The sequence below is a fragment of the Serratia sp. (in: enterobacteria) genome, from assembly GCF_051654945.1.
Classification (GTDB): domain Bacteria; phylum Pseudomonadota; class Gammaproteobacteria; order Enterobacterales; family Enterobacteriaceae; genus Chania.
Map to the genome: position 1 here is coordinate 115,343 of NZ_JBOFZA010000037.1, position 57,671 is coordinate 173,013.

General features: G+C 55.7%; 50 protein-coding genes (2 of these 50 running past the window's edge). 24 read left to right on the plus strand and 26 right to left on the minus strand.

Annotated elements, in window-relative coordinates; genetic code table 11:
* Positions 1 to 1,457 carry the 3' portion of a glycogen phosphorylase gene (gene glgP, locus ACRDCA_RS04155; protein WP_438688417.1) on the plus strand. The gene continues 991 nt to the left of window position 1, outside the view, so only the last 1,457 of its 2,448 coding nucleotides appear in the window; its start codon lies off the left edge, out of view; the stop codon is at positions 1,455 to 1,457.
* 80 nt (positions 1,458 to 1,537) lie between these two features.
* On the opposite strand, the gene glpD is transcribed toward glgP, so the two are convergent.
* From glpD to ulaG, 7 genes are all read right to left on the minus strand, one after another.
* Positions 1,538 to 3,046: a glycerol-3-phosphate dehydrogenase gene (glpD, locus tag ACRDCA_RS04160; protein ID WP_025119267.1), complete on the minus strand. Its 1,509-nt coding sequence runs from the start codon at positions 3,044 to 3,046 to the stop codon at positions 1,538 to 1,540.
* Between the two features lie 360 nt (positions 3,047 to 3,406).
* On the minus strand, positions 3,407 to 4,165 hold the full coding sequence (locus ACRDCA_RS04165) for a DeoR/GlpR family transcriptional regulator (protein ID WP_021181740.1): 759 nt from the start codon (positions 4,163 to 4,165) through the stop codon (positions 3,407 to 3,409).
* A gap of 33 nt (positions 4,166 to 4,198) precedes the next feature.
* Positions 4,199 to 5,035, minus strand: coding sequence for a rhomboid family intramembrane serine protease GlpG (gene glpG, locus ACRDCA_RS04170; protein ID WP_438688418.1), 837 nt, complete (start codon positions 5,033 to 5,035; stop codon positions 4,199 to 4,201).
* A gap of 158 nt (positions 5,036 to 5,193) precedes the next feature.
* Entirely contained in the window at positions 5,194 to 5,520 is a 327-nt protein-coding gene (gene glpE, locus ACRDCA_RS04175; protein ID WP_438688419.1) for a thiosulfate sulfurtransferase GlpE, read from the minus strand.
* 263 nt (positions 5,521 to 5,783) lie between these two features.
* Positions 5,784 to 6,749, minus strand: coding sequence for an autotransporter family protein (locus ACRDCA_RS04180; RefSeq protein ID WP_438688420.1), 966 nt, complete (start codon positions 6,747 to 6,749; stop codon positions 5,784 to 5,786).
* Positions 6,750 to 7,012: 263 nt separating this feature from the next.
* Entirely contained in the window at positions 7,013 to 7,768 is a 756-nt protein-coding gene (gene ulaR / locus ACRDCA_RS04185; protein ID WP_438688421.1) for an HTH-type transcriptional regulator UlaR, read from the minus strand.
* Positions 7,769 to 7,906: 138 nt separating this feature from the next.
* Positions 7,907 to 8,971 (minus strand): L-ascorbate 6-phosphate lactonase, encoded by a 1,065-nt coding sequence (gene ulaG, locus ACRDCA_RS04190; protein ID WP_438688422.1) that lies wholly within the window; start codon positions 8,969 to 8,971, stop codon positions 7,907 to 7,909.
* Between the two features lie 410 nt (positions 8,972 to 9,381).
* On the opposite strand from ulaG, the gene ulaA reads away from it, so the two are divergent.
* The 4 genes from ulaA to ACRDCA_RS04210 are packed head-to-tail and all read left to right on the plus strand — an operon-like array spanning position 9,382 to position 12,254.
* Entirely contained in the window at positions 9,382 to 10,779 is a 1,398-nt protein-coding gene (gene ulaA, locus ACRDCA_RS04195; protein ID WP_025119261.1) for a PTS ascorbate transporter subunit IIC, read from the plus strand.
* Between the two features lie 14 nt (positions 10,780 to 10,793).
* On the plus strand, positions 10,794 to 11,099 hold the full coding sequence (gene ulaB, locus ACRDCA_RS04200; RefSeq protein WP_025119260.1) for a PTS ascorbate transporter subunit IIB: 306 nt from the start codon (positions 10,794 to 10,796) through the stop codon (positions 11,097 to 11,099).
* A gap of 10 nt (positions 11,100 to 11,109) precedes the next feature.
* Positions 11,110 to 11,583, plus strand: coding sequence for a PTS ascorbate transporter subunit IIA (gene ulaC, locus ACRDCA_RS04205; RefSeq protein WP_438688423.1), 474 nt, complete (start codon positions 11,110 to 11,112; stop codon positions 11,581 to 11,583).
* A gap of 14 nt (positions 11,584 to 11,597) precedes the next feature.
* Positions 11,598 to 12,254 (plus strand): 3-keto-L-gulonate-6-phosphate decarboxylase UlaD, encoded by a 657-nt coding sequence (locus tag ACRDCA_RS04210; RefSeq protein WP_438688424.1) that lies wholly within the window; start codon positions 11,598 to 11,600, stop codon positions 12,252 to 12,254.
* Positions 12,255 to 12,390: 136 nt separating this feature from the next.
* On the opposite strand, the gene malT is transcribed toward ACRDCA_RS04210, so the two are convergent.
* Complete coding sequence (malT, locus tag ACRDCA_RS04215; protein WP_025119257.1) at positions 12,391 to 15,105, minus strand: HTH-type transcriptional regulator MalT; 2,715 nt, start codon at positions 15,103 to 15,105, stop codon at positions 12,391 to 12,393.
* 598 nt (positions 15,106 to 15,703) lie between these two features.
* Between malT and malP the strand changes: the two genes are divergently transcribed.
* On the plus strand, positions 15,704 to 18,109 hold the full coding sequence (gene malP, locus ACRDCA_RS04220) for a maltodextrin phosphorylase (protein ID WP_438688425.1): 2,406 nt from the start codon (positions 15,704 to 15,706) through the stop codon (positions 18,107 to 18,109).
* A gap of 9 nt (positions 18,110 to 18,118) precedes the next feature.
* On the plus strand, positions 18,119 to 20,200 hold the full coding sequence (gene malQ, locus ACRDCA_RS04225; RefSeq protein WP_438688426.1) for a 4-alpha-glucanotransferase: 2,082 nt from the start codon (positions 18,119 to 18,121) through the stop codon (positions 20,198 to 20,200).
* A 70-nt stretch (positions 20,201 to 20,270) separates the two neighbouring features.
* Here the strand turns inward: malQ and nfuA are convergent, their stop codons facing one another.
* Positions 20,271 to 20,846: a Fe-S biogenesis protein NfuA gene (gene nfuA / locus ACRDCA_RS04230; RefSeq protein ID WP_438688427.1), complete on the minus strand. Its 576-nt coding sequence runs from the start codon at positions 20,844 to 20,846 to the stop codon at positions 20,271 to 20,273.
* Between the two features lie 58 nt (positions 20,847 to 20,904).
* Entirely contained in the window at positions 20,905 to 21,588 is a 684-nt protein-coding gene (gene gntX, locus ACRDCA_RS04235; RefSeq protein WP_438688428.1) for a DNA utilization protein GntX, read from the minus strand.
* Between the two features lie 34 nt (positions 21,589 to 21,622).
* Here gntX and bioH point away from each other — a divergent pair, with 34 nt between their 5' ends.
* Both bioH and ACRDCA_RS04245 read left to right on the plus strand, forming a co-directional pair.
* Positions 21,623 to 22,393 carry a pimeloyl-ACP methyl ester esterase BioH gene (gene bioH, locus ACRDCA_RS04240; RefSeq protein WP_438688429.1) on the plus strand — a complete coding sequence of 257 codons (771 nt, stop codon included), beginning with the start codon at positions 21,623 to 21,625 and terminating at the stop codon, positions 22,391 to 22,393.
* Between the two features lie 299 nt (positions 22,394 to 22,692).
* On the plus strand, positions 22,693 to 22,977 hold the full coding sequence (locus ACRDCA_RS04245) for a YdgH/BhsA/McbA-like domain containing protein (protein WP_438688430.1): 285 nt from the start codon (positions 22,693 to 22,695) through the stop codon (positions 22,975 to 22,977).
* 42 nt (positions 22,978 to 23,019) lie between these two features.
* Here the strand turns inward: ACRDCA_RS04245 and ACRDCA_RS04250 are convergent, their stop codons facing one another.
* The 5 genes from ACRDCA_RS04250 to greB form a co-directional block, all read right to left on the minus strand.
* Positions 23,020 to 23,259 (minus strand): FeoC-like transcriptional regulator, encoded by a 240-nt coding sequence (locus ACRDCA_RS04250; protein WP_438688431.1) that lies wholly within the window; start codon positions 23,257 to 23,259, stop codon positions 23,020 to 23,022.
* On the minus strand, positions 23,259 to 25,574 hold the full coding sequence (gene feoB / locus ACRDCA_RS04255; RefSeq protein WP_438688432.1) for a Fe(2+) transporter permease subunit FeoB: 2,316 nt from the start codon (positions 25,572 to 25,574) through the stop codon (positions 23,259 to 23,261). Before feoB ends, ACRDCA_RS04250 begins: the two co-directional genes overlap by 1 nt.
* 81 nt (positions 25,575 to 25,655) lie before the next feature.
* Entirely contained in the window at positions 25,656 to 25,874 is a 219-nt protein-coding gene (gene feoA, locus ACRDCA_RS04260) for a ferrous iron transporter A (RefSeq protein WP_438688433.1), read from the minus strand.
* A 586-nt stretch (positions 25,875 to 26,460) separates the two neighbouring features.
* Positions 26,461 to 28,791, minus strand: a complete 2,331-nt coding sequence (locus tag ACRDCA_RS04265; RefSeq protein WP_438688434.1) for a Tex family protein — start codon at positions 28,789 to 28,791, stop codon at positions 26,461 to 26,463.
* A 264-nt stretch (positions 28,792 to 29,055) separates the two neighbouring features.
* Positions 29,056 to 29,538: a transcription elongation factor GreB gene (gene greB / locus ACRDCA_RS04270; protein ID WP_438688435.1), complete on the minus strand. Its 483-nt coding sequence runs from the start codon at positions 29,536 to 29,538 to the stop codon at positions 29,056 to 29,058.
* A gap of 376 nt (positions 29,539 to 29,914) precedes the next feature.
* Here greB and ompR point away from each other — a divergent pair, with 376 nt between their 5' ends.
* Together ompR and envZ are read left to right on the plus strand one after the other, a co-directional pair.
* On the plus strand, positions 29,915 to 30,634 hold the full coding sequence (gene ompR, locus ACRDCA_RS04275) for an osmolarity response regulator transcription factor OmpR (protein WP_004709363.1): 720 nt from the start codon (positions 29,915 to 29,917) through the stop codon (positions 30,632 to 30,634).
* Positions 30,631 to 32,001: a two-component system sensor histidine kinase EnvZ gene (gene envZ, locus ACRDCA_RS04280; protein ID WP_025122397.1), complete on the plus strand. Its 1,371-nt coding sequence runs from the start codon at positions 30,631 to 30,633 to the stop codon at positions 31,999 to 32,001. Before ompR ends, envZ begins: the two co-directional genes overlap by 4 nt.
* Before the next feature lie 130 nt (positions 32,002 to 32,131).
* Here the strand turns inward: envZ and pckA are convergent, their stop codons facing one another.
* The 5 genes from pckA to ACRDCA_RS04305 all read right to left on the minus strand — a co-directional run bounded on the left by pckA (position 32,132) and on the right by ACRDCA_RS04305 (position 38,157).
* Positions 32,132 to 33,751, minus strand: a complete 1,620-nt coding sequence (gene pckA, locus ACRDCA_RS04285) for a phosphoenolpyruvate carboxykinase (ATP) (protein ID WP_438688436.1) — start codon at positions 33,749 to 33,751, stop codon at positions 32,132 to 32,134.
* A 200-nt stretch (positions 33,752 to 33,951) separates the two neighbouring features.
* Positions 33,952 to 34,830 (minus strand): Hsp33 family molecular chaperone HslO, encoded by an 879-nt coding sequence (gene hslO, locus ACRDCA_RS04290; protein ID WP_025122395.1) that lies wholly within the window; start codon positions 34,828 to 34,830, stop codon positions 33,952 to 33,954.
* Between the two features lie 25 nt (positions 34,831 to 34,855).
* Entirely contained in the window at positions 34,856 to 35,263 is a 408-nt protein-coding gene (gene hslR / locus ACRDCA_RS04295) for a ribosome-associated heat shock protein Hsp15 (protein WP_438688437.1), read from the minus strand.
* Entirely contained in the window at positions 35,260 to 35,940 is a 681-nt protein-coding gene (yrfG, locus tag ACRDCA_RS04300; RefSeq protein WP_438688438.1) for a GMP/IMP nucleotidase, read from the minus strand. Before yrfG ends, hslR begins: the two co-directional genes overlap by 4 nt.
* An 84-nt stretch (positions 35,941 to 36,024) precedes the next feature.
* Entirely contained in the window at positions 36,025 to 38,157 is a 2,133-nt protein-coding gene (locus ACRDCA_RS04305) for an intracellular growth attenuator family protein (protein WP_438688439.1), read from the minus strand.
* Positions 38,158 to 38,605: 448 nt separating this feature from the next.
* On the opposite strand from ACRDCA_RS04305, the gene nudE reads away from it, so the two are divergent.
* The gene (gene nudE, locus ACRDCA_RS04310; RefSeq protein WP_025122391.1) at positions 38,606 to 39,160 is read left to right on the plus strand and encodes an ADP compounds hydrolase NudE; all 555 of its coding nucleotides are present in this window, start codon (positions 38,606 to 38,608) and stop codon (positions 39,158 to 39,160) included.
* A 55-nt stretch (positions 39,161 to 39,215) separates the two neighbouring features.
* On the opposite strand, the gene mrcA is transcribed toward nudE, so the two are convergent.
* The gene (mrcA, locus tag ACRDCA_RS04315; RefSeq protein ID WP_438688440.1) at positions 39,216 to 41,774 is read right to left on the minus strand and encodes a peptidoglycan glycosyltransferase/peptidoglycan DD-transpeptidase MrcA; all 2,559 of its coding nucleotides are present in this window, start codon (positions 41,772 to 41,774) and stop codon (positions 39,216 to 39,218) included.
* Positions 41,775 to 41,894: 120 nt separating this feature from the next.
* On the opposite strand from mrcA, the gene pilM reads away from it, so the two are divergent.
* The 12 genes from pilM (at position 41,895) to trpS (ending at position 52,216) form a co-directional block, all read left to right on the plus strand.
* Positions 41,895 to 42,737 (plus strand): type IV pilus biogenesis protein PilM, encoded by an 843-nt coding sequence (pilM, locus tag ACRDCA_RS04320; RefSeq protein WP_438688441.1) that lies wholly within the window; start codon positions 41,895 to 41,897, stop codon positions 42,735 to 42,737.
* Complete coding sequence (locus ACRDCA_RS04325; protein ID WP_438688442.1) at positions 42,737 to 43,273, plus strand: PilN domain-containing protein; 537 nt, start codon at positions 42,737 to 42,739, stop codon at positions 43,271 to 43,273. The genes pilM and ACRDCA_RS04325 overlap by 1 nt, the downstream gene beginning before the upstream one ends.
* Positions 43,266 to 43,775, plus strand: coding sequence for a hypothetical protein (locus ACRDCA_RS04330; protein WP_438688443.1), 510 nt, complete (start codon positions 43,266 to 43,268; stop codon positions 43,773 to 43,775). The genes ACRDCA_RS04325 and ACRDCA_RS04330 overlap by 8 nt, the downstream gene beginning before the upstream one ends.
* Entirely contained in the window at positions 43,768 to 44,127 is a 360-nt protein-coding gene (locus ACRDCA_RS04335; RefSeq protein WP_438688444.1) for a hypothetical protein, read from the plus strand. The genes ACRDCA_RS04330 and ACRDCA_RS04335 overlap by 8 nt, the downstream gene beginning before the upstream one ends.
* Positions 44,124 to 45,371, plus strand: coding sequence for a DNA uptake porin HofQ (gene hofQ, locus ACRDCA_RS04340; protein WP_438688445.1), 1,248 nt, complete (start codon positions 44,124 to 44,126; stop codon positions 45,369 to 45,371). Before ACRDCA_RS04335 ends, hofQ begins: the two co-directional genes overlap by 4 nt.
* A 534-nt stretch (positions 45,372 to 45,905) precedes the next feature.
* Entirely contained in the window at positions 45,906 to 46,427 is a 522-nt protein-coding gene (gene aroK / locus ACRDCA_RS04345; protein WP_005271698.1) for a shikimate kinase AroK, read from the plus strand.
* 94 nt (positions 46,428 to 46,521) lie between these two features.
* Complete coding sequence (gene aroB, locus ACRDCA_RS04350; RefSeq protein ID WP_438688446.1) at positions 46,522 to 47,619, plus strand: 3-dehydroquinate synthase; 1,098 nt, start codon at positions 46,522 to 46,524, stop codon at positions 47,617 to 47,619.
* A gap of 289 nt (positions 47,620 to 47,908) precedes the next feature.
* Positions 47,909 to 48,907: an SPOR domain-containing protein gene (locus ACRDCA_RS04355; protein WP_438688447.1), complete on the plus strand. Its 999-nt coding sequence runs from the start codon at positions 47,909 to 47,911 to the stop codon at positions 48,905 to 48,907.
* An 84-nt stretch (positions 48,908 to 48,991) separates the two neighbouring features.
* Positions 48,992 to 49,810 (plus strand): adenine-specific DNA-methyltransferase, encoded by an 819-nt coding sequence (gene dam / locus ACRDCA_RS04360; RefSeq protein WP_438688448.1) that lies wholly within the window; start codon positions 48,992 to 48,994, stop codon positions 49,808 to 49,810.
* 30 nt (positions 49,811 to 49,840) lie between these two features.
* Complete coding sequence (rpe, locus tag ACRDCA_RS04365) at positions 49,841 to 50,518, plus strand: ribulose-phosphate 3-epimerase (RefSeq protein ID WP_438688449.1); 678 nt, start codon at positions 49,841 to 49,843, stop codon at positions 50,516 to 50,518.
* A complete protein-coding gene (locus ACRDCA_RS04370; RefSeq protein WP_438688450.1) occupies positions 50,511 to 51,209 on the plus strand; it encodes a phosphoglycolate phosphatase in 699 nt (232 codons plus the stop codon). Before rpe ends, ACRDCA_RS04370 begins: the two co-directional genes overlap by 8 nt.
* Before the next feature lie 2 nt (positions 51,210 to 51,211).
* The gene (trpS, locus tag ACRDCA_RS04375; RefSeq protein ID WP_059199463.1) at positions 51,212 to 52,216 is read left to right on the plus strand and encodes a tryptophan--tRNA ligase; all 1,005 of its coding nucleotides are present in this window, start codon (positions 51,212 to 51,214) and stop codon (positions 52,214 to 52,216) included.
* A 185-nt stretch (positions 52,217 to 52,401) separates the two neighbouring features.
* Here trpS and ACRDCA_RS04380 read toward each other — a convergent pair whose 3' ends face one another.
* The 5 genes from ACRDCA_RS04380 to nirB form a co-directional block, all read right to left on the minus strand.
* Positions 52,402 to 52,911: an NlpC/P60 family protein gene (locus ACRDCA_RS04380; RefSeq protein ID WP_438688451.1), complete on the minus strand. Its 510-nt coding sequence runs from the start codon at positions 52,909 to 52,911 to the stop codon at positions 52,402 to 52,404.
* Positions 52,912 to 53,170: 259 nt separating this feature from the next.
* Entirely contained in the window at positions 53,171 to 54,574 is a 1,404-nt protein-coding gene (gene cysG, locus ACRDCA_RS04385) for a siroheme synthase CysG (RefSeq protein WP_438688452.1), read from the minus strand.
* Between the two features lie 53 nt (positions 54,575 to 54,627).
* Positions 54,628 to 55,428 carry a nitrite transporter NirC gene (nirC, locus tag ACRDCA_RS04390; RefSeq protein ID WP_438688453.1) on the minus strand — a complete coding sequence of 267 codons (801 nt, stop codon included), beginning with the start codon at positions 55,426 to 55,428 and terminating at the stop codon, positions 54,628 to 54,630.
* Between the two features lie 172 nt (positions 55,429 to 55,600).
* A complete protein-coding gene (gene nirD, locus ACRDCA_RS04395) occupies positions 55,601 to 55,930 on the minus strand; it encodes a nitrite reductase small subunit NirD (RefSeq protein WP_438688454.1) in 330 nt (109 codons plus the stop codon).
* A protein-coding gene (gene nirB / locus ACRDCA_RS04400; protein WP_438688455.1) for a nitrite reductase large subunit NirB crosses the window boundary here: on the minus strand, positions 55,927 to 57,671 show its 3' portion. 805 nt of this gene lie beyond the right edge of the window; 1,745 of the gene's 2,550 nt are visible here — the last part of the coding sequence; the start codon falls outside the window, past its right edge; its stop codon occupies positions 55,927 to 55,929. The genes nirD and nirB overlap by 4 nt, the downstream gene beginning before the upstream one ends.

Here is a 57,671-nt window from a genome sequence, read left to right on the forward strand (position 1 = left end):
TGATGCACCTGCTGATTGATGAACACAAATTCAGCTGGCTGGATGCCTGGGAAGTGGTAGAAAAGGTGTTCTCTTACACCAACCATACCTTGATGAGCGAAGCGCTGGAAACCTGGCCGGTCGAGATGCTGGGCAAGATCCTGCCGCGCCACCTGCAATTGATCTTCGAAATCAACGACCATTTCCTCAAGCAGGTACAGCAGGTGGTACCGGGCGATAATCAGTTGCTGGCACGGGTTTCCATCATCGATGAAACCAACGGGCGCAGGGTGCGGATGGCGTGGTTGGCGGTGGTGGCCAGCCATAAGGTGAATGGCGTGTCGGCACTGCATTCCGAACTGATGGTACAGTCTTTGTTTGCTGATTTTGCTCGCGTATTCCCCGATCGCTTCTGCAATAAAACCAACGGTGTAACCCCGCGCCGCTGGCTGGGGCTGGCTAACCGGCCATTATCCAAGGTGCTGGATGACAGCATCGGCCATAACTGGCGTACCGATCTCAGCCAGCTTGGTGAAATCAAGGCAAACGCAGATTACCCGAGCTTTTTGCAGGCCGTACAGGCTGCCAAACGGCAGAACAAGGAACGGCTGGCGGCCTATATCGCTAAAAAGCTCAACGTGGTGGTGAACCCCGATGCGTTGTTCGACGTACAGATCAAGCGGATCCACGAATATAAGCGGCAGTTGCTGAACGTATTGCATGTGATCACGCGTTATAACCGCCTGTTGCAGGACCCTGATGTCAAACAGGTGCCGCGTGTGGTGATCTTTGCGGGTAAAGCCGCTTCGGCCTATTACGCCGCCAAGCAGATCATTCGCCTGATCAACGACGTGGCGAAGGTGATCAACAACGATCCGCGCGTGCATGATGATTTGAAGGTGGTGTTTATCCCTAACTACGGGGTGAGCCTGGCCCAGATGATCATTCCAGCGGCCGATCTCTCCGAGCAGATCTCACTGGCGGGCACCGAAGCTTCGGGCACCAGCAACATGAAGTTTGCCCTCAACGGTGCCTTGACCATCGGCACGCTGGATGGGGCCAACGTTGAAATGCTGGAGCACGTCGGCGAAGAGAACATCTTTATCTTTGGCAATACCGCCGATCAGGTGGAGGCGCTGCGCCGCGATGGGTATAACCCGCGTCAGTATTTTGAGCAGGATGAAGAGTTGCATCTGGCGTTGACGCAGATCGCGACCGGCGCGTTCAGCCCCGAAGATCCCAAGCGTTACAGCAGCCTGTTCGATTCACTGGTCAATCTTGGCGACCATTATCAGTTGCTGGCCGACTATCGCAGCTATGTGGATACGCAGGATAAGGTGGATGAGGTGTATCTCAATCAGGACGATTGGACCAAGCGCGCGATACTGAACATTGCCAATATGGGCTATTTCTCTTCCGACCGGACGATCCAGGAGTATGCGGATGAGATTTGGCATATCAAGCCGATAAAGCTGTAATAGATAAGGGCCGGATATCCGGCCCTTACTTTTAGTTCGTTGTGTAGGAGTGCTGCTGCGCTCGCTTACTCACATCCCAATCAAGAGGCCAACGACAGCGCCTTTGGTTTGGCGTTTTCTGCCAGCCAGGTTTTCACCCGTGCCTGCTGCTCTTCGCTGAGCCACATGCCCAGCTTGGTGCGGCGCCACAGGGCATCATCCAGCTCGACAACCCACTCTTTTTCTACCAGATAACGCAGTTCAGCCTCATACAGATCATGGCCGAAGTCTTCACCCAAATCGTTCAGGCTATTGGCATTGGCCAGGATAATTTCGCTGTGGCTGCCATAGGTACGGGCGTAACGACGGGCCAGGGACTCGGTCATCCAGCCGTGCTGACGACGCAGTTTGGCGGCGTAGCTGTCGCGATCGCCATCAATGTTGCCCCCTGGCAGAGAACCGTTTTTGGTCCACGCCGGGCCGCAGCCAGGGTAGTAGTGAGCCAGCTTCTCCATCGCATGTTCGGCCAGCTTGCGATAGGTCGTCAGTTTACCGCCGAACACGGAAAGCAGTGGTGCTTTACCCTGCTCGTCATGCACATCCAGCGTATAGTCGCGAGTTACGGCCTGCGGTGAGTCCGATTCATCATCACACAGTGGGCGCACGCCGGAGTAGGTCCAGACGATGTCATCACGGCCCAGCTGTTTCTTGAAGTGGTCGTTATACACCTTCAACAGATAGTCGATTTCGTTATCGTCGATCTTCACGTCTTTCGGATCGCCGTGGTACTCCACGTCGGTAGTACCGATGATGGAGAACTCGTCCAGCCACGGGATGACAAACACAATACGGTGATCTTCGTTCTGCAAGATATAAGACTGCGGCTGGTTGTGCGCCCGTGGCACCACGATATGGCTACCTTTGATCAGGCGAATACCGTAAGGGGACTTGAGCTTCAGGCCATCGTCAAAGAAGTGTTTCACCCATGGGCCGGTGGCGTTGACCAGGCCTTTGGCGCGCCAGGTAAAGGTTTTGCCGCTGTCGACATCGGTGGCTTCCACCATCCACAGGCCATTTTCACGCCAGGCGCGGGTCACTTTGGTGCGGGTGCGGACTTCGCCACCGCGTTCGGCCACGGCTTGGGCGTTTAATACCACCAGGCGCGCATCGTCGACCCAGCAGTCAGAATATTCGAAACCGCGCTTTAATTCCGGCTTCAGCACGGATTCTGGTCCAAAGCGCAAGCCTTTACTGCCCGGCAGGCTGGTGCGTTTACCCAAATGATCGTACAGGAACAGGCCGGTACGGATCATCCAGGCCGGGCGCAGATGGGGCTGGTGCGGCAGGCGGAAGCGCATTGGGAAGGCGATATGCGGGGCCAGTTTCAGCAGCACCTCACGTTCGGCCAGCGCTTCGCTGACCAGACGGAATTCGTAGTGTTCCAGGTAGCGCAGGCCACCGTGGATCAGTTTAGAACTGGCGGAAGACGTAGCGCAGGCCAAGTCTTGCGCTTCCAGTAGCAGCACGGACAGCCCTCGCCCGGCTGCATCGGCTGCGATGCCGGCTCCGTTGATGCCGCCACCGATAACGATCAAGTCTTTGGTTTCCACGTTTACTCCTCCTGGTGTTCGAAATAGCTCTTTTATGTTCGTTTTCGCTCATTATTGTAATCGGAAACCAACAAGCAAGCCAAGAGTTAACCAAACAAAAACATTCTTGCGTGATAGAGGTAACAGTTTGGTGATAGTAGTTATACAAATAGCAGGGGTATTAGGGCGTTGGTGTTGGGAAAGCCCCTCACCCCAACCCTCTCCCACGGAGGGATCGAGAACGCCATAAGCTCTTGTTAGAGGGAGAGGGAGTCAGTCCGGTGTCGTGGGTAAGCCGGTGCTGTTGCGGAAAATGTGGGGAGGTTCAGCGGACTCGATCGGTTCCCTCTCCTTTTGGGAGAGGGTTAGAGTGAGGGGCGATCAGCAGAGTTCCAGCTGCACGTCGTACTGCTCGATGATTTTCATCACGCTCGGCGGTGGAGCCTGATCGGTAAACAGATAGTCGATCAGGTTCATATTGCCCAGGTTGACCATCGCATTACGGCCAAACTTGGAGTGGTCGGTAACCAGCATCACGCAGCGCGAGTTTTCGATAATTGCGCGTTTGGTTCGCACTTCGTGATAATCGAATTCAAGCAGGGAGCCATCCATATCGATGCCGCTGATGCCGAGAATGCCGAAATCGAGGCGGAACTGGGAGATAAAGTCCAGCGTGGCTTCGCCCATGATGCCGCCATCGCGGGTACGGACTTCGCCACCGGCCAGGATCAGGCGGAAATCCTCTTTGGCGGTGAGCAGGGTGGCCACGTTCAGGTTGTTGGTGACGACCCGCAGGTTTTTATGGCCCATCAATGCATGAGCGACCGCTTCCGGTGTGGTGCCGATATCGATAAACAGCGTGGCCCCATCCGGGATCTGGCTGGCAACGCGCTGGGCGATGCGGGCTTTCTCTTCCGACCACATTACTTTGCGATCGTGATACGCGGTGTTTACCGAACTGGACGGTAACGCAGCCCCACCGTGGTGGCGCTGTATTTTGTTCTGATCGGCCAGGTCATTCAAGTCACGGCGAATGGTCTGCGGGCTGACGGCGAAATGCTCCACCAACTCTTCCGTGCTGACATATCCCTGTAGGCGCACCAATTCGATAATTGCGTCATGACGCTGTGTTTGCTTCACGATAATCCCCTAATACACCGATGTGCCTGGTTGTTATTGTTCGTTGTGCGCGCGATGCCGCGTGTCCCAGAATGCCATTAATAACCCTATCACTAAACCGGCAACGTGTGCCGCATTGGCGATCGACATTCCTAAAATATCGAAATAACCGGCCACCAACCAGAGCACGGAAAAGACCATCAAACCCCGAGGCAAATTCAAGCCGCGTTCTGGTGCACGTTCTCCACTCAGCCACACGTAGCCCATCAGAGCGTAAACTACCCCGGAAAGCCCGCCGAACAGCGCACCGCTGAACAACGATTGCGCCCAACCGCTGAAGAAGGCCGATACCACGGCGATCACAAACAGCTTACCGGTGCCGAGGCGTTTTTCCAGTGGGCCACCAAGATACCACCACCACATCAGGTTAAAGGTAATGTGCAGCAGCGAGAAGTGGAGAAATGCATGGCTGACCCAGCGCCACAGCTGGCCATATTGCGAGCTGTTTTGCGGCCAGGAGAGCCAGAACATGACGGTATCATCACCCAGCACCTGCATCAGAATGTAGACCAGAATGCAAAGGGTCATTACCGTCAGCGTCAGCGGCCCGGCCTTGCTGCGGATGATTTGCAGATAGGAAAACTGTTGGTATTGCAGACCGGCAGCGGTGCTGCCTGCCTGCCAACTGGCGGCCTGATAGCGGCGATTGAGCGGATCGAGCAGAAACTGTTGCAGCTCGTGTTGCACCTGCTCCAGATGGGCCTCGTCCGCCAGCCAGATTTCGGCGGCATCGCCTGTGGCGCGAACTTCAAGCACCACTCCCTGCGTGGCCATGTAATCGACAAAGGCCTGCGCCAGGCGAGGGTTAGATACGGCGATCACTCGAACCATAGATTTTCCGTCTAAGTAGATGACTTTGGCCACGGGCAAAACCGCCGATGGCATTGGCGGCTGATTATACCGTTGAAATCCTGAACGCAGGGAAGGGATCTGACAAAAACAGTGCAGAAGGCAGTAATTGGCCGCCCAGGCAGGCGGCCTAAAGGCGATTAGGCGGAGGTCTCAACGTCCTGTGGGAACTGACGTGCCCAGGCTTCAAAGCCACCATTAATGCTGTAAACCGCATCAAATCCCTGATGCAGCAGATACTGCGCGGCACTGCGGCTGCTGTTGCCGTGGTAACACATCACCATCACCGGGCGATCGAACTCGTTCTGCTGCATAAATGCGGACAGGGTGGCGTTGGTGAGATGAAAAGCGCCCGGCGTATGCCCGGCTTCAAAGCTTTGTGGATCGCGGATATCAACCAGCGCGGCACTGCCGTCTTTCAGACGTTGATGCGCCTGCACAACGTCGATTGTTTCAAACTGTTCCATAACTGCAAAATACCGGGTAATGGGCTAATGCCGGTATTGTATCCAACTTTTGCAGAATTAAGACCAGAGCAACGGCAGGGTTTTTATACCCGTCGTCTTTCAAGCTGCAGCGTTGTTACCTGCGCTCACTCACCCCAGTCACTTACTAAAAGTAAGCTCCTGGGGATGAGTGAGCTTGTCGCCTAGCTGCAACTCGAAATCCATAGGGTATGCCAGTATTTGAATTCGAGCCTGACAAGGGACGCCAGCAGCGAAAAGCGTTATCACCAGCGATAGCTCACACCTAAAGTGCCGCCGTAATCCTGGTAGCTGTTGGCCCCCATAGTGACGCCGCCCTCAAACCAAATCTGCATGCTGGCACTGCTCGGTGTCTGCAAGCCCAGCTTTACCTCGAACAAATTATCCAGGGAGTGGGTCTCTACTCGCGTATCATTAAAACTGACGGCGTTATTACCATTAAAATGCCACCAGTTGGTCGCTAGATAGGCGGTAGTATTATCTTCCTGATCGCTGTACCAGCGAATACCGACACGCGACGTAAAGTCTGGTACATCGGCCTGATGAATATAAACCCCGGTCGGATCCTGATAATTATCGGCATCGAAGCGGTTATAAATAATTTGTAGCTGCGGCTCGATAATCAACTCGAGTGTCGAGAAGGGCTGCAAGGCATAACCGGTTTCCACAGAGACGCTAAAGCCTGTGCTGTCATAATCCTGTTTGCCTTGGGCATAGGTTACGCTGTTGTTAAACCAGGCATATTGCAGCCAGGAATCTACATACGCCCCGGAGTGGTTTTTCTTATCCTGATACCAGGTGCTGTAAGCGCCGATTGAATAACCGTCGACCTTGCCTTCGGACGAGTTTGTGGCGTTGTTAGCACTGCTCTTGGCGTGGCCGTAGCCAGTCATCAGGCCTGCCGTCCACTCTTCCTTATTGTTCTCCAAGGCTAACAAATCTCCGCCCAGCATAAAGACCTGGCGATCGGTATCGACAGATAAGCCGTTATCGCTAATGCTCAGATCCTTACTGTGATAGCCAGAACCTCGCACCCAGAATTGGCTGTCACCTGGCGCGACCTTTCTTTGGTGCAGGGTATGAGAAAATAAGGTTGATGCGGCAACCTGATTGCCCAGATAAACCCCGGCATCGGGTCGATAACTATAATCGATTATTGGATCTGCGCTTGCCAATGTCGGGGAAAAAATCAGATAAACCCCTGTTATCATAAGTATTTTCTTACTCACCGCCACAATCCCAACTCCATATGGAAATTTGCCGCAATAGTACCCAGATGAAACGACAATGTCATGAAAAAACAGGTCGGTTTTAGATTAAAAATAAGCTATTTTGCACGACCTATTTATTTGGTGGATGTTTTAGGCCTTATATTCGCTTTAATTTATAGATATATTTAATAACAGCAAGGTTATGGGTCATCCTGGAAAAATTCCCAGGATGACAGAAATAAAAGTGAGGCCTGGCGTAAAGCTTAAACCAACTGCACATCGACCCCTTGTTGGCGTAGTTGCTCGACTATCGCCGGATTGGCATCGCGCCCGGTAATGACGATGTCGATCTGCTCGGTGCGGCTGAACAGCATTCCCGCGCGTTGGCCGACTTTGCTGCTGTCCACCAACACCACCAGCTTACCGACATAGTTCAGCATCTTCTGTTCGGCCATGGCGGTAAGCATATCGGTTTTATACAGCCCGTCGCTGGTGAGGCCGATACCGCTGGTGAACATCCAGTGCCCGGCATACAGGGTGGCATCGCCGTCCTGCGGAGCCAGGGTGATCGACTGACTTTTATTATACTGGCCGCCCATAATCACTACGCTTTCGTGTTCACGCTCGATCAGGTAATTGGCCAGCGGCAGGTAGTTGGTGATCACCTGTACCTCTTTACCGCACATCTCGCGCCCCAGCAGGAACGCGGTGGAACCACAGTTGATCACTACGCTCTCTCCCGCCTGGCAAAGCTGGGCGGCCGCTTTGGCGATGCGCATCTTCTCGTCCAGATGCTGAGTCTGATGAATATTGAGCGGTGTCCAGGTGGGGCGCGGGGTGCTGGTGGCTTCGGCACCGTTACGCACCTTGCGCAACTTACCGGTCTCATTGAGCTTGTTGATGTCGCGGCGCGCCGTTGCCGGTGAGATCTCAAAGGCGCTAATCACATCGGCCACGGAGATTTGCCCCTTACGCTGTAAGAGATCGAGAATGGCATTATGGCGCTGGGATTCGGTCATGCAGGCTCCGTCGAGAAATGAGAACGTTACCCCATCGTCAGGGGATATGACGTGATTATATGCTCACCTGCTGATGATTTGAATCATCCATGTGCAGAAGTGAGCATCTAACCGGCGTCCCGTTCTCATGTTTAACCGTTACAGGAAGGATTTAAACGGCAGATCCGGCTCAAGGGTAAAGCAATCGTCAAAGCCGCGTGGATAGTGATATTCAAAGTTGTCTTTATCCAGCGGCCAGGTGAATTTGCCTCCCACCTGCCAGATAAACGGCTTAAAGCCATATTTCAGCCGGTCCTTTTTCATTTCCCACAGTACGCGGATTTCCTGCGGATCGGCCTGGAAATTTGACCAGATATCATGATGGAACGGGATCACCACCTTGGCATTGAGCGATTCCGCCATGCGCAGAATGTCGGCGCTGGTCATTTTATCGGTAATGCCGCGTGGATTTTCGCCATAGGAGCCGAGTGCCACGTCGATCTGGTGTTCGTTGCCGTGCTTGGCGTAATAGTTGGAGTAGTGGGAATCCCCGCTGTGGTAAAGATTGCCGCCAGGGGTTTTGAACAGATAGTTGACCGCCCGCTGATCCATGCCGTCTGGCAGCATGCCCGCCGCTTTTTGCTCCACCGGCAAGGTGATCAGCGCCGTGCGGTCGAAGGCATCCAACGCATGGATTTCCACATCCTTGATTTTGATGACATCACCAGGCTTCACGACGATGCAGCGCTCCGCCGGTACGCCCCAGCCGAGCCAGATATCCACGCAGCTCTGTGGCCCAATAAAGGGCACCGTGGCGGCACAGTTTTGCATCACCGCAGCGGCGACGTTGACGTCGATATGGTCGTTATGATCGTGAGTGGCCAGTACCGCATCAATCTGTCTGATGGCAAAGGGATCGAGGACGAACGGTGTAGTGCGCAGGTTGGGTTGCAGCTTTTTCACCCCGGCCATGCGTTGCATCTGGTGGCCGGTTTTCATCAGTGGATTGCCGTGGCTCTGCTTGCCGGTACCGCACCAGAAATCGACGCACAGGTTGGCATTTTCCTCTGATTTTAACCAGATACCGGTACACCCCAGCCACCACATGGCGAAGGTGCCGGGGGCAACCTGTTCCTGTTCAATTTCTTCATTCAGCCAGGAGCCCCACTCCGGGAAGGTGTTCAGGATCCATGACTCGCGGGTAATGGTAGCAACTTTACTCATGATTTATGCCTCATTTTCAGGGGTTTCCATATCACATTTAATCAAAAGTTATCATTTAATGATTTATTGTGACTTGTTTTGCTGAATCTAGCACCGTTTATGCGTGCTGACAACCGGTGTTTAATCGTTCGAAAACCGGCTTTTTGGTGCTGTTCATCGGCTCTATGTACAGAGGCTCAATCATTAACTTGTATTTAATTCAATGGGTAATGGAATGCCCCTTAACGCAGCTCGTTGAATGTACAGATTTTTTCCATATAACTTGCGAGGTTGTTCACAAATAATCATTTATGATCTTTTGGTGATTCACTGTGATTGCTATGGTAAGCCTGTCCCTGCGTTACGGTGACGCACTGCTCTAGCGACCAGCGGCGTTCCCTACGGCGCATAAACGCTACATGGAGAGCCGTATGGAAACCCTCTACACCATCTTCACCGTATTTTTTAATCAGGTGATGACCAACGCCCCATTGCTACTGGGCCTGGTTACGCTGCTGGGCTATCTGTTGCTGCGCAAGAGCGCGGCGGTGATCATCAAAGGTACCATCAAAACCATCATCGGTTTTATGCTGTTGCAGGCCGGTTCCGGCATCCTGACCGGCACCTTCAAACCGGTGGTGGCCAAGCTTTCCGAGGTTTATGGCATCAACGGTGCCATCTCCGACACTTACGCCTCGATGATGGCGACCATTGAACGGATGGGGGATGCCTACAGCTGGGTGGGCTATGCGGTGTTGTTGGCACTGGCGCTGAATATTGTCTATGTTTTGCTGCGGCGCATCACGGGTATCCGTACCATCATGCTGACGGGCCATATCATGTTCCAGCAGGTGGGGCTGATCGCGGTGTTCTTCTACATCTCGGGCTACGACATGTGGACCACCGTATTGTGTAGCGCCCTGATCGCCTCGCTGTATTGGGGCATCACCTCCAACATGATGTTCAAACCAACCCAGTCGGTGACGGAAAACAGCGGTTTTTCCATCGGTCACCAACAGCAGTTTGCCTCCTGGGTAGCTTATAAGGTGGCACCTTATCTCGGTAAAAAAGAGGACAGCGTGGAAGACCTCAAGCTGCCCGGCTGGCTGAATATCTTCCATGACAATATCGTTTCTACCGCCATCGTGATGACGGTGTTCTTTGGCATCATCCTCTGCTCTTTTGGGCTGGATACCCTGCAACAGATGGCGGGTAAAACCCATTGGACGATCTACATCCTGCAAACCGGCCTGATGTTTGCCGTCGCTATCTTCATCATCGTGCAGGGCGTGCGGATGTTTGTTGCCGAACTGACCGAAGCCTTCAACGGTATCTCTCAACGCCTGATCCCTGGGGCCGTACTGGCCATCGACTGTGCTGCCATTTACAGCTTTGCGCCCAATGCCGTGGTGTGGGGCTTTATGTGGGGCACCGTGGGGCAACTGATCGCCGTGGGCGTACTGCTGGCAGTCGGATCCTCCATCATGATCATTCCCGGTTTTATTCCCATGTTCTTCTCCAACGCTACCATTGGCGTGTTTGCCAACCATTTCGGCGGCTGGCGTGCGGCGATGAAGATTTGCCTGGTGATGGGGATGATTGAAATCTTTGGCTGCGTGTGGGCCATCAAACTGACCGGGCTGAGTGCCTGGATGGGCATGGCGGACTGGTCAATTCTGGCACCGCCGCTGATGCAGGGCCTGAGCTTCGGCCTGTGGTTTATGGGCGTGGTGGTGATTATCGCGCTGCTGTACATGTTCTTCGCCGGGCGCACGCTGCGCGCGGAAGAAGATGCGGAAAAACAACTCACTGAATCGGCTTCAAACTAACTGGAGAGCACATCATGACGGTACGAATTCTGGCGGTATGCGGTTGTGGGCAAGGCAGTTCCATGATCATGAAAATGAAAGTCGACCAGTTCCTCACTCAGCAGGGCGTAGACCATACGGTCAACAGCTGCGCGGTGGGGGAGTACAAGTCCGAACTGAGCGGCGCCGACATCATTATTGCCTCCACCCATGTGGCGGACGAAATCACCGTCAGTGGCAACAAGTATGTGGTGGGGGTGCGCAATATGCTGTCGGCCGCAGACTTCGGCCCCAAGCTGATGGACGTGATCGGCGCTCATTTCCCCAAAGACATCAAATGAGGCAACGGCCATGAAGCTGAGTGATTCGCTGGCGCACAATCAGTCGATCTTGTTGCAGGCAGAGGCACAAGACTGGCAGCAGGCGGTGAAGATTGGTGTCGATCTGCTGGTGGAGGCTGGGGTCGTAGAGCCGCGTTATTTCAACGCCATTCTGGCCGGGGTAGAGCAGTTTGGCCCGTACTTTATCTTGGCTCCGGGGCTGGCCATGCCCCACGGCAGGCCGGAGGAAGGGGTTTTAAAAACCGGTTTTGCTCTGGTTACGCTGAAAACGCCGGTCTGTTTTGGCGATGAGGACAACGACCCGATCGATATTTTGATCACTATGGCGGCGGTGGATGCCAAAACGCATCAGGAGGTCGGCATTTTACAAGTGGTTAACCTGTTCGAGGATGAGGCCAATTTCGATCGCCTGCGGGCCTGCCGCACGCCACAGCAGGTGCTGGATTTGATTAACCAGACTTCTGCCGCTGCGGCAGAACACTAAGGAGAATAAGCAAGATGGCAAACACTTTACCGATGTTGCAGGTCGCGCTGGATAACCAGTCAATGGATGATGCCTATCGCACCACGCGCCTGATCGCCAACGAGGTCGATATTATCGAGGTTGGTACCATTCTGTGTGTGGCGGAAGGGGTGCGGGCGGTGCGCGATCTGAAGGCGCTTTATCCAGACCGTATCGTGCTGGCGGATGCCAAAATTGCCGACGCTGGCAAGATCCTCTCACGCATGTGTTTTGAGGCTAATGCAGACTGGGTCACGGTGATCTGCTGTGCCGATATCAACACCACCAAAGGGGCGTTAGAGGTAGCGAAAGAGTTTGACGGTGATGTGCAGATTGAGCTGACCGGTTTCTGGACCTGGGAACAGGCGCAGGAGTGGCGTGATGCGGGGATCCAACAGGTGGTTTACCACCGCAGCCGCGATGCGCAGGCCGCCGGGGTTGCCTGGAGCGATGCGGATATCACCGCCATCAAACGCCTGACCAGCATGGGCTTCAAGGTGACCGTGACCGGTGGTTTGGCTCTGGAAGATCTGCCACTGTTCAAGGGCATTCCAATCCATGTGTTTATTGCTGGCCGCAGCATTCGCGATGCCGCCGATCCCGTGGCTGCTGCCCGTGAGTTTAAACGTGCTATCGCCCAACTGTGGGGTTGATATTTTGCCTTCACCCCAACGCAATTAACCCGTGAAACTTCGTAAAATAGCAGATAAACAAGGTGTTACGCAAAGCTATCAATGAACTCGATCGGTTCCCTCTCCCTGTGGGAGAGGGTTAGGGTGAGGGGGAGAATTAAGCGCCATACCCCATCATTTTCAGCAACTGCTGCGCTTGCTGCACCGCTTCCTGCCGATGGGCAACCCCCAGTTTCTGATACAGATTACGGATATGGGTTTTGATGGTGGTGGCCGCCACCGCCAGTTCCCCGGCGATCTGATCGTTGCTGTAACCGGAGTAAATCAGGCCCAGCACCTGCCATTCACGTTGTGTCAGCGGGCTAGTGCGAATCAGCTCCGGCACCTGCGGGTGAGTCAGCAGCTTATCGACGAAGTTCTCATCAAAATGGGCGAACTTGTGCCGATGATGCTGGTTGATATCGCGCAGAATACGCTGAGCACGATGCTGCTCCATCTCTGGCAGCGTATTGAGCTGGATCAGCTGACGCAGTTGCTGCGCCATAGCCTCTCCCTCGATCACAAAGTGGCTGATAAATCCGGTGCGGTTGGCCAGTGAGAGTGACTCTATCAGCACGCGCTGGGCATCCACTTTACGATCCATCTGCCAGTAGAGCTGGTTGCTGAGCAGCAGGTTACGGTTAAGGTCACTGACCAACCGCAGGCGGCGAGCATTTTCGTTCAATTCATCCAGCACCACTTCGGCTTCTTCGTACTGCCCAAGCAGGATCTGTACGCGGGCGATATTACGCCATTGCCCCTGCATAAAGTGGTTATTGGCCATCCCCGGTTTTTCGGTATGACGCAGCCAGTTGGCCGCAGCGGCGGTATCACCGGTCATCTGCCAGTGGATCACCCGCGGTTTATCGGCGTTGGTCAGCCAGTCTCGGTGATACTGTGAGCCGTGCAGCAGCACTTCGCTGCGCAGCAGGTGGGCGTTGGCATTATCCAGATCGCCACGCGCCAGCGAGCATTTCGCCAACATCGCCAGGCATTGCAACTGTTGCTGCGGCTGGTAGTTAGCCAGGACCTTCAGCCCCTCACGTGCTGCCTCTTCGGCTTCGTCCAGCCGAGACCACGACCACAGTACCTGCGAGCGAATGCGCAACAGGAACTCGTGCATCGGTAACTGCTCCAGATGCTGTTCCCGCACCAGCTCAAAGGCCTTATCCTGCGTTTCGTAGGCGGCTTGCAGGAACCCTTGAGCGATCAGGATTTCACTCTGCTGCAACAGCGCCCATAGCGCGTAGTGGTAAGCCTGGTGGCGGCGTGCCATCTGTTCGGTTTGCTGCATCATGGGCAGCGCCCGCGCCAGTTCCCCTTTGCAGTGGTGAACTTCACCGGTGACCGAAGTGGCCACGATACGGCTGTAATAGCTGGAAAGCGGCAGGAACTTCAGCGCCTCGGTAGCCAGACGTTCGGCCTCTTCCGGTTTGCCTGCGTTGATTGCCACCTGCGCACGCAACGCGTCAAATTCGGCATGCAGCGTCTGGTCGATAACGATTTTTTGCTGGAGCATGGCCTGTTCGGCTCGTTCCAACTGAGTATTCACTTCGCTGTAACGGTGCTGGCTTTGTGCCAGCCAGGCTTGCAGCAGCGCCAGCTTCGGATTCTGGATCAGCCGTTCGTACGGCAGGGCATTCAGGCATTCTTCCAGCAGCGCCAATTCGCTGTGGTGGAACAACGACCAGGCATGTTGCAACAGGATATCGCGCAGCATGCTGACATCGCTGGCCGCCAAGGCATGGTGGATGGCCTCCGCCGGATAGCCGAGGGCCAGCCAACCTTCTGCGGCGGCACGATGCAGGCCGGGCAGCTCCAGCGCCAGTTCCCACTGGCAACGCTGGCGCAGGAACGAGGCGAACAGCGGGTGGAAACAGAACCACTCGCCGGTGTCGTCCATGCGGTGAATAAACAGACCTTGGCGCTCAAGCTCTTCCAGGCGCTGCTGGCCGTTGTCTTCCCCGGTCAGGCGCACGATTAACGCGTCGTTCATCGAACGCAGTACCGAGCAGCGTAGCAGGAACGCACGCGCGTCGGCATCAACGCGATCCAGCACTTCATCCACCAGATAATCGGACAGGTGGCTGGCGTTCAGCCCGGCCAGGCGTTTGGCAGATTGCTGAGCGGAAGAGGTGGATTGGCGGGCGGAGAGGGCGATCAGCTGCAAGGCGGTTGCCCATCCTTCCACTTCGTCGCACAGGCGGCTGCTGTCATTGTGTTCCAACGGGGAACTAAGACGGCAGTCAAAGAACTGTTTCGCCTCCTGATGATTAAAGGCCAGTTGCCGCGTACTCAGCTCTAATAGCTGATCGCGGACGCGAAGGTTGGCGATCCCCAGGGGCGGTAAGGTGCGCGAAAGGATCAGCAGCGTCAGATTTTCCGGCTGGTGGCGCAGGAAGAAGCGCATCGCTTCATGGATCTGGTCGTTGGTGATCAAATGGTAATCGTCGATCACCAGGTAGAGCGGTTGGTGCCATTCGGACAGCTCGATAAACAGCTGGGCAAACAGCGCCGAAAGGCTGGCGTATTGGTGTTTCTGGCTTAAGGCTTCGCTTTTTACGCAGTGGCCAGCGGTGGCCTGCTGCAGTGCGGCGATCAGATAACTGGCGAAGCGCTCCGGCTGGTTGTCGCTTTCGTCCAGGGAGTACCAGCCCAGATCCGATTTTCCTGCGGCCCACTGTGCCACCAGCGTGGTCTTACCATAGCCTGCCGGGCAATTGACCAATGTCAGGCGATAGTTTGCCGCACTGGCTAACTTCGCCAGCAGACGATCGCGAACCACGGTATTTTGCAGCCGTACCGGGCGGCTCAGTTTTGATGGGATCAGCATAATGTTCCAGATATAAAGTGCGGTTCCCGCCGCCGAAGGACTGCCCGAGAAAATTTATTTCACCGTGTTCCTGCCTCGGGACCGGGGCTAAATTAATTATTTTGTGGCTCGTAATTAATCCCCCTCCTTAAGGTCGAACATCATCAACGGTATTGCAACAAGCTTGCGCTTTGGCTTGAAGTTAAATTGCTATTGATCACACTTTTTTACGTTTGCCCGATGATCGGCATCAGTGATGCTTTATATAACGCCCGATTATCCACACTCAATGAGGTGTCTCTGTGCTATTTACAGGGAAGTACAAAACTTCATCGGTCAGAATAACTATGCTAACGTCGTGATCGTGGTTAGTCGTCTGATTTATGCTCATCGCCAGTGTCGATAAGCTGCTTTGCTGTGCGGAAAGAGGGTTGAAAAGTGCCTGAGATCACAGTTTCAGCTACGCCCCAATCCTCCTCCCCAGCTAATCCCCAGGCGGGATGATGCCATTGCTCGTTCTCCCCGGCACGATAGTGAAAAAATTGGCCCATTTACTACCCAATGAAACTCAAGTTGCCGCTTGAAAGACGACGGGTACACCGGATAGAGAGTCTTACCTATGTCACAGCCTATGCTCAAAAAGGACGTTTTTCTGGCTGCACTGACTCGTCAGTGGCAGCGCTTTGGCCTCAGCTCCGCACAGCAGATGACCCAGCATCAATGGTGGGAGGCAGTGAGTGCCGCTCTCGCCGAACAACTGGCCGCACAGCCTGCACCACGTAAAAGCAGCAAACCGTTGCGCCATGTGAACTACATCTCGATGGAATTCCTGATTGGCCGGCTGACCGCCAACAACCTGATCAACCTCGGCTGGTACGATACCGTTGAAGCCGCGTTGGCAGAACAGGACGTCAAGCTGGCGGATCTGTTGGAGCAGGAAACCGATCCGGCATTGGGCAACGGTGGCCTGGGTCGTTTGGCCGCTTGCTTCCTGGACTCGATGGCAACGGTAGAGCAACCGGCCACCGGTTATGGGCTGAACTATCAATACGGGCTGTTCCGCCAGTCGTTCAAAGAGGGCCATCAACAGGAGGCTCCGGATAACTGGCAGCGTGAGAGCTACCCATGGTTCCGCCACAATGCGGCGCTGGCCGTGGACGTTGGGATTGGTGGCAAGGTAGAGAAACTGGCCGATGGCCGCCAACTGTGGCACCCGGAGTTTACCCTGCGTGGTGAAGCCTGGGATCTGCCGGTGCTGGGCTTCCGTAACGGAGTCACCCAGCCACTGCGCCTGTGGCAGGCAACGCATGCTCATCCATTCGATCTGGGGGATTTCAACGACGGCAAATTCCTGCAGGCGGAAAAGCAGGGTGTTGAAGCCGCCAAGTTGACCAAGGTGCTCTATCCGAATGACAACCATCAGGCTGGCAAACGCCTGCGCCTGATGCAGCAGTATTTCCAGTGTGCCTGCTCGGTGGCCGATATTCTGCGTAAGCACCATCTGGCCGGGCGCAAGATTGAAGAATTGCCGAAGTACGAAGTGATCCAGCTCAACGACACCCACCCAACCATCGCGATCCCAGAGCTGCTGCGTATTTTGCTCGATGAGCACCAGTTGGATTGGGATGCTGCCTGGGCGATCACCAGCAAGACCTTTGCCTATACCAACCACACCCTGATGCCAGAAGCCCTGGAGTGCTGGGATGAGAAGCTGGTTCGCAGCCTGTTGCCGCGCCACTTCGCCATCATCAAACAGATCAACGCCAATTTTAAGCAGCTGGTGGATAAACACTGGCCGGGCGATGACGCCGTTTGGGCCAAGCTGGCGGTGCATCATAATAAGCAGGTGCGCATGGCAAACCTGTGTGTAGTCAGCGGCTTTGCGGTTAACGGTGTAGCTCAGTTGCACTCGGATCTGGTGGTCAAAGATCTGTTCCCGGAATATCACCAGCTGTGGCCGAACAAATTCCACAACGTCACCAACGGCATTACGCCGCGCCGCTGGCTCAAGCAGTGCAACCCAGCGTTGTCTGGCTTGATCGACACCACTTTGAACGTTGAATGGGCCAACGATCTCGATGCGCTGAAGGGGCTGGAAAAATATGCCGAAGATGCCGCCTTCCGCGAGAAGTATCAGCAGATCAAGCGCGATAACAAGGTGATCCTGGCTAATTACGTGCACAGCGTCATGGGGCTGACGCTCAACCCGGATGCGATCTTCGACGTGCAGATCAAACGCCTGCACGAATACAAACGTCAGCACCTGAACCTGCTGCACATCCTTTCGCTGTATCGTCAGCTGCGGGATAACCCGGATCTGGACATCGTGCCACGCGTGTTCCTGTTTGGTGCCAAAGCCGCGCCGGGCTACTACCTGGCGAAGAACATCATCTATGCGATCAATCAGGCCGCAGAGAAGATCAATAACGATCCGATCGTCAAGGATCGCCTGAAAGTGGCCTTTATCCCGGATTACCGCGTTTCCGTTGCGGAACTGATGATCCCGGCAGCGGACATTTCCGAGCAGATCTCGACGGCAGGTAAGGAGGCTTCTGGTACTGGCAACATGAAACTGGCGTTGAACGGTGCACTGACCGTTGGCACGCTGGACGGGGCCAACGTCGAGATTGCCGAGCAAGTCGGCGAGGACAACATCTTCATCTTCGGTAACACCGTGGAGCAGGTCAAGGCGCTGTTAGCCAAGGGGTATGATCCGCTGAGTTATCGCAAGAAAGACAAACACCTGAAAGCGATCCTGGACGAACTGGCCAGCGGCGCATTCAGCCACGGTGACAAGCACGCTTTTGATATGATGCTGCATAGCCTGTTGGAAGGCGGCGATCCGTATCTGGTGCTGGCGGACTTTGCTTCCTACTGCGAAGCTCAACGGCAGGTAGACCAACTGTATCGTGACCGCGACGAATGGACGCGCCGCACTATCCTTAACACCGCGCGCGTAGGCATGTTCAGCTCGGATCGTTCGATCCGTGACTATCAGCAACGCATTTGGCAAGCCAAGCGTTAAGGAGTGCGAATGAGTAAAGGTATCGATCAGGTAGCAGCCCAGGCTGGAATTGCTGCCGATTACATCAATGCCCATGGCCAGCGGCAGGCGACGCCGCTGGAAACCAAACGTAAGCTGTTGGCGGCGATGAATCCTGCATCATTGCAACCGTCAACGGCTCCCTTGCCGGCAGTGAAGGTTTTTTATCACGGCAACCCGGTGGCATTGCCGCTGGGCGGAGAAGGCGAGTTTCATTGGGTGTTGTTGCGTGAGGACGGAAGCCAGCAACAGGGCCGGGCCTGCGCACATAAAACGTTGACCCTGCCGGGCGAATTACCGCTCGGCTATCACCAGCTCACTTTGCAGCAGGGTGAGCAGCAATGGGCCTGCCGGCTGATTGTCGCGCCCAAGCGTTGCTACGAGCCGGATGCCTTGCTGACCGGCAAGAAGCTGTGGGGAGCCTGCGTACAGCTCTACACGCTGCGATCCGAGCGTAACTGGGGTATTGGGGATTTTGGCGATCTGCGGGCGATGGTTGGCGAAGTGGGGGAACGCGGTGGGGCCTTTATCGGGCTCAATCCGATCCACGCGCTGTATCCGGCCAGCCCGGAAAGCGCCAGCCCTTATAGCCCGTCGTCACGCCGCTGGTTAAACGTGGTGTATATCGACGTCAACGTGGTGGAGGATTTCCAACTTAGCCAAGCCGCGCAAAAGTGGTGGCAGAAAGCCACGACGCAAAAACGGTTGGCTAAGGCACGCAATAGCGATCTGGTGGACTACAGCACGGTAACGGAGTTGAAGCTGACGGCATTGAAGCTGGCTTTCCCGCATTTCCAGGCGCGTAAGCCGCAGGATGCGCTGAGGCAGGAGTTTGAACGCTTTGTCGGGGAGGGGGGCAGCAGCCTGTATCAGCAGGCGACGTTCGACGCGTTACATGCCCATCTCATCACTCAAGACAGCACTATGTGGGGCTGGCCAGCCTGGCCGGAGGAATATCGGCAGGGTAATAGCCCGGCGGTGGAAACCTTCTGCAAGCAGCACGAGGATGAGGTTAGCTTCTACCTGTGGCTGCAATGGTTGGCGGTCAGCCAGTTTGCCGAGTGCTTCAGCCAAAGCCAGCAGCGGCAGATGCCGATTGGCCTGTATCGCGATCTGGCGGTCGGGGTGGCAGAGGGCGGAGCGGAAACCTGGTGTGAGCGCGAGCTGTATTGCATGCAAGCCTCGGTAGGTGCTCCGCCGGATATCCTTGGGCCGCTGGGGCAAAACTGGGGTCTGCCGCCGATGGATCCGCATGTGATGGTGGCACGAGGCTATCAGCCGTTTATCGATTTGCTGCGGGCCAATATGACCAGCTGTGGCGCCTTGCGTATCGATCACGTGATGGCGATGTTGCGCTTATGGTGGATCCCTTACGGCGAAACGGCCGATCACGGTGCCTATGTGAAATACCCGGTTGACGATCTGCTGGCGCTGTTGGCCTTGGAGAGTCAGCGCCATCGTTGCATGGTGATTGGGGAAGATCTGGGGACCGTGCCGGTGGAGATTGTCGGCAAGCTGCGTGATAGTGGCGTCTATTCCTATAAGGTGCTGTATTTCGAGCACGATGCTGACAAGCAGTTCCGTGCGCCGCAGTCTTATCCGGTGCAGGCGATGGCGACCATTACCACCCACGATCTGCCAACGCTGCGCGGCTATTGGCAAAGCGGCGATCTGACGCTCGGTAACCAGCTGGGGTTATACCCGGATGCGCAAGTGCTCAAAGAGCTGTTTGCCGATCGTGAGCGGGCCAAGCAGGGGTTGCTGGATGGGCTGCATCGCTACGATTGTGTACCGCAAAAGGTGGGTAAGAAAGCCTCGTTGCTGAGTATGAGCCCGTTGCTGAATCGGGGTCTGCAACGTTATGTGGCGGATAGCGCCAGCGCGCTGTTGGGCCTGCAACCAGAAGACTGGTTAGACATGGCGGACCCGGTCAATATTCCAGGCACCAGCAATGAATATCCAAACTGGCGGCGCAAGCTGAGCCAGACGTTGGAAGCGATGTTTGCCGATCCCGAAGTGAATCGTTTATTGAAGGATTTGGATAAGCGACGCAGAAAGGTTTCGGTAGGTTAAATACACAGGGGCGGTTTGCCAGCCCCTGCGAAATGGCTAGGGGCGCTGCAGGCAGCGCCCTTTGCGAGCATCAGTAGTAGGAGTGATCGCCGCGCTGGTGTTCAGTAAGATCGCGTACGCCTTTCAGTTCCGGGAACTTTTGCAGCAGCTCTTTCTCGATCCCTTCCTTCAGCGTAACATCCACCATCGAACAACCGTTGCAACCGCCGCCGAACTGCAGGATGGCCAGTGCGTCGTCGGTGATTTCCATCAGCGTAACGCGGCCGCCGTGGCCAGCCAACTGCGGGTTGATCTGTGATTGCAGCACGTATTCTACGCGCTCCATCAGTGGCGCATCGTCGTCCACCTTACGCATTTTGGCGTTAGGCGCTTTCAGCGTCAGCTGTGAGCCGAGCTGATCGGTGACGAAGTCGATTTCGGCATCGTCCAGGTAAGGCGCGCTCAGCTCATCGACGTAAGCGGACAGCTTCTCGAACTTGAGTTCGGTGTCGGTCGCTTCCACCGCGTCTGGCGGGCAATAAGAGACACCGCATTCGGCCGTCGGCGTACCCGGATTGATCACGAATACGCGGATTTGGGTGCCTTCTTCTTGGCTTGCCAACAGTTTGGCAAAGTGTTCCTGTGCAGCATCTGTTATACGGATCATAGCATTAGCTCAATAGTTGACTTCTATAGTAGGTTATAATACGCCCATTGCCGTGGTACTACAACGTGCGGCAAACGCACCAAATCTGCAACGATGCGACGCCCTGATTCTGTAATAGTGTAGCGATTTCTGCCATGGTGCTGCCAGTGGTAACCACATCATCCAACAATGCCACATGCTTGCCAGCCAGATCCTCATCACAACGAAAAGCACCACGCAGATTACGCCGCCGCAGGCGTGCTATCAGTTGCTGTTGTGGCGCAGTCGCCCTGATCCGGCGCAATGCCGCAGGGCGATATTCACAACCCAACCAGCGGGCCAGTGGCCGTGCCAGCAGATCGCTTTGGTTATAGCCACGTCGCCAGCAGCGTTTGTCCTGTAAGGGTACCGCTAAAATCACTTCCGGTCTGTTCAGATGTTGCTCTCGGTGTGCTTGCAGCCAGTGCAGCAGGATCAAACGGGCCAGCGTGGGAGCCAGCGCCGGTGCCTGATGAAATTTGAAATTTCTGACCAGGGTGCTGATGGGCGGGCGGTAATCGGTAGCAAATACCAGCGCTTGCCAAGGGGGCGGTTTTTGCAGGCATCGTCCACAGGGCTGCAGGGCATCGCCACTGGGCAAGCCGCAAGTAGGGCAGCAACAGGGTTTTACGGGCAGCGAGCGTAGGCAGTAGCTACAAATGCCCTGTTGCATTAGCCGTAATGGCTGTCGGCATAGCCAACAGCGGCTGTGGATTGGTAGCATGGTCTCTTCCCCCGTTTTAGCAGGACAATAACTGATGAGTATGTTGTATTGGCAGACAATAGGTGAAGGCGATCGCGATCTTGTGCTGTTGCACGGATGGGGATTGAACGCCGAGGTCTGGGGTTGCACATTGGAGCGATTAGCTCCGCATTTTCGTCTGCACCTGGTGGACTTACCCGGCTATGGCCGTAGCCAGGGTTATGGGGCCGTCTCGGTAACGCAGATGGCGGAGCTATTGCTGGCCGCCGCGCCCAGGCAGGCTTACTGGTTAGGCTGGTCTCTTGGCGGGCTGGTGGCGGGGCAGATCGCACTTATGCAGCCTGAAAGGGTTACCGGGCTGATCACTGTGGCTTCTTCACCCTGCTTTACGGCACACGATCCGTGGCCGGGGATCCGCCCGGAAGTGCTTAGTGGCTTCCAACACCAGCTTAGCCATGATTTTCAGCGCACTGTGGAACGCTTCCTGGCACTGCAAACGCTGGGCACGGAAAGCGCCCGTCAGGATGCGCGCCAGTTGAAAGCCGTGGTGCTCAATCAGCCGATGCCGGGTGTTGAGGTGCTCAACGGGGGGCTGGAAATGCTGCGCACGGTGGATCAACGCCAATCACTGACGGCACTGACAATGCCAGTACTGCGGATTTATGGCTATCTCGATGGGTTAGTGCCGCGCAAAGTCGCAACCCTGCTGGACGAGTTGTGGCCAAACTCCACCTCGGTGGTAATGGCCAAAGCGGCTCATGCGCCGTTTATTTCCCATCCAGACGCATTCGCTAACATTATTAATCACTTTGCCGCAACCGAGTAAGGATGCGGTCTGGCGGGGATATCTTATTGATTACAGATTATAAAAGCACAAAACAGCGGTAAAAAATTAGCCAATAGGTGGATAAAAATCGAACCTGTTCGATACTTGAAGGGGTAAATGCGCGGCTGCAAGGTGAATATGTCCGTATCAATTTTCACTTTGGCGATTTGTTTCTGGGCAGAGAGAGCTTCGTCAGGGAAAGCAACGAAGCTGTTAGACGTCGCGGTAGCCAGGCTCGATGACGCATTTATTGTTGGTCGCTTTCATAAAAACTAATTTATCCATTGAGAGGTATTGTCATGAAATCATTGAAGATGATCGTTGCGGCGCTGATTGTAGGTTCAGTATCTTTCAGCTCGATGGCGGCAACTTTGCTAACTAAGGACGAACTGGATAAGAACCCAGGCAAGTATGAGAAAGTTGGCACCGTGTCTTCAACTGCACAGGCCACCGACCCGATGGACTTGAAAGATGAATTGTCCAAACTGGCCGATGAGAAAGGGGGCCAATACTTTGTCGTGCTGGCTGCCCGTGAGCACGGCAAGTTCAGCGCCGTAGCTGACGTGTATAAAGACAAGCAATAATCTTCAAACGAGGGGCGCAGGTAAACTGTCGCGCCCCTGTATTTAGCCCTTCAAGCGATAAATCACCGTTTTACACGCCAGTCCTTCCGGGCAACTCTTGCAACTGCCGCTCAGGCATTCGCTGTTATCAAGCTCAATACGTTCAACTTTTCCTAACGCGGTCAAACGATCCAACATGGCCTCAACCAATGGCAAAGGTGTTGCCAGTTGTTGGCTAAGCTGTTGCGCCTGAGCGCCGCCTTGCAGGGCTAGCGCATCACGCAGTTGCAGCAGGCTGGCCATTAGTGACAGTCACTCTGCGAACTTTGGCAACAGGATGCCGAGGTGGCGCTACGCAAACGGATGGTTACCCGGCTACGTGCCTTGCGCAAGCCCAATAGCACCAGCGCATTGAACAGCAGTACGATCAGGATTGCCGTTGCGCTGTACTGCGGATGTTGGCTGAAGGTCGCGACCTGATAGAACAGCGTTGCCAGTGAGTAGGCCACGTTCAGGCCCCACAGGATGGAGAAGGTCATCCAGCCACGGCTGGATTCCCGCGCAATCGCTCCCATCACCGAGACGCAGGGGACATACAGCAACACGAAGATCAGATAGCTATAGGCCGAGATTGAGGTGCCAAATTTGCTGCTCATCATGCCCATGGAACCAACGCCCATTTCACCATCACCCTTGCTGGCTTCTATGGGGTTGGAAAGTACGCTCAGGCTGAAGGTGTCCTTCAGGCCCTGCCAGGTTTCATTAACGGCAGCACCCAGCTCATCAAGCAGATTGAAATTGGCGGCATCGAAGTGCTCATTGGTGATGTTCTCTGCGGTGTACAGCGTGTTGAGCGTCCCGACCACCACTTCTTTTGCCATCGCCCCTGTCACCAGCCCGACGGTGGCTTGCCAGTTATCGTTATGCACGCCCATGGGTTGTAATAACGGCGTCAACACTTTGGAAACGGAGGCCAGTGCTGAATCATTGATGCTGTCTACCGGTTGGCCGCTGAACGAGAAGCTGTTCAGGCCGCCAATAAAGATGCTGGCAATTACAATCACTTTACCGGCGCGCAGTACGAAACCTTTCAGGCGCTGCCAGGTTTGCAGCAGCAAGCTTTTCAGATGAGGCACGTGGTAAACCGGAAGCTCCATCACGAACGGCGATGCTTCACCGCGCATGATGGTGTATTTCAGTACCAGGCCGGTGAGGATTGCCACCACGATGCCAAGCATATACAGCGAGAACACCACGCCCGCGCCATCCTGGCCGAAGAAGGCTGCGGCAAAGACGGCAAAAATGGCCAGGCGTGCGCCGCAGGACATAAACGGAGCCATCATGATGGTGATCAGGCGCTCGCGTGGGGCATCCAGGGTACGTGCACCCATAATGGATGGCACGTTACAGCCAAAGCCGACGATCAGCGGAACAAAAGATTTACCCGGCAACCCGAGCGCCTGCATCAGGCGATCCATGACAAACGCCGCACGAGCCATATAGCCGGAGTCTTCCAGGAATGACAGGAACAGGTACATCATGCCGATCTGGGGGACCAATGGCAGCACGGTATTGATACCGCCCCCTACGCCCTGAGCCAGGAAGACGGTCAGCCACTGCGGGAAATGCAGGGTATAACCGACCCATTGGATACCCTGGATAAAAATAGCCGCTGAACCGAGATCGAAGATCGGTTGCAGCGCACCGCCGATGTTGATCGCCAATACGAACATGATGTACATCACCAGCAGGAAGATTGGTACCCCCAGCCAGCGGTTGAGGATCACTCGATCCAGCACTTCCGTCAGGCGGTTGGGTAATGCCTGCTGTGAGTTGCTGACCGCATCGCAGAGGGTGGCAATCGACTGGTAGCGGGCATCGGCAATCACCAGCGCGGGATCTTCCTGTTGCAGCTGTTGCAGTGCCAGCCTGGCCTGTGGCAGTAGTGCGGTGGCTTTACCGGTCAACTGATGGCTGTAGATATCGCCTTCCAGCATTTGCAGGGCCAGCCAGCGCCGCTGTTCGGTGGGCAACTGTTGAGGCATGGCTTCAGTCAGCGTCGCAATTTCGTTGAGCAGCAGTGGCGGATAGGCCACCAGCGCTTTTAGCTGATTGAAACGATGGTTGTCGATGGTCTGCTTCAACAGGCCAACGCCGTCGGCCTTGGTGGAAACCATGGATACCACCGGGCAGCCGAGACGCTCGGCAAGGGCGGCGACATCGATCTCGATATTCTGGCTCTTGGCAATATCCTGCATGTTCAACGCCACGATGCACGGAATACCCAGTTCCAGCAGTTGCAGCGTCAGGTAGAGGTTACGCTCAAGGTTGGAGGCATCGACCACGTTGATCAGCATATCCGCATCGCCGCTCAGGATGTAGTGACAGGCGATCTGCTCATCCAGCGAGGTCTGCTCGGAGATGGTGGTGAGCGAGTAGGTGCCGGGTAAATCAACCAGCGTCACCTGCGACTGCGGCGTCGTAAATTGGCCCTCTTTACGCTCAACCGTCACCCCGGCCCAGTTTCCGACCCGCTGGCGCGCCCCGGTGAGCTGGTTGAACAGCGTTGTCTTGCCCGAGTTCGGGTTGCCGATTAAGCCAATAGTGAGTTTTTTCATAAACCAACGTGATATCAGTGAATTAATTATCGGCCGTGTTTGCACACGGCAACAGCCAGAGGCGGGGACAGCGCGTTACGGTTAGCCATCGAGCAGGATCAGATCTAAATCTTTTTTACGCAATACCAGGCTAACGCGGCGAGTTTTTATTTCTATCGGATCGCCCAGCGGTGCCACGCGTACCACGTCAAACTGCGAACCGGGTAACATGCCGAGCGACAGCAACTTCTGGCGGTACGCCGGGCTGATCTCGCTGGAGAAGCCGGTAATTTTATAGGTATGTTTAGGGAGCAGCTGCATATTGCCTTCTCAATGCGTTGGGAATTCCCACAGGAATGCCACCTTCAGAACATTTGCTGCCCAGACGACCTGTAAAAAGGTGTATGGGGCCAGAAGCGCCGAGTCATAAAGCGGAGCAATGAATACGCAGAATCATAGTGATAACCATTATCGTATTCAATACAGAATATGTGGGTAATTGTAAGCAGCGACTCATTTAAAAGAGGCGGCTCGCTTGCCTTAGTTTTAGCACTAAGCCCAACGCACTGCAAATGAGCGCAAAAGGTTAATTAAGTTGCGAATTTGTGCATATTCTTGCGGTGATGAAACAGTTGTAACCCCATTTGCGCGCTGGAGAGTTTCACCGCGCGGAGCTGGCAACATCGTTTGCTGTAAATGAGAGGGGTAAGTATTTGTGTTTACAGCACAATAGCCAGCCTGAAAACGCGGTGTTAAGAAGGGTGTTAATAAAGTGGAGTTGGAGTCGGCTTGAAGAGGAAGAGGGTAACGTAAAATCGAGAGGCAAAAAAAACGTCATTATGTTGCCGAAAGTCAAAAAAAAGCGGTTGAAGAGGGCGGAAATTATTCCGCCCTGCTCGCAGGAAGATTATTTCTTACCGAACGCAGCGGCCAACGCATCACCCATGGCGCTGTTACCCGCTGGAGTGCTGTTGCGTGGTTTAGGCTTATTGGCCGCCGGGCGTGAAGTCTTATCGCGTGCTGGAGCATTATTATTGCCCCCGCCACGGCGTGCGGAACCTTCGCCCGGTTGTTCATCCAGGCGCATGCTCAGCGCGATACGCTTACGCTGCAGATCCACCTCCATCACCTTCACCTTGACGATATCGCCGGCTTTCACCACGGTGTGCGGATCTTCAACGAACTTGTCCGCCAGTGACGAGATATGTACCAGGCCGTCCTGGTGGACACCGATATCCACAAAGGCACCAAAGTTGGTGACGTTGGTGACCGAGCCTTCCAGGATCATGCCAATCTGCAAGTCGTTAAGGGTTTCTACCCCTTCGGCGAAGGTGGCGGTTTTGAATTCCGGACGTGGGTCGCGGCCCGGTTTTTCCAGCTCTTTCAGGATGTCGGTGACCGTGGGTACGCCGAATTTCTCATCGGTAAAGTCGCTGGCTTTCAGGCTGCGCACCGCGCTTGGGTTGCCCATCAAGTCTTGCAGCGCCTGGCGAGTTGCGGCCAGGATACGTTCCACCACCGGGTAGGTTTCCGGGTGGACGGTTGAGGCATCCAGCGGGTTATCACCGTGGTTGATACGCAGGAAGCCCGCGCACTGCTCGAAGGCTTTTGGCCCCAAACGGCTCACTTTCAGCAGTTGTTCACGGTTGCTGAAGCGGCCATTCTCGTCACGCCAGGTGACGATGTTCTGCGCCATCATGCGGGTCAGGCCAGCGACGCGGGTCAGCAACGGCACGGAGGCGGTATTCAGGTCAACGCCAACGGCGTTCACACAGTCTTCCACCACCGAGTCCAGTTTCTTGGCTAACTGGCTTTGGCTGACGTCGTGCTGGTATTGGCCAACGCCGATAGATTTAGGATCGATCTTCACCAGTTCCGCCAGCGGATCTTGCAGGCGGCGGGCGATGGAAACCGCTCCACGCAGCGAAACGTCGAGGTTCGGGAATTCCAGCGCGGCCAGTTCAGAGGCGGAATACACCGAAGCGCCAGCCTCGCTGACAATCACTTTCTGGGCTTTCACATCCGGGAACTGCTGTTGCAGTTCGGCAAAGAAACGCTCGGTCTCGCGGGAGGCGGTGCCGTTACCGATGGCAACCAGCTCAACCTTGTGTTTGGTGCACAGCGCAGCCACCACCGCAGCGGCTTTGGCAGCCTGCCCGGTGTGTGGGTAAACGGTATCGGTGGCAACCAGCTTGCCGGTGGCATCAACCACCGCCACTTTAACCCCGGTACGCAGACCTGGATCCAGGCCCATGGTGGCGCGCATACCGGCCGGGGCTGCCATCAGCAGATCGTGCATGTTACGGGCAAAGACGTTGATCGCTTCGTCTTCGGCGCGCTCACGCAGGGTGCCCATCAGTTCGGTTTCCAGATGCAGCAGCACCTTGATGCGCCACGTCCAGTTAACTACGGATTTGCGCCAGGCATCTGCCGGCGCGTTGTTCAGACGCAGGTTGAGATGGTTGGTGATAATCAGCTCGCCCTGGCTTTCACGCGGGGTCTCTTCAAACTGCGGATCGGCATTCAGCGCCAGTTGCAGCACGCCTTCATTGCGGCCACGGAACATCGCCAGCGCACGATGTGAAGGCACTTGCGCGATAGGTTCGTGATGGTCGAAATAGTCGCGGAACTTCGCGCCTTCTTCTTCTTTACCCTCGACAACCTTGGACACCAGATGGGCGTTTTTCCACAGGTAGTCACGCACCTTGGCCAGCAGGGTAGCGTCTTCGGCAAAGCGTTCCATCAGGATGTAGCGCGCGCCGTCCAACGCGGCTTTGACGTCTGCCACGCCTTTCTCTGCGTCGACAAAGCTTTCGGCCAGCGGTTCTGGCTGCTGTTGCGGATCCTGCCACAGAGAGTCGGCCAGCGGTTCCAGACCGGCTTCGATAGCGATCTGCCCACGGGTGCGGCGTTTAGGTTTGTAGGGCAGGTAAAGGTCTTCGAGTTCGGTTTTGCTTTGCGTGGCGTTAATCGCCCCCGCCAACTGTTCGGTCAGCTTGCCCTGATCGTCAATGGACTTGAGGATGGTTTTGCGGCGATCTTCCAGTTCACGCAGATAGCCTAGACGAGTTTCCAACTGGCGCAGTTGGGTATCATCCAGGCCCCCGGTAACTTCCTTACGGTAGCGTGCGATAAACGGCACGGTATTGCCCTCATCCAGCAGACGGATGGCGGAGTCAACTTGCTCCGGGCGGGCCTGCAGTTCGGTGGCAATGATGCGGCTCAGTGGATCAGTCATAGGTCAGGTATCTGTTAGCAGCGATAATCAATAGGGGAACAGTTATACGTTTTACCGGGAAAAAATGCCAGTCTGGAGGGCTTAATGCTGGTCAGTTTGTCCCCTCACCCCAACCCACTCCCACAGGGAGAGGGAGCTGTGTGGCGTCGGGATCTGGAGCGGGAGTCAATCTGTAGCAGGGAGGCGCGGAGGGTGAATACTGTAGTTGAGTTGTGGCATGTTCGGTCCCCTCTCCCTATGGGAGAGGGCTAGGGTGAGGGGCAATTATTCGGCGTCTTTGACATACTCGATCTCATTGACCGTCCAGTAGGCAATGCCCGCCGGGGTTTCAACCGTCGCCGTGTCCCCCACCTCTTTTTTCAGCAAGGCGCGGGCCATTGGCGAGTCGATGGAGATGTAGTCTCTGCGGCCAAAGATTTCGTCATAGCCCACGATGCGAAAGCGCTTGGTATCGCCATCGTCATTTTCGATCTCCACCCAGGCACCAAAGAACACCTTGCCCGCCTGCTGTGGCGAATAATCGACAATTTTCAGCTGTTCGAGGCATTTGGTGAGGTAGCGCACCCGGCGATCGATCTCACGCAGCCGCTTTTTATTGTATTGGTAATCGGCGTTTTCGCTTCTGTCGCCCAGGCTGGCGGCCCAGGTGACTTTCTTGGTCACTTCCGGACGGTCTTCGCGCCACAGGAAATCCAGTTCTTTTTTGAGCTTGTTGTAACCCTCACGGGTGATCAGCAATGTTTTCATCGTTATCCATCATCAAATCACAGGAAGTGGGCGATTCTCGCATAAAGCGGTCACGATATCCGGTGGCGTTTTTTTTATAAACCTGAGGTACACTGCCAATTCGCCAGTATTGCGGTTTTCTGCCAAGAGTGTACATCATACGCAGCGGGAAGTTTTTTACCGTTCGGCGCCCCTGATTTAAGTGAAAATTGTTGATATTTGGGCAAAAGAATAAGCTTTGTAACAATTTCGTCTAGAATATATACCATTAAACGCTGTCAGTAATGATGGAGTTTTTGAACAATACAGGCTGTTGCCAAATAGCCGCCAGCGGTACCAATGCATAAGTGCGGGCCACAGTCTAGAATCAGGCAATAAAGCCTTTGGGAGTCAGACAATGCAAGAGAATCACAAGATTCTGGTCGTCGATGATGACATGCGCCTGCGTGCGCTTTTAGAGCGTTACTTAACCGAACAAGGCTTCCAGGTTCGCAGCGTGGCCAACGCTGAGCAAATGGATCGTTTGCTGACGCGTGAGTCTTTCCATCTGATGGTATTAGACCTGATGTTGCCGGGTGAAGACGGGCTGTCTATTTGCCGTCGTCTGCGCAGCCAAAGCAACCCGATGCCGATCATTATGGTGACCGCCAAGGGTGAAGAAGTAGACCGTATCGTCGGGCTGGAAATCGGTGCCGATGACTATATCCCTAAACCGTTCAACCCACGCGAGCTGCTGGCCCGTATCCGTGCGGTGTTGCGCCGTCAGGCCAACGAGCTGCCGGGTGCGCCTTCGCAAGAGGAAGCGGTGATCGCCTTCGGTAAATTCAAACTGAACCTCGGCACGCGCGAGATGTTCCGTGAAGATGAACCTATGCCATTAACCAGCGGTGAGTTCGCCGTGCTGAAAGCCTTGGTCAGCCACCCACGCGAACCGTTGTCGCGCGATAAGCTGATGAACCTGGCCCGTGGCCGCGAATACAGTGCGATGGAGCGTTCCATCGACGTGCAGATCTCGCGCCTGCGCCGCATGGTTGAAGAAGATCCGGCACATCCACGCTATATCCAGACCGTTTGGGGTCTTGGCTACGTCTTCGTCCCGGACGGCAGTAAGGCATGAGGAGATTACGCTTTTCACCGCGTAGCTCGTTTGCCCGAACTTTGCTGTTGATCGTCACCTTGCTGTTCGTCAGCCTGGTGACGACCTATCTGGTGGTGCTTAACTTCGCCATCCTGCCCAGCCTGCAGCAGTTCAATAAGGTGTTGGCATACGAAGTTCGTATGCTGATGACCGATCGGCTGCAACTGGAGGACGGCACCTTGCTTGAGGTGCCGCCAGCGTTCCGCCGCGAGATTTACCGCGAGCTGGGCATCTCTCTCTACACCAATGCGGCTGCGGAAGAGAGCGGCCTGCGCTGGGCGCAACACTACCAATTCCTCAGTCAGCAGATGGCCCAGCAACTGGGAGGCCCGACCGACGTCCGCGTCGAGGTGAACAAAAACTCCCCGGTGGTCTGGCTGAAAACCTGGTTACAGCCGGATATCTGGGTGCGCGTCCCGCTGACCGAAATCCATCAAGGCGATTTCTCGCCGCTGTTCCGCTATACCCTGGCGATTATGTTGCTGGCGATAGGCGGGGCCTGGCTGTTTATCCGCATTCAGAACCGCCCCCTGGTAGAGCTGGAGCATGCCGCCTTGCAGGTAGGCAAAGGCATTATTCCGCCGCCGCTACGCGAGTATGGTGCCTCTGAGGTGCGCTCCGTGACCCGGGCCTTCAACCAGATGGCCTCCGGGGTGAAGCTGTTGGCCGACGACCGTACATTGCTGATGGCAGGGGTCAGTCACGACTTGCGCACGCCGTTGACGCGTATCCGGCTGGCAACGGAAATGATGAGCGAGCAAGACGGCTATCTGGCGGAGTCGATCAATAAAGATATCGAAGAATGTAACGCCATCATCGAACAGTTTATTGATTACCTGCGTACCGGCCAGGAGATGCAAACCGAAATTTGCGATCTGAATTCTATTCTGGGCGAAGTGGTGGCCGCAGAAAGCGGCTACGAGCGGGTGATTGAAACCGACATCCTGCCGGGTGAGTTGATGGTGGATGTGCATCCGCTATCGATCAAACGTGCGGTAGTGAACATGGTGGTCAACGCGGCGCGCTATGGCAACGGCTGGATCAAGGTCAGCAGTGGGCGTGAACTGCAACGCGGCTGGTTCCAGGTGGAAGATGATGGCCCCGGTATCAAACCGGAGGAGCTGAAGCACCTGTTCCAACCCTTTGTGCGCGGCGACAGTGCGCGTAGCACCAGCGGTACCGGGTTAGGGCTGGCGATCGTACAGCGTATTATTGATGCTCATGCCGGTGTGCTGGATATCGGCACCAGTGAGCGCGGTGGGCTGCGTATCCGGGCTTATCTCCCATTACCGATCGAAAAGAAAGAAGCTGCCAGCGGCAATCCGCCTGCTAAAGAAAACGCTTAAACTTTTAACGGGCGCAGCATGCAGCGCCCCGACAAATCGACGCCAAGTGCAAATCAGCGACTAATCCCAATCGACCACCAATAGAAAAGGCGCGGAGTCCGCGCCTTGGCTTAGGGGGTAATTAACGTTATTACAGTTTCGGACCCGCGCTGACCAGTGCCGCGCCTGCCGGGGTATCGGTGTACTTGTCGAAGTTGGTGATAAAGCGGTTCGCCAAATCGTGCGCCTTTTCTTCCCATTGCTCCAGGTTGGCATAGGTAGCACGTGGGTCGAGGATCGCCGGATCAACGCCTGGCAGGGCGGTTGGCATCGACAGATCGAAGATTGGCAGCGTAATGGTTTCTGCCTTATCGATTTCACCGTTGAGGATGGCGTCGATAATGCCGCGGGTGTCTTTGATCGAGATACGTTTACCGGTACCGTTCCAGCCGGTATTCACCAGGTAAGCCTGCGCTCCGGCCGCCTGCATACGCTTGACCAGCACTTCTGCATACTGGGTTGGGTGCAGCGACAGGAAGGCAGCACCGAAGCAGGCAGAGAAGGTTGGCGTGGGTTCGGTAACGCCGCGCTCGGTGCCGGCCAGCTTGGCGGTGAAGCCGGACAGGAAGTGGTACTGGGTCTGGTTAGCCGTCAGGCGTGATACCGGCGGCAGTACGCCGAAGGCGTCCGCAGTCAGGAAGATCACCTTGGTGGCATGGCCCGCTTTAGACACCGGCTTGACGATGTTGTGGATGTGGTAGATCGGATAGGAAACGCGGGTGTTCTCGGTTTTCGAACCGTCGTTGAAGTCCACGGTGCCGTCGGCCAATACGGTGACGTTTTCCAGCAGCGCATCACGCTTGATGGCGTGATAGATGTCTGGCTCGGCCTCTTCCGACAGCTTGATGGTTTTGGCGTAGCAGCCGCCTTCGAAGTTGAACACGCCATCGTCGTCCCAGCCGTGCTCGTCATCGCCGATCAGCTGGCGTTTCGGATCGGTGGACAGCGTGGTTTTGCCGGTGCCGGACAGGCCGAAGAACACCGCCACGTCGCCTTTCTCGCCCACGTTGGCCGAGCAGTGCATGGAAGCGATGCCTTTGAGCGGCAACAGGTAGTTCATGATGGAGAACATACCCTTCTTCATTTCGCCGCCGTACCAGGTGCCGCCGATCAGCTGCATGCGCTCTGTCAGGTTGAATGCCACGAAGTTTTCCGAGTTCATTCCCTGCTGCTGCCAGTTCGGGTTGGTGCACTTGGCGCCGTTCATCACCACGAAGTCAGGCTCAAAACCTTGCAGTTCTTCATCGCTCGGGCGGATAAACATGTTTTTGACGAAGTGCGCCTGCCATGCCACTTCTGTGATAAAGCGGACTTTCAGGCGGGAGTCTGCGTTGGCACCGCAGAAGGTATCGACCACGAACAGGCGCTTGCCGGAGAGCTGCTCGGTGACCAGTTTTTTCAGATCTGCCCAGACTTCAGGGCTGAGGGGTTTGTTATCGTTCTTGCCTTTACCCTGATCGGCCCACCAGACGGTGTCCCGGGTAATATCGTCACGAACGATGTACTTATCTTTTGGCGAACGACCGGTAAAGATGCCGGTATCGACGGCCACGGCACCCAGATTGGTGACTACACCACGCTCAAACCCTTGCAGAGAAGGGTCCGTTTCTTCCTTAAACAGTAATTCATAACTCGGATTGTGAACGATTTCACCAACGTTATGAATTCCATAAGCGGCTAGATCCTGGTGGGTTATACCATTAACACGCATGTCACTACTCCTTGATCACAGAATTTCTGGCGACAATTGTAGGGATCCATGGCGATGTAACCGCGATAGGTATCAAATATTTAACGTATTAAACGTTTTTTAGTTACGTTATGAGATGTAGACCACGGAATAAAGCAAGCGTGCAAACGGCGGAGGCTGACGTGCGTCACAACTCGACGCACGTCACAGTGCGGTATTGATTAGTGCAGCTGGGTGTTGCCGTCGGCATTGCCGCTGTGGAGGGCGGCGATGTCCAGCGAGTCGAATACATAATGATTACCACAGTAATCACAGTGCATATCGATGTTGCCATCCTGTGCCAGCATATCGGCCACTTCTTCCGCTGGCAGCGTGATCAGGGCATCGGCACAGCGCTGGCGCGAACAGGTGCAGCGGAAAATCACATCCTGCGGCTCGTACAGCGTGACCTCTTCCTGATGGTAAAGGCGATACAGCACTTCGTTAGCCGGCAGGGTGAACAGCTCCTGATCCTTGATGGTGGCGGTCAATTGCACCAGATGATCGAAATCATCGGCGTTGCCATCCTGAGCTGGCAGCACCTGCAACAGCATGCCAGCGGCCGCTGGTTTGCCTTCGGCTTCGCCAGTTCGGATAAACAGGCGCGTTGGCAACTGTTCGGACTGACGGAAATACCCTTCCAGACACTCGGCCAGCGTTTCGCCTTCCAGACCTACCACGCCCTGATAGCGTTCACCTTCAGATGGGGTGATGGTGATCACCATAATGCCGTTACCCAGCATCTGGTGCAGAGTGCTATCGGCCGCAATTTCGCTTTCTACACGGGCTACGCCACGCATTTCCTGGCGATTGTTGCCGTTGATTACCGCCAGCTTCAGCGGGCCGTCACCTTGCACCTGAACGGTAATGTCACCGTCGAACTTCAACGTGGCGGTCAGCAGGCTGGTGGCGACCAACAGCTCGCCCAGCAGCTTTTGCACCGGGGCCGGATAGTCATGGTTGGTCAGGATGTGCTGATGAGTTTCGCTGACGGTAACCAGCTCACCGCGCACCGCGTAGTTTTCAAACAGGTAACGGTGCAATTGGTCATGGTTGGACATAGTTTTCTCTCTGTGCAGCGAGGGATTATTCCTGCTCGCCAAATTTAAATTTAATCAAATCGCGCCGCTCTTTCTTGTCCGGACGACGGTCCGGATGCGGCATGGTCAGCGCATTCATCTTGCGTGCCAACGCTACTTTCTCGCGGTTGGCAATGCTGGCCTCGGTTTCCTGATACATCAGCTGCGCCTCGTCGGCACCGCGCCGCTGGCTGTTGAGGGATAGCACGATCACCGTGCGCTCGTCATTTCCCTGCCGCAGCTTGATTTCGGCATTGATCTCAACGGCTTTGCTCGGCTTGCCGCGCTGCCCGTTGTAATGCACCTTGCCGCCGTCGATCATGTCGCGGGCCAGCGCGCGGGTTTTATAAAATCGGGCGGCCCATAGCCATTTATCCAGGCGGACGGCCTCATCCGGTGTTGCTTTGGCTTTCATTGCTCCCTCCGCTCCAACGCCGGTATCAACTGGCGGTAGTCGTTCATTGACGGATAACGCTGGAAAGTTTTACTCGCCATGCTGGAATCCGGGTTCTGGACGCCAAGGCAGTAGCGGATGCCAAACTTGCGGGCGGCATCCAGAATGGGTTCACCATCATCCACAAACAGCGTGCGCTGCGGGTCAAAACCGGTTTGCTGCTGTACGGCCTGCCACAGACGCTGATCTTCCTTCGGATAACCAAATGTGTGGGTGGAAAGTAATAAATCAAGGTGTCGATCCAAACCCGTGTGCTCAACCTTCACCGCCAGACTGTGTGGATGCGCGTTGGTCAGCAGGATGGTGCGCTGCCCGGCATCGCGTAGTGCCTGCAAAAACGGCTGGGTATCTTCACGTAGCCGGGCGCGGTTACCGACTTCGCTGGTCATCTGGTAGATATCCAGATCCAGCCGTTCGCACCAGTAATCGAAGCAGTACCAGTTCATGGTGTGCTGCACGGCCAGGTATTCGTCGTTAATGATTTTGCTGGCCACGTCGAAAGGGATCGAGCGCTGTTCACTCAGTGCCTGTGGCACCAGCTTGAGCCAAAAGTGGCTGTCGAATTCCAGATCCAGCAGGGTGCCATCCATATCCAGCAGTACGGTATCAATATCGTGCCAGTCAAACTCGGGAACCATGTAAAAACTCCATAGCTGGGGCCGTGGCAGCCCACAGATGATAAAACATACAGAGCCTAGTATAAGCGGTTGGCAGGATGGAGGCTACGCCGTCGGGCGTATGGATAGCGGAGTGAGCTGTGGATTGAAGCAGCTCTCGTAGTAGCGCTGGATGTCGGCGAGGCGATGTTGGTTTTTGCGTCTGCGTTGCACCAACTGCCAGGCGTTGTAACCCAGCACGACGACCAACACCAGCAACAGCAGGCTGGTGCCAAGATAGCGCCACAGGGTCACGATATCCGGTTCACTATGCAGGGCGATATGCCGGGTGCCGTTGGCATCGACAAAGATATTGGTGATCACCCCGTTGGCTTTGAACGGCGTATGCAGCAACAGGCTGCTAAGGCGTTGCAGCTCGTTCCATTGGTCAAGTGCGTTGTATTCGTTCAGCGATTGGCTGGGCAGGGGATAGTCCACCAACTGCTTGCCTTCGTCGCTGGTGATCAGGAAACCGCCCGGCGGTGGGCTGTTGAGGCTAGCCGCCGCTTGGCGGGTTTCCCGCATTACGAAGGCTGACGTAGCCGCGTTGCTCAGGTTTTCCAGCGATTCGGCGCTGACCGGCCGCAGCAGGACGTTAACGCCTTCCAGCGCCCCGGATTTGGCCCGTTTTACCAGGCTGGCCCAGTTTTTGACGTTACCCAGGTTGACCAACGCGTTCTTCAAGCGCACACAGTCGGCCTGCGTACCACACAGATCCTGCGTTTTCAACACGATATCTGCAAAGTCATCCAGCAGGATCATGCCTGATTTTTCAATTGCACTGGCCAACTGCGGATTTACTTTCTGCTCGGCACCGCTTGGGTGCAACTGCCGGTTAATGGTGGCCATCAGCGCGGCGGCCTTGTCGATCACTTCCGACTCGGGCTGGGGGAGCGGGGTGGCCGTATTCCAGTAGACCCCCGAACAGTCGAAAGGCATAAAACCAGGCGCGCTGGTGCTGTTATTACCCGCAGGGACGTAGCACATCCCATTGCCCTGAATTTTCAGCCTATCGCCGATATGCAGCGGGATGGCCTCCAGTGCCTGAACGCTGGTGACTTCCGTTTTCTGCGCGCCCTGCAGCCACGCTGTGCTGAGTTTAGCCGGCAGGCTGAGCGGAATGTAGATTAGCAGTAACAACAGCACCACGAGCGAGCTGGCCGCCAACACGGCGTTCTTGCCCCACTGTTGCAAGGGGAAGTTCTTCACTTCGTCATGCAGGGAAAGATAGTGCCCCTGGCGTACCACCTGCCGGTTGAGGTAGATATCCACATTGGTGGTTTTCCCCAGATCCGCGCTCAGGTAAGGCAGCCAGTGCGGGGGATAGATCAGATCGATAATCCCCAGCGAGATATTATTGATTTGCCCTTGATTGGACTCGCCGAATAGCCCCCAGCGCTTTGGCGTACCGCGCAGGCAGTGCACCTCTTTCAGCTCTTTTTCGGTCGGGCGGCGCAGCAGTTGCCAGCAACCCCAGGCAATCATCAGCACCGCCACCAGAATAATCCAGGGGATCACCACCACCGGGCTGATCAGGCTGAAGAACAGCAGCAGCAGGGCAATCGAGATGAGGGCGGCTTCTTTGACGCCGTTCGGCCGGTTGAGCGCATGTTCTTCGCGCGTTTCCTGGCGAATGTTCACCAGCTCTATATGTTCGCTTTCTTCCTTGCGGATAGAGGCGTTGCGGGTTGGGGCTGCACTAACAACCGGCGAAGGAGGGCTGTCGTGGACATGATCCAGCAGCGAATGGCCGTTGAGGGAGATCACCAACGGCAGCGTTTGGGTCTTGATCACTTCGACGTGGTTATCGGCGCTGATGTACTGTTCCCAGAACGGCGGAAGATGAACCTCCTCCGAGTCGAGATAGTAGCGCCAGTTATTGGGTTCATCGCTGGCCAGGCCATAGCGGGTGATGGCATGGGTGATCGGGTAGACGTTATCGCTTTGGGCGGTCAGCGCCAGCCTGACAGAAGGCAGCGAAGAGGAGCCTGGCAACAGCTTGTTGCCCAGACGGTTCTGTTGGTTGAGGTAATATTCAATTGCTGCCCGCTCTTGAGGGGTCAGCTTGCGGTGGGTAGGTTTAACGAACGGCAGGATACCTGCCAAGGCTGGCCGGGAGCGGAGTTTAAACCACAAATAGAGGCCAGCAGCGATCAGGCAGGCAAGCGCTAAGGCCAATATCAACGCTATTGTGCTCATGCTATTCTCATCCTACGCCCATGAAACCGCCAGTCTTAACCGCAAAGCCAAACATTATACGGAGTTAACCGCCCAGAGATAGAATGACTCGCCGTTAAATTGTTATCCGGCTCTCATTCAGGGTTATCGTCGGGCTTTCACCGTACGTTTTGTTACCTGTGTGAGCATAGCAATCCGGATCCTGGCTGGATATCGGGTTTATCCTATTTGCCGATGCGCTTTTATGCCAACGGGAGGGTGACTGGCCAGGTTTGTTAAAAAAAAGTAAATTACAGGCTAAGCTCGTTGCGGTAAGGGTTCCCATTAACGCACAATGTGATCAAGATCGAGTTTAGCCAGCGGATGATCGCCAAGCTGTCTGGCACAACGCGCATATTATTATCCTGGTTATTTGCCTGAGGACGCTGATTATTCAGTGCATTAGGTGGTTAACCTAGTTGAGGCAATCATGGATAAACACCTGCAAAAACCTAAAATTCTGAAAGTCGAAACGGTCGCGCGTTCGCGTTTATTTAACGTTGAGTCGGTCGATCTGGAGTTCAGTAACGGTGTACGGCGGGTCTATGAGCGTATGCGCCCTTCGGAACGCGAAGCGGTGATGATTGTGCCGGTGATCGGGGATGATTTGCTGTTGATCCGTGAATATGCGGTCGGTACCGAGTCCTATGAGCTGGGGTTCCCCAAAGGGCTGATCGATCCTGGTGAAGGGGTGTTGGAAGCGGCTAACCGCGAACTGATGGAAGAAGTCGGCTTCGGGGCCAGGCGTTTCGACTTTCTCAGCAAGCTGACGATGGCGCCTTCCTACTTTTCCAGCCAGATGAATATCGTGTTGGCGCACGATCTCTATGCGCAAAGCCTGGAAGGGGACGAGCCAGAACCGCTGCCACAGGTACGTTGGCCGATAGCCAACATGATGGCGCTGCTGGCGGAACCGGACTTCCGTGAGGCGCGTAACGTCAGCGCACTGTTCCTGACAGAAGCGTTTCTGCGGGGTTCACGCTAACGGCCTGGCCGTTCGAGATATAAAAATGGCCAGATTGCTCTGGCCATTGTCGTTTTTAGAACAGTTCGTGGCTTTCGCCACCCGGGTCTGTCAGGGTGGTTCCAGCATCGTGTACCGAGTATTCCGTAGGCTGAGTGCCTTCAATGAAGTACTCGGAACGGCTACCCCCGCCCCCATTGGACAGTTTGCCGGTGCTCTTGTCGATGGTGACGCTGACAATCCCCGGCGGTGGTGTGACTTTCTGCTCTGGAATGCCTTCCAATGCCACTTTCATAAAGTCATCCCAAGCCGGTTGGGCACTCTTCGCACCGCCTTCACCGCCGGAAATCTGATCCGGAATGGCACCTGAAGCGCTGGCTCGGCCAAGGTTACGGCGGTGATCGTCGAAACCGATCCACACCGATGTCACCGTCTCTGGGCCATAGCCAGAGAACCAGGCATCTTTCGAACTGTTGGTGGTGCCGGTTTTGCCACCGATATCATGGCGTTTCAGATCGCGGCCCGCTCGCCAGCCCGTCCCCATCCAACCCGGTTCGCCGAAGATATTGGAGTTCAGCGCATCGCGCATCAGGAACGACAGCGGGGTACTGATCACATGTGGCGCATATTGCTGATCGTTATCCTGCTGTACCTGCGCCGGGGTGACCTGCTCAAGCTGTGGCATTGGCACGTTGGCATTGTTGCCTTCCTGCGATACCGCCACGTTCTCAACGTTATCGTCGGAAAGCATGGCTGCGCGATGCGTATCGCCGTAGATCACCGGCAGGTTGCAGCTTTCACAGACCACTTTCGGTTTGGCTTCGAACACCGTCTGGCCGGTATAGTCTTCAATCTTGGTGATGAAGTAAGGGTCGATCAGATAGCCGCCGTTGGCCAATACCGCATAGCCTCGGGCCACCTGCATCGGGGTGAACGAAGCCGAACCCAACGCCAGCGATTCCGAATGCACAATGTTTTGTGCCGGGAAGCCAAAGCGTTGCAGATATTCGGCGGCATAGTCCACGCCCATGGCACGCATGGCACGCACCATTACCACGTTCTTCGATTGGCCAAGACCTTGGCGCAGCCGGATAGGGCCGTCATAGGTTGGCGGTGAGTTTTTTGGCCGCCAGTCGGTACCGGCACCGGCATCCCAACGGGTAATCGGCAGATCGTTGAGGATAGTGGCCAGCGTCAGGCCTTTATCCATCGCTGCGGTGTACAGGAAAGGTTTGATGTTGGAACCTGCCTGACGCAGCGCCTGGGTGGCGCGGTTGAACTTGCTCTGGTTGAAGTCGAAGCCACCGACCAACGCCTTGACGGCACCGGTGTTAGGATCGAGCGACACCAGCGCCGAGTTCACGTCCGGTACCTGTGACAGCCACCAGTTCTCGTTAACCTTGCGTACCCAAATCTGCTGGCCTGGCTGCACCACGTCGGTGACGCGCTTCGGCGTGGAGCCTTGCAGCGTATCGCTCTTGAACGGGCGTGCCCAGCGCATACCGGACATAGGTAGCGCAATACGGCTGCCATCGGACAGCATGGCGGTAGCCTGTTCGGCATCCGCCTGGAGGATCACCGCAGGCGACAGCGGGCCATAGGTCGGCAGGTTCTTCAGGGAATCGACGATCTGCTTCTGATCCCAGGCTGGTTCACCCACTTTCCACAGCACGTTTGACGGGCCACGATAGCCGTGGCGCATGTCGTAGTTGAGAATGTTGTTACGTACCGCCTCCTGCGCACCCTGTTGCAGCCGCTTGGTGATGGTGGTGTAGACCTTGTAACCGTCGGTATAGGCGTTTTCACCGTACTGCTTGATCATCTCCTGACGCGCCAGCTCTGAAAGATAAGGAGCGGAGAAGCTGATTTCCGGTGCATGGTAATTGGCGACCAGAGGCTCACTGCGGGCCTGATCGTACTGCGCCTGGGTGATGTAGCGCTCATCCAGCATCCGCGATAGCACCACATTACGACGCGCTACGGAGCGATCGTGGGAGTACAGCGGGTTAAAGGTGGATGGAGCCTTGGGTAACCCGGCAATGGTCGCCATCTCACTCAGCGTCAGTTGGCTGACCTCTTTGCCAAAATAGACGTGCGCGGCGGCACCCACGCCATAAGCGCGGTAACCCAGATAGATTTTGTTCAGATACAGCTCAAGAATTTCGTCTTTGGTCAGCATCTGTTCAATGCGGATTGCCAGGAAGACTTCCTTGATTTTGCGCATCAAGGTGCGTTCCGGGCTCAAGAAGAAGTTTCTGGCCAACTGCTGGGTAATGGTACTGGCCCCCTGCGAGGCATGGCCGGAAACCAGCGCGACCGACGCAGCACGGAAGATACCAACGGGATCGACCCCGTGATGCTCATAGAAACGGCTGTCCTCCGTGGCGATGAAGGCATGCACCATCACCGGCGGAATTTGGTCCAGCTTGAGAGGAATACGGCGTTTTTCACCATATTGGGCGATCAGTTCGCCCTCAGCGCTGTAAACCTGCATCGGGATTTGTAGCCGCACGTCTTTCAGCGTTGCGACATCGGGCAGCTGTGGCTCGACGTATTTGTACAAGCCAAAAATCGAAGCTGCTCCCAGCACGATGCAAAACACTGCAAGGATTAAAAGATACTTTACGAACTTCACCTGAGATTTCCCATTTCATGTCAATTGGGCAGTTTATAAACAACCGCGCGGTAGTATAAAGGCAAGCCTGCAACATGGATATGTTCTTTTGTTATCTGAGGGTCAGGAGGCGGGTGAAAAATGTTTTCTCAAACGTGGCAGGTGGGGTTGGATATCCAGGGTCACTGCATCAGAGCGCTGGCCGCACAGCGGCGTCGCAACGGGTGGCAATTACGCCACTGGTGGCAGCAGGCTTTGCCAGATTCGGCACTGCGTGAGGGATATCTGGAAAGTTCTGAAACGCTGGTGGCGGTGCTCAAGCAGTGGCGGAACCGGTTACCAAGACATATTTCCTTACGCATTGCTTTACCCGCGCAGCGGGTTCTACAGCAGACGTTGCCCCTGCCGGATCTCCGTTTGCAGGAACCGGTTCGTCATGACTACATCACCACTCAGGGCCTGAAACAGTTCCCGCTGGACAGCCAGACGCTGGCCATGGATTACCGTCAGGCGCAGCCCAATACCCATCAATTGCTGCTCACCGCAGCCCGCCAACAGGAACTGCAACAATGGCTGCACTGTTTGCAACTGGCGGATCTTTACCCCCAGGTGATCGACATCGCGCCCAATGCGCTCAGTATGATGGCGGCGTTTGCTGGCCTGGCGGCCGATGCCGGGCTGCTGCATCGCCTGGAGTCGGAATGGTTATGGGTAGCACCGCGAGCGATGCCCTTTACCTATGGCGTTCTGCCTGTGGGGGAGGCCGCCAGCGTCAAGCAGGCGTTGGCGGCCATGCGTTCCGCCAGCCCTCTCTTGGGGGCTAAAGAGGTGTATTACAGCAGCGTACTGGACGAAGCCTCGCCGGAAGGGACCATGCCGTGGTCCCCGTTCACGGCTTTCAGCCGCTTATACCCGCCGTTGCCCGCTCAGCCGATGGCGTTTGTGCTGGCTGGCGGGTTGGCGCTGCGCCGTGAGGATTCCTGATGTATCAAGTCAATTTGCTACCTTGGCGCCTCAGACGGCAGCGGCAACGCTACACCTTCTGGCTACGCTGCTTCGTTGCTCAGTTGCTGTTGGTACTGGCGTTACTGGTGGCAGTTTACGGTTTGCTGCGCTACCAACAGGCTCGGCAACACGCTTTACTACAGAGCCTGACGCAGCAACACAGCGAACTGGCGGGGCGCATTCAGCAGACGCAGCAACTGATGGCCGAAGTGGCGCGTTTGGCTGCAGAAGATGCTCGTTACCAGCACAATCGCACGCAGAACCTGCGTTATCTGTCGCTATTGCAGCAACTCTCGCTAACGCTGCCTGACACGTTGTGGCTCACCGGGTTTGAAGAAAACGCCAAGGGGATTTTGTTACGGGGGCAAGGTGGGCCGTATGTGGCGATTGTCACCTTTGAACGGCGGCTGGCCGCGCTGCCTTTGTTGCAGGGTTGCCATCTGGTTGAAGTCACGCAGAGCAAGGAGAACGGGCTGGCGTTCACGCTCGCGGCACGTTGGAGGCAAGATGGATAAACCTCTGGCAGATTGGCTGATACCTTGGCTCGCCAGGCCAGGCTGGCAACTGCTGGCGGCACAATGGCTGGTATTAACCGGGGTTGGGCTGTTGGCCAGCAGCGGGTTGATCGCTGGGGAATGGCAGCAGTGGGAAAGGTTGGATGAACAACGTCAGCAGTTGGAGCTCCAGATTGCAGAGCGTCAGCAGCAGTTGAGCCGGTTGCCGCCGCTGGTCGATCTGGAACAGCGTTTGGGGCAGCGGGCGTTGAACGATCTTGTGGAAACAACGGATCTCGGTAGCCATCTCTATCAACTTGGGGGGCGGCTGCTGCGTTTGCAACAGCAGGATAAGCCAGCCCGGCAAACGATCGGCTTGCAGCTGGATTTTGGCGGTTTACTGCGCTTGCTGGAGGAGTTGCCCGCCACCCGCAGGATCGGGCAAATGAAAATCGAGAGGCAGCCCGAAGGGCTAATCACCCAATTGACGCTTGTGAGCTCAGCCGAGGTGGTGGATGAGTAAGGCGTGGTGGTTTTTGCTGCTGTTTTCGGCCCCGCTGTGGGCCGGGCAGTATCGCGATCCGTTCCAGCCGCCGTTGACGGCGGTCTGCGCCGATCCTGGCGTTTCACCTGCGGGGTGGCGGCTGAAAGGGGTTATCGGTACGCCAGATTTGCGCTATGGCTGGGTGATTACTCCGCAGGGGCAGTGGTTGGGGTTGTTACCCCGGCAACGGGTGCTGGATGACGATTGGCAAGTGATGCAGATCCTGCCCCGTCAGCTCGAGCTTGCTGAGCAGGAGAGGGCAGAGGCATGCCAGCCACGTGCGCGCCATGTGGTACTGACGTTGGGTAACAAACCTAAGGAAAGGCAATGAAGGGATATCAGTGGCTGTTGGTGGGGTGGTTGGCCCTGCCTTGGACGGTGATGGCGAGCGTGCAGCAGGAAAAGCCGGTGTCGCTGGCGTTCCATGATACCCCGGTCAGCCTGATCTTACAGGCGCTGGCGGAGTATCAAGACCTGAACCTGGTTGCTGCCGAGGGCGTCGATACCAACCTGACGCTACGGCTGGACAATGTCCCCTGGCAGCAGGCGTTGGCGGTAGTGTTACGCATGGGCAAGCTGACGATGACGCTGGAGGGTAACGTGATGATGGTTTTGCCGTTGCCGGATGAGCAGGAACTGCTTCGTCGGCAGCGGGCGTTGGCGCAACAGGAGCCATTGCATAACTTGACGATCACGCTGCAAAACGCGGAGGCTAGCGAGATCGCGCAAAGCCTGGAGAGCCAACGGGGCAAATTATTGACCGAGCGTGGCAGCGTAGTGGTGGATAAGCGTACCAATGCGTTACTGCTGCGTGACACCAGGCAGGCACTGGCTCAGTTGAAAACCTGGGTAACCGAGATGGATACCCCGCTGGAACAGGTACAGTTGGCTGCCCATATTGTCACCATCAGCAGCGAGAACCTGCGGGAGCTTGGTGTGCGTTGGGGGCTGGCGGCAGAAGAACGGCCAGCCAAAACGCTGCGGATAGACAATTTCAACGTTGGCCTGCCAGTGGAGAACAGCGCCATAACGGGCGGTTTTCACCTGGCTCGTATCAGCGGGCGCATTCTGGATCTGGAGCTGTCGGCGCTGGAACAGGAAAATCAGGTGGAGATTATCGCCAGCCCACGCCTGCTGACCGCTCATCTGCAAACCGCCAGCATCAAGCAGGGCACGGAAATCCCCTACGAAGTATCGAGTGGCTCCAGCGGGGCGACCTCAATCGAGTTCAAGGACGCGGTGCTGGGCATGGAAGTGACGCCAAAGATATTGCCTAACGGCCGTATCACCCTGACGTTGCAGATCAGCCAGAATATGCCGGGGCGTTCGATCAAACAGGGCGAAGGAGAGGCGCTGGCGATCGACAAACAGGAGATTAAAACCCAGGTGACGGTGAAGGATGGGGAAACCATCGTCTTGGGGGGCATTTTTCAGCGTCAGAGCACCCAGGCGGCCGAGAAAGTCCCGGGGGTGGGCGACGTTCCCTTGCTGGGAACATTGTTCAAACGCAGCAGTAAACAGCACAAAAGGCGCGAACTGGTGATTTTCATCACCCCGACGCTGATCAAGGTTTGAATAACCCGAGGGACGACAACGTGGCTAAATGAGGAAAACCGACAAAAGTTGCAGTTAATCTGTCAGATCACGACATCCCGCCAGGTTTTCAGATAAACTCCACGCGAAGATCTCGCTGCAATGCTCGGTTCATGGGGTATCAGTGCCAAATCCTAGCCGTTGAAAACGTTTAAAAGTTGGCAAGCAAATGCACTTTTTTTCGCGTCTTACAGGCATCTGAGTTTGACGCTGCGGCAGATTTAGCTTACAAGGGTTACCGAATTGAGCACCGAGGTTTTTTTGTTAATGCGATACCCGTCGTCTTCCAGGCTGAAACCTGGGATCCACAGGGTATAAGACGCCGTTAAAAACGTATGGTTTCCCTCCTGCGGCGTGGATAGTGATTTATTCGGTTGCCAAACTACCAAGAGTGTTGAGATAATTTTTCGTCTGATCTCGCACTATCGCTCATGAGGTTTCAGTTTAGGTCCCGCCGCTAATTTGATTGGCGGGGCGGGTTATCATTAACGAATTGTCTTAGTAATACCGAAAAACATGGCAGAGAAACGCAATATCTTTCTGGTTGGGCCTATGGGTGCCGGCAAAAGCACTATTGGCCGTCAGTTAGCTCAGCAACTCAATATGGAGTTTTTCGACTCCGATCAAGAAATTGAGCGACGTACCGGAGCTGACGTGGGCTGGGTATTCGACGTGGAAGGGGAAGAAGGTTTCCGCGATCGTGAAGAAAAAGTCATTAATGAACTGACGGAAAAGCAAGGGATTGTGCTGGCTACCGGCGGGGGCTCGGTTAAGTCGCGTGAAACGCGTAACCGCCTGTCGGCGCGTGGTGTCGTGGTCTATTTGGAAACCACTATCGAGAAGCAGTTGGCCCGTACTCAGCGCGACAAGAAGCGTCCGCTGCTACAGGTAGACTCTCCTCCGCGTGAGGTGCTGGAAGCGCTGGCTCGAGAGCGTAATCCGTTGTACGAAGAAATTGCAGATGTCACTATCCGCACCGACGATCAAAGCGCTAAAGTGGTTGCCAACCAGATTATCAACATGCTGGAAAGTAACTGATAGCGGTTTCCGTGTTGGCCACGGGCAAATGCGGAAATTCTGATTGTGTTCCCCGCGTTGGCGGGGATAAACCACACCGAGAACTGAGCGCGACATGGAGAGAATTACCGTAACGCTTGGGGAGCGTAGCTACCCGATTACCATAGCCGCCGGATTGTTTGACGATCCGGCTTCTTTTATGCCGCTCAAGGCGGGTGAACAGGTGATGCTGGTCACCAACCAGACTTTGGCACCGTTGTATCTGGAGCGAATCCGAACGGTACTGGAGCAGGGCGGCGTAGTGGTGGATCAGGTGATACTTCCTGATGGCGAACAGTATAAATCTCTGGCCGTACTCGAGCAGGTGTTCTCGGCGCTGCTGGAAAAGCCACACGGTCGCGACACCACGCTCATCGCCCTCGGCGGTGGCGTGGTTGGCGATCTGACCGGCTTTGCCGCGGCGTGCTATCAACGCGGTGTGCGTTTTATCCAGGTTCCTACCACGCTGCTCTCGCAGGTGGATTCCTCCGTTGGCGGCAAAACCGCCGTCAATCATCCGCTCGGTAAAAACATGATCGGCGCCTTCTACCAACCGGCATCGGTGGTAGTAGATTTGAACTGCCTGCGTACTTTACCGGCGCGTGAACTCTCCTCTGGTCTGGCGGAAGTAATCAAGTACGGGATCATTCTCGATAGTGATTTCTTCGTCTGGCTGGAAAATAATATTGATGCGCTGGTTGCGTTGGATATGGACGCGTTAGCGTACTGCATCCGCCGCTGTTGCGAATTGAAAGCCGAGGTGGTGGCCGCCGATGAACGTGAAAACGGTCTGCGGGCGTTGCTCAATCTGGGCCATACCTACGGCCACGCCATCGAAGCCGAAATGGGCTACGGTGTCTGGCTGCATGGTGAAGCCGTAGCGGCTGGCATGGTGATGGCGGCTGAAACCGCACGTCGTCTGGGCCAGTTCTCGGCTGACGATATCGAACGGATCAAGACGCTGCTACTGCGCGCCGGGTTGCCGGTTTGCGGGCCGCAGGAGATGACGCCTGAGTCCTATCTGCCACACATGCTGCGTGATAAAAAAGTGTTGGCAGGGGCGTTGCGTTTGGTATTGCCGACGCGCATTGGTGCAGCAGAGGTTCGTGGCGGTGTTGCCCATGAGCTGGTGCTGGCATCGATCGCCGACTGTTTGCCAACACAGCGCGCGTAACTCGGTTACACTCAATAGCGTTAACGTTTCGCCTGGTCGATATGCAGCCGTTACTCTGCTGCTATCAGGGCGGTACCTTGCCCGCCGGGCAATTCCATGGACGGCGTAATTTGGCGCAGGTCGGCAGTGCTTGAGCTTGCGGGCTACAACAGTAGCCTGGCTGCTGTTAGACTCTATAAATATTGTGCGCAGAGCGAGACAGACGTCGCTTTGCCATCATCGGGTTAATAGTCTCGAACCATGCCGGGTCCTGGATGGCGAGATTTTGCCTCTAGTTGGAGGGTTTCAGATGGATGAGTTTAAACCAGAAGACGATCTCAGGCCTGACACCAGCGATCGCCGTCCTTCGCGTTCACGTCGGCCAGCCGCAACTGGGCCGCGTTTTGCCGTTTCACGGCAGCATATGATGATTGGTATTGGCATTTTGGTGCTGTTACTGCTGATCATCGGCATCGGTTCGGCGCTTAAGGCCCCAACCAAGCATGAGGTTGCGCAGCAAGGGGCAACCCGTGACATCAATCTGTCGGGTTCGTCATCGCTGACGACCAGCAACAACGGCGTTGCGGGTGGGACTACCGATGCCAACGATAACAACGGCGTTAGCACCTCTCAGCCTCAGACGGTTAACGTTCCACCTATTTCCAGTACGCCGACTGAAGCGCAACCTTTAGCGCCACAGGGTGGTGCTGGTGAGCGTGTCGATCTGCCAGGTAACATGGCCGATGCCTTGTCATCTCAGCAAGGCCAGGTCGACGCTGCGGCCACGCAAAGTATCAATGCTCCGGTATCTGCCTTGCCAACCGCTCCGGCTACCGTGATGAACGGTGCTGCCGCACGTGACGCAGCACGCTCGACGGCGCATAACACCGCGGCGCAACCGCATAAAGCCGCTGCCAGCAAGCCAGCAGCAACGACGAAACCGGCAACATCGGCCAAACCTTCAGCGACCACCACCACGGTTTACACTCCACCTGCCAGCGGCAAGAGTGGCGCGGTGACCGGCAGCGCAGGTTCACTGAAAACCGCACCGGGTAGCCATTACACGCTGCAATTGAGCAGTGCTTCACGCTCCGATACGTTGAATGCCTTTGCCAAACAACAGAATTTGCCACACTACATGGTGTACGAGACCAAGCGTGATGGTAAACCCTGGTTTGTGTTAGTGAGCGGCAATTACGCTTCTTCGGCGGAAGCCAAACGTGCCATCGCAACGCTTCCGGCGGAAGTGCAGGCGAAAAAACCATGGGTCCGTCCTGTACAGCAAGTGCAGCAAGACCTGAAAAAATAATCATTAATTTTGTGCGCTGATGTGCTGTCTGAAGCAGAGTACATATCCGCCGCTCTGAATTGTAATAAGTAGCTAACTGACGGCATGAAGAAAAACCGCGCTTTTTTAAAATGGGCTGGTGGAAAATACCCGCTGATAGACGAGATCCGTCGTCATTTACCAGAGGGTGACTGCTTAATCGAACCCTTCGTGGGCGCGGGTTCAGTCTTCCTGAACACAGAGTATGAGGCTTATATTCTCGCCGATATCAACAGCGACCTTATCAGCCTGTATAACATCGTTAAGCTGCGTACGGATGACTTCGTACGCGACGCTCGCCTGCTTTTCACCGACGAGTTCAACAACTCGGATCAGTATTACCTGCTGCGTGAAGAGTTCAACACCACCACCGATGAGTATCGGCGTGCGCTGCTGTTTCTGTATCTGAACCGTCACTGTTATAACGGTCTGTGCCGCTATAACCTGAGTGGTGAGTTCAACGTGCCGTTTGGGCGCTACAAGAAACCCTACTTCCCGGAAGAAGAGCTGTATTGGTTTGCTGAAAAATCACGCAATGCCACTTTTGTCTGCGAGCACTATCACGATACCATGGTGAAGGCGACTCAGGGGGCCGTGGTGTATTGCGACCCGCCTTATGCCCCTCTGTCAGCAACGGCGAATTTTACCGCTTATCACACCAACAGCTTTAGCCTGGCCGATCAACAAGGGCTGGCACGCATTGCGCATCGGCTGTCGGTCGAAAGTCAGGTGCCGGTGTTGATTTCCAACCATGATACCGAGCTGACGCGTGACTGGTACCAGCATGCTTCGCTGCATGTGGTGAAGGCTCGCCGCACCATCAGCCGCAATATTTTAGGCCGTAGTAAAGTGAACGAACTGCTGGCGCTGTACAAAATAAGCTGAATAACTCGAACCCTACGTTTGGAGAAGCGGATGAAAAAGTTTTTGATTGCCCCGTCCATTCTGTCTGCAGATTTTGCCCGCCTGGGTGAAGATACTGCCAAGGTGTTGGCCGACGGTGCCGATGTGGTGCATTTTGACGTGATGGATAACCACTACGTGCCTAATCTGACGATTGGGCCGATGGTGTGCGAAGCTTTGCGCAAGTACGGCATTACCGCACCGATTGACGTCCATCTGATGGTAAAACCGGTCGATCGTATCGTGCCGGACTTTGCCAAGGCTGGGGCAACCTATATCTCTTTCCATCCTGAAGCCTCCGAACACGTTGACCGTACCATCCAACTGATCAAAGAGAACGGCTGCAAGGCTGGCCTGGTGTTTAACCCAGCGACCCCGTTGAGCTATCTCGATTACGTGATGGACAAGATCGACGTGATCCTGCTGATGTCGGTCAACCCCGGTTTTGGCGGCCAATCCTTTATCCACGGCACCTTAGACAAGCTGCGTCAGGTCCGCAAACTGATCGACGAAAGCGGCCGCGATATTCGCCTGGAAGTGGACGGCGGCGTGAAGGTCGACAACATTGCCGAGATCGCCGCAGCGGGCGCGGATATGTTCGTGGCAGGCTCGGCCATCTTTGGCAAGCCGGATTACCGCGCGGTGATCGACCAAATGCGCAGTGAGCTGGCAAAGGTGAGTCATGGCTGATTTTAGCGCTATCCGCGGCCTGGCCTTCGATCTTGACGGTACGCTGGTAGACAGCGCGCCAGGGTTGGCGGCAGCAATCGATCTGGCGTTGGCGGAAATGGGTTTACCGCAGGCCGGTGAGGCTCTGGTCTGCACCTGGATTGGTAACGGTGCCGATGTGCTGGTTCAGCGAGCGCTGCGCTGGGCTGAGGTAGAAGCCACGCCTGAGCAGTGCCTGCAAATGCGTCAACGTTTCGACCATTTCTATGCGCAAACCGTAGAGAGCGGCAGCCGCCTGTTCCCACAGGTGACAGAGACGCTGAGCCAGTTGGCCAAGCTTGGCTACCCGCTGGCGCTGGTCACCAACAAGCCGACCCCCTTTGTTGCCCCTTTGCTCGTGGCGCTCGGCATTAACGACTTTTTCTCGCTGATCATCGGCGGTGACGACGTGGTGGAGAAGAAACCCCACCCAGCACCGTTGTATCTGGTGTTCGGCAAGCTGGGCCTGCGGGCCAGTGAAGTGCTGTTCGTCGGGGATTCGCGCAATGATATCCAGGCGGCGCAGGCGGCAGGTTGCCCGAGCGTCGGCCTGACTTACGGATATAACTACGGTGAAGCGATCGCCCTGAGCCACCCCGACCGCGTGTTGGAGCGCTTCGCCGATTTGTTGCCCGCACTTGGGCTGTCATCTTTAGAAGATCGGGAAATTTAACTATGAGTAAGCCCATCGTTTTCAGCGGCGCGCAGCCGTCCGGTGAACTGACTATCGGCAACTACATGGGGGCGCTGCGCCAGTGGGTGCAGTTGCAGGACGAGTTTGATTGCATCTACTGCATCGTCGATCTGCATGCCATCACCGTGCGTCAGGATGCACAACAGCTGCGTAAGGCCACGCTGGATACGCTGGCGCTGTACCTGGCCTGTGGTATCGATCCAGAGAAAAGCACCATCTTCGTGCAGTCCCACGTGCCGGAACATACTCAACTGAGCTGGGTGCTGAACTGCTACACCTACTTCGGTGAACTGAGCCGCATGACCCAGTTCAAAGACAAGTCATCACGCTATGCGGAAAACATCAATGCCGGCCTGTTCAGCTATCCGGTACTGATGGCGGCGGACATCTTGCTGTACCAGACTAATCAGGTGCCGGTCGGTGAAGATCAGAAGCAGCATCTGGAACTGAGCCGTGACGTCGGCCAGCGCTTCAACGCGCTGTACGGTGACGTGTTCAAAGTGCCGGAGCCGTTTATTCCGAAATCCGGTGCACGCGTCATGTCACTGCAAGAGCCGACTAAAAAGATGTCCAAGTCGGATGATAACCGTAACAACGTGATTGGCCTGTTGGAAGATCCGAAAGCGGTGACCAAGAAGATCAAACGCGCGATGACCGATTCCCAGGATCCACCGGTGATCCGTTACGACATTGCCAATAAAGCAGGGGTTTCCAACCTGTTGGATATCCTTTCCGGCGTGACTGGCAAGAGCATCGCTCAGCTGGAAGCCGAGTTTGAAGGCCAGATGTATGGACACCTGAAGGGTGCCGTGGCAGAGGCTGTTTCGGGCATGCTGGTTGAGCTGCAAGAGCGCTATCACCGTTTCCGTAACGATGAGGCTCTTTTACAGCAGGTGATGCGTGATGGCGCGGCGAAAGCCCGTGCTCGTGCGCAGGAAACCTTGGCGAAAGTGTATGAAGCCGTCGGTTTTGTACCGCATCCGTAACGTAATGCCCCTCACCCTCTCCCAACAGGGAGAGGGGACTGTATGTGCTACAAATGATCTCCTGCACCTGAAAGCAGTTACGAACTAGCTCCCTTTCCCCAAACAACCATTCATGAGATCTCCGGTCTATATCCTGGAAGAGGGCTGTCTTAAATAGCTGATAAAGTGGGCGAAAATTGCGCAGGTTACACAATGACGCGGCGTGCGGTGGTGTAGCGTTTCTTCCAGTAGTCATTTTGCAGACTGGAAATCTTCACGCCCTGGCTGGTTGAAGCATGCACGAACTGTGTATCGCCGATGTAAACCCCCACATGACGCTCTGCGGGCGTCATTCGAAAGAACACCAGATCGCCAGGCCGGAGTTCAGCACGGGTTGTCCTCACGCCGTGGTTAATCTGATGGGCCGTGGTTCTGGGCAGGCGCTCATTGAGCGTATCTGCAAAGGCTGCATGATAGATTTCCTGCATCAGCGACGAACAGTCGATCCCCTTTTTCGATGCGCCACCCAGCTTGTATTTCACACCTTCCCACTGGGCGAATTCGGAAAGGATCCTGTCACGCATTTCCTTTTCATCCGGGATGGACGTTTTTTGGGTTACGGTGTTCCCGCCTTTGAAGGGGGCTGAAAATGCCGGGCTAGCCAGCAGGATCGTGAGGATAAGCAGGCTGTAAGTAGCGAAAGGTTTCAATGTCATAACAATAGTCGTGATTAAATAATGAACAGAAAAGAGGGTGAAAAATAACCACCTCACTTGAACAGATCAAGATCTAAATTGCTGCCTAAATGTTATGTAATTGTCAATTTCGCGGATTTATCATTACCTGTCAGTACGTTTTGTGACCATTTATGGTTAATCTGCTGGTCATTAACGGGGTTGTTGTTTAACTGGCGTTTAACTTCATCGCGCTGGATTAGCGCCCTCTCCAGAGGGAAAGGGCGGGATGAGGGGGGATCTATGCCATTTTACTGAGGTCTGCCGGTATTTCCCGGCTGGCAAACCAGTTCAGCTTGCTGCGCAGGCTGACGACGCTGCCAACGATAATCAGGCTCGGGCTGGCGGCTTGCCTGGCTAATTCGCCCAGTTGCGCCAGTTCGCCTTCAATTACCCGCTGGCGAGTTGAGGTCCCGTTCTCGACCAAGGCTACGGGCATTGAGGTGGCCATACCATGGGCGATTAACTGTTGTTGGATTTCTGCCGCCTGGGTTAATCCCATATAGAACACCAGCGTCTGCTGCTTGGCGGCCAGTTGCGCCCAATCCAGGTCACCATCGGCCTTGGCATGCCCTGTTACCAGACGCACGCTTTGCGCATGATCGCGGTGGGTGAGGGGAATGCCGCTGTAAGCCGAACAACCTGAAGCGGCAGTGATGCCTGGTACCACCGAGAAGGGAATATCTGCTTCTGCCAGCGTTTCCAACTCCTCGCCACCCCGGCCAAAGATGAAGGGATCGCCCCCTTTCAGCCTGACGACGCGCAGACCTCGTTTGGCCTGCTCCACCAGGATCTGATTGATTTGCTCCTGGGGAACGCAGTGGTGTCCGGCACGCTTGCCGACAAAGATACGCTCGGCATCGCGGCGCACCAGGGTCATGATTTCTTCAGAGACCAACCGGTCGTAAACGACCACGTCAGCCTGTTGGATCTGTTGCAGACCTTTCAACGTCAGTAAGCCGGCATCACCTGGCCCTGCGCCCACCAGCACGACTTCGCCCTGTTCTTCAGGGCGCTCGGCAAACAGCTGCTCGATTTGTTGTTCAGCCTGTGGGGTGTCACCGTTGGCCAGAGACTGCGCCAATCTGTCGTGCACGAACAGTTTTTCCCAGAAGCGGCGGCGAGCGCCGATACTGTCAAACCGCTGCTTCACCCGTTGGCGTAGACTTCCTGCCAACTGAGCCAGTTGACCAAGATGTTGCGGTAAAATAGCTTCCAGCTTTTCCCTTAGCAGGCGTGCCAGCACCGGGGCTTTGCCCCCGGAAGAAACGGCCACCATAATCGGTGAGCGATCGATAATCGAAGGCATGATAAAGCTGGCGCGTTTCGGGTCGTCCACCACGTTGCAGAACACCCGTTGTTGGTTGGCACACTGATAGACCAGCGCATTCACTTCCAGCCGATCGGTAGCGGCAATCACCAACCATTTTTCTGCCAGCAGGTCTGCTGAAAACTCGCCTTCGGCCAACGTCACCTGGCCCTGTTCGGCCCAGATAAGAAATTGCTCGCTGAATTGGAGCGAGTTGACGGTTAACTGCGCACCCGCTGCAAGCAGCAGGCGAGCCTTGCGTTCGGCGACTTCCCCGCCGCCCACCAGCAGGCAGGCTTTGTGTTGCAGTTGGCAGAAAATGGGTAAGTAATCCATCGGCAATCCTCGGGGAAGTGGCTAACGGGGGCGAACATTCACCCCCAAATTGATTATGCGGTCTGGCGTGCGGCGGCTTTTTCCACCTGCGGGCGCTGGGCGCGCGGCGTAGCATACCAGTAACCCAGGCCCATAAAGACGGCACCAGAAACCATGTTGCCCAGCGTCACCCACAGCAGGTTATGGCCGATACCGCTCAGGGTATAGGCTTCACTGTGATGACCAAACCAGGACAGGGCAAACAACGTCATGTTGGCTACCGAGTGCTCGTAACCGGAAGCGATAAACGCCAGCAAACACCACCAGATGGCGATGAACTTGGCCGCGCCTTCAACGCGTAACGCCATCCAGATCGCCAGGCAAACCAGCCAGTTACACAGCACGCCTTTGAAGAACAGCACTTCTGCCGGTGCGGTGGTTTTTGCCAGCGCCACGGTATGCACCAGGCTGGTGTCTATCGGCAGCAGGCTACCGCCGCCGTAGTAATACATCAGCGCCACCAGGACGGAGCCCAACAGATTACCCAACCAGGTCTGTGGCAGTACGGCCCACATCTGGCTCTGCCTGATAGTACCGGCCTTGACGCCCAGCATCAGAAACATGGTGTGCCCGGTGAACAGCTCTGAACCGGCGATGATCACCAGCGTCAGTGCGATACCGAAGGTGGCACCCATCACCAACGGGCGGATGGACGGATCCACCAGGTTGCCGAGGGTAAAGATCAGAATGATGCCAAGGCCGACGTAGGCCCCGGCCATGGCGGAACTGATCCAGAAGCCGAGCGGGCTCTCTTTGGCCAGCTTGACGATGCGGGCCGCATTGGCCGCGCATTTGTTGATGGTGTCGGTGAACATAGATTTCCCTGGAAATTAAAAATAAACAGTTTGCGTGTCATTAGGGGAGGCAGTTTAGCCAAAAGAAACGCCCTCACCCTAACCCTCTCCCTCAGGAGAGGGGACCGAACGTGCCACAATTTGACTCTGTACCCTGACCTCTGCACCGTACCAGCTGGGAGAGGGGGGATGATTACTTAGCAGCTACCTGAACCAGGCCGTCGACTATCCGGCTGTCGAAGCTGGCCACGGAGCGGCTCTCATCTTCCAGGCAGAAGCCATCGCGCAGGCGGAAGTGCTGTTTCTTCAATGGGCTGGCGACCCACAGCTCACCTTGATGCTCGGCGATCAGGCCGCGAGAAAGTACGCTGGCCTGGGCAAACGGGTCGATATTGCTGATGGCAAACAGTTGCTCATCGGCATAGGGGCGGAATATTGCCACCTGCTGGTTGCCGATCAGCGCACACACGCCGGTAGCGGGCAGGATGTCGGCGATGGGGCAAACGGTGATCCACTGGCTCATGCGTTGTTCTCCTCGGTTGCCAACAAGGTGACCGGAATGCGTTCATCCGGGCGCGCTGGGCGATGTTGTTCGCGCTCGCTCACGACCTGAACGTTAGGATCGCGCTGGCTGTTGTTGATAAAGTGGGCGAAACGCACCTGAGCGGCAGGGTTTTCGACGGTGGTTTTCCATTCACAGATCACCGCTTCACGCAGGCGAGCAATTTCGGCTTCCAGCTGCGCGTTGATGCCCAGCTTGTCGTCGATAATCACCTTGCGCAGGTAATCGATGCCGCCTTCCAGACTTTCCAGCCAGACCGAAGTACGCTGCAATTTATCGCCGGTGCGGATGTAGAACATCATGAAACGGTCGAGGTAACGCATCAGCGTTTCGTTGTCGAGATCGGCTGCCAACAGGTCGGCATGACGCGGTTTCATCCCGCCGTTGCCGCAGACATACAGGTTCCAGCCGTTTTCGGTGGCAATAATGCCGACATCTTTACCCTGTGCCTCGGCACATTCGCGGGTACAGCCGGAGACGCCAAACTTCATTTTATGTGGGGTACGGATACCTTTGTAACGGTGTTCAAGCTGTACGCCAAAGCCGACGCTGTCCCCCACGCCATAGCGGCACCAGGTGCTGCCGACGCAGGTTTTTGCCATCCGCAACGCCTTGGCGTAGGCGTGACCGGTTTCGAAACCGGCGGCGATCAGCTTGCTCCAGATCGCTGGCAGGTCATCTTTCTGCGCGCCGAACATGCCGATACGCATTGAACCGGTCATCTTGGTATACAGGTTATATTCTTTGGCGATCTGGCCAACGGCGATCAGTCCTTCCGGGGTGATTTCACCACCGGCAGAGCGTGGGATCACCGAATAGGTGCCGTCTTTCTGGATATTGCCCAGGAAGTTGTCGTTGGTATCTTGCAATGGGGTGTGCTGTGGTTTGAGTACATACTCGTTCCAGCAGGAGGCCAGCAGTGAACCCACGGTGGGTTTACACACTTCACAGCCGTAACCCTTGCCATATTTCGCCAGCAGCTCGTCGAAGGTTTTGATGCCTTCAACCCGGATCAGGTGGTATAGCTCCTGGCGAGAGTAGGCAAAGTGTTCGCAAAGGTGATGATTAACTTCGATACCCTGTTTGCTCAGCTCGGCGTTCAGCACCTGGGTGATCAGCGGAATACAGCCGCCACAGCCGGTGCCGGCCTTGGTTTCGGCCTTGATCGCCGCCACGGTATGGCAACCCATATTCACCGCTTTGATGATATCGCCCTTGCTGACGTCGAAGCAGGAGCAGATCTGGGCGGTTTCCGGCAGTGAATCTACGCCGATGGCCGGTTTGCTGCCGGCATGGGCTGGCAGGATCAGGCTATCCGGGTTTTCCGGCAGTTCGATATTATTCAGAGCCAGCTGTAGCAGGTTGCCGTAGTCGCTGGTATCACCGACCAATACGGCACCGAGCAGCGTTTTGTTGTCCGCGCTGACGACCAGGCGTTTATACACCTCTTTGCTTTCATCCAGATAGACGTAGCTGCGGGCGCCTTCGGTACGCGCATGCGCATCACCAATGCCCCCAACGTCGACCCCCAGCAGCTTCAGCTTGGCGCTCATATCGGCACCCTGGAAGCTGTTTTCACGGTTCAGCAGATGGTCGGCGGTTACCTGGGCCATCTTGTAGCCCGGAGCCACCAGGCCGAAGGTGCGCTGCTGCCAGGAGGCGCATTCGCCAATGGCGTACACGTCCGGATCGGAAGTCTGGC

What these genes read in the sequence shown, in the direction of transcription:
- ACRDCA_RS04250 (WP_438688431.1), bottom strand. Translation starts at nt 23,259, where the DNA reads ATGGCCAGCCTGCTGCAACTGCGTGATGCGCTAGCCCTGCAAGGCGGC.
- nfuA (WP_438688427.1), bottom strand. Translation starts at nt 20,846, where the DNA reads ATGATCCGTATAACAGATGCTGCACAGGAACACTTTGCCAAACTGTTG.
- ACRDCA_RS04305 (WP_438688439.1), bottom strand. Translation starts at nt 38,157, where the DNA reads ATGAGCACAATAGCGTTGATATTGGCCTTAGCGCTTGCCTGCCTGATC.
- ulaB (WP_025119260.1), top strand. Translation starts at nt 10,794, where the DNA reads ATGACGGTACGAATTCTGGCGGTATGCGGTTGTGGGCAAGGCAGTTCC.
- ACRDCA_RS04180 (WP_438688420.1), bottom strand. Translation starts at nt 6,749, where the DNA reads ATGATAACAGGGGTTTATCTGATTTTTTCCCCGACATTGGCAAGCGCA.
- dam (WP_438688448.1), top strand. Translation starts at nt 48,992, where the DNA reads ATGAAGAAAAACCGCGCTTTTTTAAAATGGGCTGGTGGAAAATACCCG.
- feoA (WP_438688433.1), bottom strand. Translation starts at nt 25,874, where the DNA reads ATGCAGCTGCTCCCTAAACATACCTATAAAATTACCGGCTTCTCCAGC.
- ACRDCA_RS04380 (WP_438688451.1), bottom strand. Translation starts at nt 52,911, where the DNA reads ATGACATTGAAACCTTTCGCTACTTACAGCCTGCTTATCCTCACGATC.
- ACRDCA_RS04330 (WP_438688443.1), top strand. Translation starts at nt 43,266, where the DNA reads ATGGATAAACCTCTGGCAGATTGGCTGATACCTTGGCTCGCCAGGCCA.
- aroK (WP_005271698.1), top strand. Translation starts at nt 45,906, where the DNA reads ATGGCAGAGAAACGCAATATCTTTCTGGTTGGGCCTATGGGTGCCGGC.
- glpG (WP_438688418.1), bottom strand. Translation starts at nt 5,035, where the DNA reads ATGGTTCGAGTGATCGCCGTATCTAACCCTCGCCTGGCGCAGGCCTTT.
- hslO (WP_025122395.1), bottom strand. Translation starts at nt 34,830, where the DNA reads ATGTCCAACCATGACCAATTGCACCGTTACCTGTTTGAAAACTACGCG.
- malT (WP_025119257.1), bottom strand. Translation starts at nt 15,105, where the DNA reads ATGCTGATCCCATCAAAACTGAGCCGCCCGGTACGGCTGCAAAATACC.
- ACRDCA_RS04355 (WP_438688447.1), top strand. Translation starts at nt 47,909, where the DNA reads ATGGATGAGTTTAAACCAGAAGACGATCTCAGGCCTGACACCAGCGAT.
- nirC (WP_438688453.1), bottom strand. Translation starts at nt 55,428, where the DNA reads ATGTTCACCGACACCATCAACAAATGCGCGGCCAATGCGGCCCGCATC.
- nirD (WP_438688454.1), bottom strand. Translation starts at nt 55,930, where the DNA reads ATGAGCCAGTGGATCACCGTTTGCCCCATCGCCGACATCCTGCCCGCT.
- malP (WP_438688425.1), top strand. Translation starts at nt 15,704, where the DNA reads ATGTCACAGCCTATGCTCAAAAAGGACGTTTTTCTGGCTGCACTGACT.
- ulaR (WP_438688421.1), bottom strand. Translation starts at nt 7,768, where the DNA reads ATGACCGAATCCCAGCGCCATAATGCCATTCTCGATCTCTTACAGCGT.
- trpS (WP_059199463.1), top strand. Translation starts at nt 51,212, where the DNA reads ATGAGTAAGCCCATCGTTTTCAGCGGCGCGCAGCCGTCCGGTGAACTG.
- glpE (WP_438688419.1), bottom strand. Translation starts at nt 5,520, where the DNA reads ATGGAACAGTTTGAAACAATCGACGTTGTGCAGGCGCATCAACGTCTG.
- yrfG (WP_438688438.1), bottom strand. Translation starts at nt 35,940, where the DNA reads ATGGTTCCCGAGTTTGACTGGCACGATATTGATACCGTACTGCTGGAT.
- rpe (WP_438688449.1), top strand. Translation starts at nt 49,841, where the DNA reads ATGAAAAAGTTTTTGATTGCCCCGTCCATTCTGTCTGCAGATTTTGCC.
- pckA (WP_438688436.1), bottom strand. Translation starts at nt 33,751, where the DNA reads ATGCGTGTTAATGGTATAACCCACCAGGATCTAGCCGCTTATGGAATT.
- ACRDCA_RS04245 (WP_438688430.1), top strand. Translation starts at nt 22,693, where the DNA reads ATGAAATCATTGAAGATGATCGTTGCGGCGCTGATTGTAGGTTCAGTA.
- pilM (WP_438688441.1), top strand. Translation starts at nt 41,895, where the DNA reads ATGTTTTCTCAAACGTGGCAGGTGGGGTTGGATATCCAGGGTCACTGC.
- feoB (WP_438688432.1), bottom strand. Translation starts at nt 25,574, where the DNA reads ATGAAAAAACTCACTATTGGCTTAATCGGCAACCCGAACTCGGGCAAG.
- malQ (WP_438688426.1), top strand. Translation starts at nt 18,119, where the DNA reads ATGAGTAAAGGTATCGATCAGGTAGCAGCCCAGGCTGGAATTGCTGCC.
- hslR (WP_438688437.1), bottom strand. Translation starts at nt 35,263, where the DNA reads ATGAAAGCCAAAGCAACACCGGATGAGGCCGTCCGCCTGGATAAATGG.
- greB (WP_438688435.1), bottom strand. Translation starts at nt 29,538, where the DNA reads ATGAAAACATTGCTGATCACCCGTGAGGGTTACAACAAGCTCAAAAAA.
- gntX (WP_438688428.1), bottom strand. Translation starts at nt 21,588, where the DNA reads ATGCTACCAATCCACAGCCGCTGTTGGCTATGCCGACAGCCATTACGG.
- nudE (WP_025122391.1), top strand. Translation starts at nt 38,606, where the DNA reads ATGGATAAACACCTGCAAAAACCTAAAATTCTGAAAGTCGAAACGGTC.
- ulaA (WP_025119261.1), top strand. Translation starts at nt 9,382, where the DNA reads ATGGAAACCCTCTACACCATCTTCACCGTATTTTTTAATCAGGTGATG.
- bioH (WP_438688429.1), top strand. Translation starts at nt 21,623, where the DNA reads ATGAGTATGTTGTATTGGCAGACAATAGGTGAAGGCGATCGCGATCTT.
- ulaG (WP_438688422.1), bottom strand. Translation starts at nt 8,971, where the DNA reads ATGAGTAAAGTTGCTACCATTACCCGCGAGTCATGGATCCTGAACACC.
- cysG (WP_438688452.1), bottom strand. Translation starts at nt 54,574, where the DNA reads ATGGATTACTTACCCATTTTCTGCCAACTGCAACACAAAGCCTGCCTG.
- ACRDCA_RS04265 (WP_438688434.1), bottom strand. Translation starts at nt 28,791, where the DNA reads ATGACTGATCCACTGAGCCGCATCATTGCCACCGAACTGCAGGCCCGC.
- envZ (WP_025122397.1), top strand. Translation starts at nt 30,631, where the DNA reads ATGAGGAGATTACGCTTTTCACCGCGTAGCTCGTTTGCCCGAACTTTG.
- ACRDCA_RS04370 (WP_438688450.1), top strand. Translation starts at nt 50,511, where the DNA reads ATGGCTGATTTTAGCGCTATCCGCGGCCTGGCCTTCGATCTTGACGGT.
- aroB (WP_438688446.1), top strand. Translation starts at nt 46,522, where the DNA reads ATGGAGAGAATTACCGTAACGCTTGGGGAGCGTAGCTACCCGATTACC.
- ACRDCA_RS04335 (WP_438688444.1), top strand. Translation starts at nt 43,768, where the DNA reads ATGAGTAAGGCGTGGTGGTTTTTGCTGCTGTTTTCGGCCCCGCTGTGG.
- ompR (WP_004709363.1), top strand. Translation starts at nt 29,915, where the DNA reads ATGCAAGAGAATCACAAGATTCTGGTCGTCGATGATGACATGCGCCTG.
- hofQ (WP_438688445.1), top strand. Translation starts at nt 44,124, where the DNA reads ATGAAGGGATATCAGTGGCTGTTGGTGGGGTGGTTGGCCCTGCCTTGG.
- ACRDCA_RS04325 (WP_438688442.1), top strand. Translation starts at nt 42,737, where the DNA reads ATGTATCAAGTCAATTTGCTACCTTGGCGCCTCAGACGGCAGCGGCAA.
- ACRDCA_RS04210 (WP_438688424.1), top strand. Translation starts at nt 11,598, where the DNA reads ATGGCAAACACTTTACCGATGTTGCAGGTCGCGCTGGATAACCAGTCA.
- ulaC (WP_438688423.1), top strand. Translation starts at nt 11,110, where the DNA reads ATGAAGCTGAGTGATTCGCTGGCGCACAATCAGTCGATCTTGTTGCAG.